The organism is Candidatus Atribacteria bacterium, assembly GCA_011056645.1.
Classification (GTDB): Bacteria; Atribacterota; Phoenicimicrobiia; order Phoenicimicrobiales; family Phoenicimicrobiaceae; genus Sediminicultor; species Sediminicultor quartus.
On the sequence record DSEL01000155.1, the window covers coordinates 1 to 41,960 of the forward strand.

Below are 41,960 nucleotides of genomic sequence, written 5' to 3' on the forward strand. Positions count from 1 at the left end.
AGACTGCATGATGCGGGCTGCTGGATGATGGTTATTGGTCTGGAAAGCTTCAATCAGCGCTTGTTGGATTTCATGAACAAGGACACAACAGTTGAAATAAATGTTGAAGCCGTTAAAACCTGCCAGAGTTTAGGTGTTAAGGTTTGGGCTAACGTCATGTATGGATTGCCCACAGAAACCAAAGAAGAAGCACTAGAAATTTTATACAAAGAGGGAGTAAATGCTTGTATAGTAGCTGGCAGTACCAATGTTCTGCCTGATATTAAAATGAAAAAGTTAAGTCCAAAAATTTTAATAGACCTTTCTACCCTTAAGGAATTAAGAGGCATAGAAAATAAACAAAACAAAATCTGCATAAAACCTTTGACCACTATTGCCGAATTAACTCATTCAGAGCTTATACTAAAAGAAAGTAAAGTATTAATTCAATCTGCCGAACAATTTGCTGACCCTCTGGTAAGAAATAATGCCACTATCGGAGGAAATTTAGTTACTGCTTCACCGGCAGCAGATATGGCAGTGCCTCTCCTTGCCCTTGATGCCCTTATTAAAATAGAAAGTATTGAACAGAAGAGGGAAGTCAAGCTAAAAGAATTTTTCCTTGGACCGGGCAAGACAGTTTTGCAGGATGATGAGATGATGGTAGGAATTGAATTTGAGCAGAGTGACATAAATAAAAATGGATATTTTGTTAAGCTGGGGCAAAGAAAGGCTATGGCTATTGCCATAGCTAGTTTAGCCTTGAACTTAGCAATGAAACAAAACAAAATTATTCAGATTCGTATTGCTATGGGCTCTGTAGCCCCCAGGCCAATTAGGCTGACTGTGGTGGAAAAATTTTTAGAAAATAAAGAAATAAGTAGTAAATTAGTGGAAGAAGCCGTAAGCAAAATAAGAGAAGAAGTCAATCCCATTAGCGATATACGAGCATCTGCTGAATATCGTCGATATATTTCCGGAATCCTTTTCAAGCGAGCACTTGAAAAATTGACTCATTAAATAATTAGATATTATTCATTTATTTATTATTTATTATTTTTTACTCATTACTTAATTTATTACTTATCAAAAAGGAGGCTTTAAATGGAAGAATATAGAATAGAACTAACCGTAAACGATGAAAAAATAATTGGAACCGCCAAGGCTGAAGAATCTCTGTTAAAATTTTTACGCAGACATGGTTTTAGTGAAGTAAAATGCGGCTGTGAAAAAGGAGAATGCGGTACTTGTACGGTTATTCTGGATAAAAAAGCTATTAAATCCTGTATTACCTTAGCTCTCCGGGCTGACCACAAAGAAGTATGGACCGTGAAAGGTATGGAAAAATTAGAATTAGGGAGAAAATTACAGGAAAGTTTTGTTAATCACGGGGCCATACAATGTGGTTTTTGTACCCCGGGAATGATTCTTACTGCTAAAGATTATTTGGATAAAAATCCACTTCCCAATAGAGAGGAAATTAAAAAAGCAATATCTGGAAATCTATGCAGATGTACCGGATATAAGAAGATTGTTGATGCCATTTACGATGTGGCGGGAGAGAATCATAAATTGGGAGGTGATATCGATGTCTGAATTTAAGATAGTTGGTAAACCCATACCCCGGCATGATGCCTGGTCAAAAGTAACCGGAGACCTTAAATACGCTGACGATTTTACTATGCCCGGAATGTTATTTGCCAAAGTTCTTCGCAGCAAATATCCGGCAGCTAAAATTATTTCTATAGATACTGGTAAAGCAGAGCAATTAGATGGCGTAAGAGCTGTTTTAACCGCTAAAGATGTTCCTCACAATGAAACAGTAACCAAGTTTGGTCAGAGCACGGAAGTTGGTAAAGGATTTGAAGGTTTATACCGGGTTTTAGCCGAGAAAAAAGTCAGATTTATGGGAGAAGCAGTTGCTCTGGTTGCTGCCGAGACAGAGGAAATTGCCGAGGAAGCCTTGGATCTAATTGAGGTAAAGTATGAACCCCTCACCGGGGTTTTTGATCCTTTAGAGGCCATAAAGCCGGGTGCTTATCTGGTGGGAGAAAGCAAGTCCAATATCATAGGCGAATTTGGCTGCCAGCAAGGTGACCTGGAAAAAGGTTTTGCCCAGGCAGATGTAATAATTGAAGATACCTATAAGGTGCCTTTTGTTGACCATGCTTATTTAGAACCAGAAGCGGGCATTTCCTGGATAGATGATTATGGAATACTTATAATCCGGGTAAGTACCCAAGTAATAGAGCACTTTAGAGATGTAGCTGATGTATTGGGTTTGCCCCATAATAAAGTCCGATATATAGGGACTATGATGGGCGGAGGTTTTGGCGGTAAAGAAGATATTACCGTGGAAACTTATTTGGCTCTGCTTACCTGGAAGACTAAGAAACCGGTAAGATTAGTTTATACCCGCGAAGAATCTATCTTGTGCCATAGCAAAAGACATCCTTTAGTGATGAAGTATAAAGTTGGCGCGAAAAAAGATGGTAAGCTTATCGCTTTAGATGCGGACTTAATATCTGATGCCGGCGCCTATCCTTACTTAAGTCCCTGGGTCACTTTATACGCAACGGTTAATGCAGCCGGTCCTTATTGTATTCCCAATGTGAAAGTCAGAGCTCATTGTGTATTAACTAACAATACTTTTACCAGTGCTAACAGAGGATTTGGAGCCCCCCAACCTAATTTTGCTTATGAAAGCATTATGGATGAATTATCTCATAAACTGAATATAGACCCTCTGGAAATCAGGCGTAGAAATTGCCTTACTACCGGAAAAGCTTTGGCGACAACCGGTCAGGTCTTCAAGACCTATGTTGCTCTTCCGGAAGTTGCCGAAAAAGCCTGGAAAGCTCTGGGAGAGTCTACTGAATGTAAAAAAGATGAAGGCAGAAAAATAGGACGAGGATTAGCAATTGGGTTGATGAGCTATGGCCGGATGACCTTTCTTCATGACTCTTCCCGCTGCTACGTAAGGTTGGAGTCAGACGGGAGTATATTGATTAGATCCGGGATACCTGATTTAGGAGGGGGGCAGATTTCTTTACTCTGTCAGATTGTTGCTGAAGAACTGGGAGTGCCTACGTCCCGGGTAAAGATTTACCATAGCGATACCGCATTGACCCCTCTTGCCGGAACCACCACTGCTACTCGACAGACCTATATGTCCGGGAATGCAACTCTTAAAGCTGCCCGAGAAATAAGAAACAGAATTTTGAATAAAGCTGCGGAAATATTAAATGTTAATCAAGATAAATTAGATCTTATTAATGAAAAAGTTATAGTTAACTATGATCCCTCGCAATATGTTCCTTTAGTAAAAGTGATACAGGTTTGCAATGCGGATGGAATAGAGTTGTTTTGTGAAGCCCAATTTAATGCCCCCTCTACCATGGTGCCTGACTTATCTAATATAAGAGGGATGACCTTTCCTGATTTTACTTTCGGAGCCCAGGCAGTAGAAATAGCTGTGGATACGGAAACCGGGCAGGTTGAAATCTTAAAACTTGTAACCTGTTATGATGTGGGAAAAGCTATTAATCCTTTAAGTGTAGAAGGCCAGATGGAGGGTGGTTCTATCTATGGAATGGGCTATGCCCTGACCGAAGAGGTTATTATGGAAAAGGGAATGACCATGACCCCCTCTTTTGCTGAGTATATTATTCCTACAGCGGCTGATGTGCCTGATGTAAAGGCGATTCTGGTAGAATCAGGCGGAGGATTAGGTCCTTACGGAGCTAAAGGAATCGGTGAGCCTTCCTGCAGTATAATTGCTCCGGCTATCTTGAATGCTATTTATGATGCAGTTGGTGTGAGAATTAAGAGTTTACCGGCAACTCCGGAGAAAATAATAAGGGCTTTAAAGAGTGATTATTTTAGGAAATAGGAAAAACAGAGAACCGTCACCTGTTTTAGCAAAGAGGTAGTCATGGATAAAGAAAAAGTAAAGCTTCGGAATGAAAAAGAGACTCTATTGATACCGCTTTATTGCAAGTATCTAGAAAGCCAAAAAGATTCGCCGATTATCAAAGATGAAAAAGCAATCGAAATGGTCAATAGTATTGAATATGATTATGAACAATTACAAATTCCCAAACAAACCTATGTTACAATCTGTCTGAGAGTAAAACAATTTGATAATTATGTTAATAATTTCTTAATGGCTGAACCTGATAGTATTGTTATTCATTTAGGATGTGGTCTTGATAACCGATTTAAGCGGGTTGATAATAATGCAGTTGAATGGTATGACTTGGATTTTCCGGAAGTAATCGAATTACGGAAGCATTTTTATCAGGAGACAGAAAGATATCATTTTATTTCATCACCGGTTATGGAATTGAATTGGTTAGACAGCATAAATGCTAAAAATAAATGGGTAATCATTCTGGCAGAAGGTTTATTCATGTACCTGAAAGAAGAGGAGGTAAAATTATTATTTCAAAGTTTCCAAAATAAATTTTCCATTAATACTATTATTTTTGATAGTTATAGTGCGCTTACAGCAAAAAGCATAAAAAACCATCCCTCAATTAAAAAAACGGGTGCAGTTATTCGTTGGGGAATTGATAACGCAAAGGATATCGAATCATGGGGCAATAAAATATATCTCAAAGAGGAATGGTATTTCACGCAATCTGATGAGATCAACAAATTGGATATCGGTTACAGAATTCTATTTAAATTAATGAGTTTATTTCCGATGGCACGAAAAGCACATCGCATATTAGTATTTCAAATCGGAGATATTAAATGAAAGTATCAGTTTATTGTTAGATCTTTCGAGCATAAAACAGAGAACCGTTGTACTAGCTCAATAAATAAATTTATCCGGTTACCAAGGTTTAAGCAGAACTATAAAAAATTATCTCTTCAATTTCAAAAAAGAATCAATCAAGCCTACTTACAAATGGAAAGAGATTTGAAACACCTTTCTTTGGATACAAAAAAACTTAAAAGGAACAAATTCTATTTGGGAGGCGAGGGCTTCTAAAAGCTTCGGTAATTACGACCCCCTGTTTTTAGTCAATTTTTAGCTCCCCAAAATCACAAAACCATTGTAAAGAGCCACTTTCAATTTTTGGAGGGGTGAAAATTTAGCTAAAAAAAGCCATTTTTGAGGGGTAAAACCATAGCTCGACTTAAAATAATGCGCCAAAAGCGATATCTCGCATTCTGACTCTAAAATCCTTATATTATAAGGCTTTTCTCTTGCTATAAATTAGTTAAAATCATAAACTTTAAGCTCCTGCCCTCTTCTTGATCTTCCCCAGGAGTCCTAAAGAAGAAAATCCTCAAGGAGCGTGGGGTATGATGAATAGATATATTAGCGTCTTTAAGAATGAACCTTAAGAGAGAGAAGTCGAGATTTTATTGTTGAAAGTGACTTTTTTCAAGTCTTATCTAAAATAGTCTTGACTTTTTTCGAATTAATTAGTATTATGGGTGCTATGAAAGAGAGAATACTTTATCAGAAAATATGGCAAAAGCTATCATCTTATAAAAATATGGTATTTTTGTCCGGTCCCAGGCAAAGCGGAAAAACGACCTTTGCAAAGATAATTGCCAGAGATTTTAAAAATCAAGTTTACTTTAATTGGGATGATATTCCTAGCAAGAGAACATTGATACGGGATCCTTACTTCTTTGAGAAAGTCGACCGGATGGATGAATCGATTCCTTTGGTTATTTTTGATGAAATTCATAAATACAGCAATTGGAAGAATTACCTCAAGGGAGTTTATGACAGATTTGCTGAAGAATATAAGATTCTTGTCACCGGTAGCGGTAGATTAGATTTGTATCAAGAAGGTGGAGATTCCCTGGCTGGCAGATATATGAAATTTCATCTATTGCCTTTTACCTATTCAGAATTGATAAATAAACAAAACTCGATAACGGATTTCATAAGCAATCCCTTTCATTTTCAAGAGGATAATCAAACGGACTATGGTCTGTGGGATGATCTTTTTGAACTTAGTGGATTCCCTGAACCGTTTTTGAAAGGGGAAAAGGATTTTTACCGATTATGGTCAAACAATTATCAGCACCAGTTAATTCGGGAAGATATTCGAGATTTAACTCAAATCAAAAAGTTTGATTCCCTGGAAATTTTGTATTCCCTCTTACCGCTAAAGGTAGGTAATCCTCTTTCTTTAAGTTCATTAAATTCAGATGTCCAAGTATCTGTGGACAGTGTCAAAACCTGGCTCGAAGTATTTGAGATCCATTATTTGATATTTCGAATATCACCATGGACACATAAAATTTCCCGGGCAATTAAAAAGGAAAAAAAGGTTTATCTTTTTGACTATGCACAAATAAATGATCGAAGTATACGTTTTGAGAATATGATTGGCTTAGAGTTATACAGGGCAATTTTTAATTGGAACGATTTGGGATTAGGATATTTTTCCCTGCATTATATTCGCAATAAAGAAAAAGAAGAAGTTGATTTTCTTATTTGTAAAGATCATTATCCTATATTGCTGATTGAATGTAAATTATCAGATGAAAATATCTCCAATAGCTTGATTAAATTTCAGAATACGCTCAATATACCTGCAATTCAGTTGGTAAATAAACCACATGTTGGAAGAATGGTAACCAATCAAAAAAATAAGAGTTTAATTATATCTGCTCCCAGGTGGTTATCCTTTTTGCCGTGATGTTTGGTTGTGCAGGTGAGAATCGGTTCGGAGAAAATAATCAGAGCTTTAAAAAAAGATTACTTTAAAAAATAAACTATGTATCCCTTAAAAACCTTTGTTTAAAAAGTTAAATTACTATCATAATTAAATAAGGATTGAATAAAATGTTAATCAGTGAGGCGTTAGATCTAAAAGAAAAGGCCTTTATATCTTTAGTAGGAGCCGGAGGGAAGAGCACCCTTTTTAATCGATTAGCCGAAGAGCTGCTTCTTAAAAATAAGCGGATGATCCTAACTGCTACTACTAAGATGTTTACCTGGCAGTTGGCTCCTTTTATAAAAAAGGGCAAATTAGTTGAAGGCCACGACGAAGAGTCCATTCGGAAATTGGTTAAACAATACTTTTCTATGAAAAGTAAAAACGGTAAATTGGTAGTTATTGGAGAGAAGATCGAGGATAATGGAGAGGAAAAAGTATCCGGTCCGCCCCCTGACTGGTTGGATAAAGGGTGGAAGGATAAGTTGGCCGATTATTTCTTGGTAGAAGCTGATGGGGCAGCGGGGAGACCGGTAAAAGCCCCGGCGTCTCACGAACCGGTCATTCCTTTATCGACTACAGATTTAATCGGAGTGATTGGTCTTGATGCCCTGGGTCTTTCTTTGAGGGAAGAAAGTGTTTTTCGTTCTGAAATTTTCTCTCAGCTGACCGGAGTAAAATTGGGAGAAAGGATTGGGATGGAAGCTTTATCTCTTTTAATCTGCCATCCCGAAGGTTTATTTAAAGGAACCCCTCCGGGTTGCCGCCGCCATCTTTTTATTAATAAAGTAGAAAACTCTAAAGATCTAAAAAAGGCAGAAGAATTGACTTTCCAGGTTTTAAAAATCTGTCATCGAAAAATAAGTAATATAATCATTGGAGCAGCGAATCAGAAGGAAGTGGTAGCTGAAGTGATCAGAGAGGAAAAAACGCCATGATCTACGGAATCATTTTAGCGGCAGGTGAAGGTAAAAGGATGGGCAAAGTAAAACTAACTCTTCCCTTAGGTGATAAGCAACTGATAGAATGGGTGTTGCAAGCAGCAAAATTAGCTCCTTTAGATAAATATTTTTTGGTGCTCCGCCCGGAAGATAAAGAGATGATCAAGATAGGTGAAAGCTGGGGAGCTGAAATTGTGCTTAATCCTGATTTTCGTAAAGGAATGAGTACTTCAATTAAGAAGGCTTTGCTAAAAATAGACATTCAGGAAGTAGAAGGATTTTTTCTAATTTTAGGAGATCAACCCTTAATTACTTCTAAAGTTATAAATCAATTAATAAAATCTTTTTCTCCGGGCAAAGCAGAAATAGTGGTACCTTATTTTAAGGATAAGCGAGGTAATCCGGTTCTTTTTGATATTTACTGGAAAGATGAATTAATGGCGGTAACTGGTGATGTAGGAGGGAGAGTGTTAATTAAAGCCCATCCCGAAAAGGTAAAAAGAGTAAATATTCCAGATGAAACAATTTTATTTGATATTGATCAAGAAGAAGATTATTTAAAAGCCCAGAGGTATTTAAAATTATTAGATAATAGAAGGGAAAATTGAATTTGGATAATATATTGATAGTTATTCGCGGCGGAGGAGATCTGGCCACCGGGGTGGCTGTAAGGCTTTTTCGAGCTGGATTTCCGGTAATGATTTTAGAAATAGAACGTCCTACCGTCATCCGTCTTCCCGTTTCTTTTGCTCGGGCAGTTTATGAGGGTAAGGCTATGGTAGAAGAGATAGAAGCTGTTTTAATTCCTTCCTGGGAAAAAGCGAAAGATGCTATTAAGCAGGGAAAGATCCCGGTTTTAATAGATCCGAAAGGAAGTTGTATTAAAAAACTTTTCCCTACTGTTTTAGTGGATGCTATTTTGGCCAAACGTAATTTAGGAACCAGGAAAGATCAAGCTCCTCTGGTCATCGGATTAGGTCCGGGATTTACCGCAGAGGAGGATGTTGATGTAGTCATAGAAACCAAGCGAGGGCATTACCTGGGGAGAGTTTACTATCAAGGGCAGGCTATACCGGATACCGGTGTGCCCGGAGAAGTAGGGGGAGAATCTAACAGAAGATTACTGCGAGCTCCGGTTGAAGGTAAAATTGTACCATTGCATCAAATAGGAGATTTAATTAAGTCAGGTGAGATCATTGCAGAAGTGGAGGGAGTTCCTTTAAAAGCAGAAATATCTGGTGTTCTGAGGGGATTAATTCATTCTCAAAGTAAGGTTACCAAGGGGATGAAGGTTGGCGACATTGACCCGAGAGGAATTAGAGATTACTGCTTTACCGTTTCCGATAAAGCTCGTTCGTTGGGAGGAGCAGTTTTAGAGGCAATCTGCGCTTATTTAAATAAAAAATAGCTAAGGAAAAATTTTTTTACATTCCGTTATATTTATATTAGAATAACGATTAGGTGATAGAGGTAATTTTGTAAAAGGAGGGGAGAGTAGATGTCAGAGATCTTAAAAGAAGCGATTAGAAGAATTGATAAAGGTGAAACAGTTGCTTTAGTTACTGTGGTGGAAACTGATGGTTCTACTCCAAGAGAATTGGGAGCGAAGATGATAGTGAGCAAGGATGGCTTGATAGCCGGAAGTATCGGAGGCGGAATAACCGAAAGTAAAGTAATCGAGGAAGTAAAACAGGCACTAAAGGAAGGCAAGGGAAAGCTTTTAACTTACCATTTAACCAAAGAACAGTCTGCCTTGGATGAAGGAGCTATTTGTGGTGGTGAGATGAAAGTTTTTATAGATATCCTGCAACCCAAAGAAGAAGTATTGATTTTCGGGGCAGGCCATATTGCTGTCTGTGTCTCTAAATTGGCCAAAATGGCGGGATTTAAAGTAATTATTGTTGATGATCGAAAAGAATTTGCCAATCAAGATAGATTTCCGGAAGCCGATGAAGTAATAGCTGAAGAAATAGAAGAAGCTCTAACCCATCTTAATATTACCCCTTCTACCTATATTATTATATTAACCCGAGGGCATTTGAAAGATGAAGAAGTCTTGACATCAGTGATTGGGTCAGGTGCTGCCTATATAGGGATGATCGGAAGTCGGAAAAAGAATGCCACTATCTTTCAACATTTAATAAAAAAGGGAATATCCCAAGAAGCGCTGAACCAAGTTCATGCCCCCATCGGGATTGATATTGGAGCCCAGACTCCCGATGAGATTGCAGTCAGTATCATTGCCCAAATTATTCAATACAAAAGAAGTAAGAAGGGAAATATATAAAGTTATGTTAAAAAAATTTTTTTGTTCTCGAAAGAATATCATTTTTACCGGAATCTTTATTGGTATTTCCGCAGCCTTTTTACAAAAATTAGGGAATCCGGCTAATATGGGGATTTGTGTAGCCTGTATGTTGCGGGATATTGCCGGCGCTTTAGGTTTTCATCGGGCAGCAGCAGTGCAATATATTCGCCCTGAAATCATCGGTTTTGTTTTAGGTTCTTTAATAGCAGCCCTCATATTTAAGGAGTTTAAACCCCGGGCTGGTTCGTCCCCCCTTATCCGTTTTGTCTTAGGTTTTTTGGCGATGATCGGCGCCTTAGTCTTTTTGGGTTGTCCCTGGCGCACTTTGTTACGATTGGCCGGTGGCGATGGCAATGCCCTTTTTGGATTGGCGGGATTAGTAGTAGGGATTTGGATAGGAATATTTTTTATTAAATCAGGTTATAATTTAGGCCGAAACCAAGAAGTTTATCCTTTAGTCGGTTGGATTATGCCGCTTATCATGGTAGGGCTTTTTCTACTTCTTATTTTTCGGCCTCAATTGCCTTCAGGGGCGGTTTTCTTTAGTAGGGGGGGAGCTGGAGCTCAGCATGCTCCTATATTGATAGCATTGGTCATCGCAATGTTAATTGGATTTTTTGCCCAAAGAACCAGGTTTTGTACCGTGGCAGCCGTTCGAGATGTGATCCTTATTAAAGATACTTACCTTTTTACAGGAGTGGTGAGTCTGTTATTGGCTGCTTTGATAAGTAATCTGATATTAAAACAATTCCATCCCGGTTTCCAGGATCAACCCATTGCCCATACTAACCAATTATGGAATTTTGGAGGCATGGTTTTAGCTGGATTGTCTTTTACCTTAGCCGGAGGTTGTCCCGGCCGCCAACTCTTCCTTTCCGGGGAGGGCGATGCCGATGCCGCTGTATTTGTTCTGGGGATGATTGCGGGAGCAGGCTTTGCTCATAATTTTGCTATAGCTAGCTCCTCGGAAGGACCGGGTCTTTGGGGACCTGCTTCAGTTATTACCGGATTAATTATCTGTCTTATCATTGGAATTAGTATGAGTGATTTAGTAAAAAAGAAAAAAGAGGCATAAGCTTATGAGTGAGAAAATCGATGTCCGGGGATTTTCCTGTCCGCTTCCGGTAGTAACGGTTAGAAACAAACTGTTGGAGATAAAAAAAGGAATTTTAGAGGTTTTAATAGATACCGGAACGGCTAAAGATAATATTACTCGGATGGCTGAAAATGCAGACTGGAAAGTAGAAGCAAAGGAAGAGGGTGGAGAATATTTACTTACCATTTCCAAATAGAAAAAATGAGTTTGAAAGGGAAAATTATGATTTATTTCGATAATGCAGCTACCTCTTATCCCAAACCTAAAGAGGTAAGCGAGGCGATGCTTCATTTTTTGGAAAAAGTCGGTGCCAGCCCCGGGCGTTCCGGTCATCGGCTTTCTATAGAGGCTGGGCGTATTATTTATCGGGTCAGAGAGAGTTTAGCGGAATTATTTAATGTCGATGATCCTTTGCGAATTATATTTACTTTGAATGTCACCGAGGCTTTAAATCTTGCTTTGAAGGGGCTGCTAAGGCCTGGAGACCAGGTAATTACCAGCAGCTTGGAACATAATTCAGTTATGCGGCCTCTTCGAGAATTGGAGAAAGAAGGGATAGAGGTTGAATTAGTTTCTTTTTCGCCTAAAGGTTTTCTTGAACCCCAAGATATAGAAAAATCGATTAAAAAAAATACCAGATTAATCGTCTTAAATCACGGCTCTAATGTAATAGGTAGTCTACTACCTATTACTGTTGTGGGAGAGATCGCCAAAAGACACGATATTCTTTTTTTAGTAGATACAGCTCAAACTGCAGGCTGTTATCCTTTAGATTTTAAAAAAGATAATATTGACCTTTTGGCTTTTACCGGCCACAAAGCTCTTTTTGGACCACAAGGTACAGGAGGGTTGGTAATCGGAGAAAGAGTGAATGTTAAAAAATTAAGTCCCTTAAAGACCGGGGGGACAGGCAGCCGTTCAGAGTCAGAAGAGCAGCCAAATTTCCTACCGGATATCTATGAAAGTGGAACTCCCAATACAGTAGGCTTGGCCGGATTAAATGAGGGTGTTCGATTTGTCCTGAAAGAAGGGATTGATAAAATTCGTCAACATGAACTTCGTTTACATCAGAAATTAGTTACCGGATTAAAAGAAATACCGGGAGTAATAATTTATGGAGAAGGACAGGGAAAAGATCGGATAGCGGTTATTTCTTTTAATGTTAAGGACCAATTGCCTTCAGAAGTGGGATTAAAGCTTAACGAAGAATATAATATTATGTGCCGGGTTGGCTTGCATTGTTCCCCGGTTACTCATAAAACTATTGGTACTTTTCCTACGGGAACGGTTCGTTTTAGCATGAGTTGGTTTAATACTTTTAAAGAAGTAGACCAGGTCATTATGGCGGTAAAAAATATTGCTAAAGAGAAATAACTCGGAAAGGATTACTGTTCATGAAAGAAAATTTTAGCGTAGTCATATTTTTTTCTACCAGTGCAGCAATAAGAGCGGAAAGTTTAACTGAAAAAGAAAATTTAAAAATAAATCTTATTCCTATCCCCCGGCACTTAAGCTCAGACTGTGGTGTTTGTTTACGTTTTAATGATGAAGATAAAGCGAAAATAGAAAAAATTTTACAAGATGAGAAAGTTGAATATGAAAATATTTATAAAATATAATACTTTTCGAATCAAATAAATAAATTTACCAAAACAAGATATAGTGAGACGAGAGTAAATGTTTACAGGAAGTGATGAAATTGAAATTAAGATATAAACTGTGGCTAGAAAATAATGGAGAAAAAGCCTTTGGCAATGGTCCCTTGGATATCCTTCATCGGATAGAAACAACCGGTTCCCTAAGACAGGCGGCAGAGGGAATAAACATGTCTTATTCCCAAGCCTGGAATCTAATGAGAGATTTAGAAAGAAGATTAGGATTTAATCTTTTAAAAAGAAAAGTCGGAGGGGAAAGAGGAGGAGGGTCAGAGATTACCGAGGAAGCAAGAGAATTGATAATGAAGTTTAAGCTATTTCGGGAGAAAGCGGACCAGAATTTGAATTCACTTTATAAGAAAATATTTCAAGAAAAAGAATAGTCTTTTTTTGTTTTACGTTATACAAATAAAAGTATAACAATTAGATGGGGGTGTTATTTCAAATATAATGAAAAAGATTCCGGTAGAAAAAGCAGTAGGAATGATATTATGTCACGATATTACCCGAATTATCCCTGGGGGATTTAAAGGAAGGGCTTTTAAAAAAGGTCATATTATCCAGAAAGAAGATGTAGAAAAACTATTGAAGTTAGGGAAAGAACAGATATATATATGGGAACCGAAAGCTGGTGAAATTCACGAAGATGAAGCGGCGCTTCGTATAGCCCGGGCAGTAGCAGGAGAAAATGTAGATTATGATGAACCGAAAGAAGGAAAGTCTGTTTTAAAATCAAAAGAGAAAGGTGTATTTAAAATTAATTTTGAACTTTTATACCGGATAAACTCTATTAAAGATATTTCTATTGCATCTCTTCCTCAGAATTTTATAGTGGATAGGGGTCAAAAATTAGCCGGTGTTCGAATTATCCCTCTGACTACCAGGGAGGAGAATTTAATTGAAATCGAAGATTTATGCCGGGGAGAAAGTAAAGTCTTTGAAATTAAAAAATATAAAAAATTAAAAACTGCTCTGATAACTACGGGCAATGAAATATATAAAAAAAGAATTCAGGATAAATTTGGACCGGTAATAAGAAAAAAACTAGAATTTTTTCCAGCCCAATATCTTAGTCAAACTTTTTGTCCGGATGTTATAGAAGAAATAAAAAAAGAAATTTTACATTTTAAGCAGCAAGAAGCTGATTTGATCATACTAACGGGAGGTATGTCCGTAGATCCTGATGATCTTACCCCTGGGGCGATAAGAGAGAGTGGAGCAAAAATAGTAACTTATGGTGCGCCGGTTCAACCGGGAAATATGTTTATGATGGCTTATCTGGGTGAGACTGTCTTATTAGGAGTTCCCGGTTGTGCCATGTATTATAGAACTACCATTTTAGACGTAGTACTACCAAGAATATTTGTGGGAGAGATTTTCACCAAAGAGGATTTTATAAAGATGGGAGAAGGAGGATTTTGTTTAAATTGTGCAGTTTGTCGCTATCCCCAATGTTTTTTCTGCTGGTGAAATAAAAAGGAGAGAGAAAAAGATGGATTTTTATAAGGATATAAAAGAGAAATTTTTTAATCTAATCATAGAAGATGACTTATTATCCCAAAAAGTAGAAGTAGTGAGTGCCCGATCTTTAACCCCCCAAGAAGTGATCGGAAAACCAGAGCGCAATGATTTTCCTCTATTAAAAGGGAAAGAAGTAATGCTTCAAGCAGGGTTTAAAGGGAGTTTAGGGCAGGCTTTTACGGATATGCCGGGAAATTATAGCGGTAGTTTACAGGAAATTTTAAATCTGCCTCTGGATAATAATTTTAATAGGGCGGTTTTTATTTCTACTGTAAATGCGGTGTTGCGATACCTAAATTATATTTGTAAAACAGTTCACTGCAAAGATAAAGAACCGGGAGAGTGCGCTGCTCACCTGGCAGATTATATCAAAGAGCGATTTGGCAATCCTCGTATCGCTTTTATCGGAATGCAGCCAGCTATGGTGGAGGCTTTAGCAGCTCAATTTGAAATCAGAGTAGTAGATTTAGATCCAGATAACCTGGGGCAAAGAAGATGCGGAGTATTAATAGAGGATCCTGCTCATACCCAAGAAATATTATCCTGGGCAGAGGTGATTCTGGCTACCGGAACTACCGTAGTTAATCACACCCTCACTTCATTGTTAATAGGAAAGCCGATACTATTTTATGGAGTGACTATTGCCGGAGTTACTTACCTTAAAGGGTATGAACAATACTGTTACTGCGGACATTAAAGAAAACCAGGAAAGAGGAAAATTTATGAAGAAAGTACTTAAATTATTAGTATTAGGATTATTAGTTTTTGCATCTTTTGGTGAATGCGCGCCCTTGCCTTCAAAAGCGCTTTCTATCGGTATGGCGGTAGAATTTATGGACCATGCTGCCTGTGCCTACATAAGTCAGGATAAGGGCTGGTTTGAGGAAGAAGGCCTAAATCTGAATTCCTATGAAAGTTATGTAACCGGCATGGCTTTGGCCTCTGCCCTGGCTCGGGGCGACATTCAGGTGGCCTATATGTGTTTAATACCGGCGATAAATGTCTATGCTAATGCTGAAGTTCCTATTAAAATAGTAGCCGGGACCCATAAGTACGGTTATGGTTTGGCGGTTAATCCCGAGAAGATAAAAAATGTTAAGGATTTAGAAGAATCAGGAATTCGTATCGGATGTGTCAGGGAAGGCGGGGCAGTAGATGTGCTTCTCCACAAAACGATAGATAAATATAATTTAGATGAGAAAAAAATATTAAATAATATCCGGCGAATGAACCCTCCAAAACAGGTCTTAGCTATTAAAACAGGGCAATTAGATGCTGCCTTTCTCCCTGAACAATGGGCTACTATGGCTGAAGCTTTTGGTTTTAAAATGCTGCTAACAAGTCAGAAAATCTGGCCGGAGATGCAGGGGAGCGTTCTGGTAGTCAAAGAAGAATTGATAAGAGACACTCCTGAAGTCGTGGAAAAATTAGTAAGAATAACCCAAAAAGCGACTGATTGGATTAATCAAAATCCTCGGGAAGCGGCGGAGATTGTAGCTCGGCAATTGCAGGAAGCCGGGGGAAACCTTTTCCCTGTGGAAATAGCCGGTATAGCTACTCAGACAGAGATGACTCCCGAGGTTTTATTAAAGTCTATGGATAGGTTGGAATATGTCACCGGCATTGATCCCGAAGTAGTTCAAGAAACCATAGATTATGTTGTTCAATTAGGTTACATTAAAAGCAGTTTTAAAGCCGAGGAAATAATAGATTTGAGTTTGATAAAACCATGAAAAAAGTAAAAATATTTAAATTAAAATGGGAGATAATTCCCATTATTATCTTTCTGGGAATATGGGAGATCATTGCCCGTTTTGATCTGTTCCCCGGACAATTTTTCTTTCCTTCTTTTTTTACGGTAGCAAAAGAGTTTTGGTATTTAAGCACAAACGGGGTATTAGGACCTAATTTCTTCAGCAGTTTAATCCGGGTTCTTATAGGTTTTTTTATGGGTTCTTTTACCGGATTATTGATGGGAATTATGATGGGATGGAACTATTTAGCCCATAAGGCATTAAATCCTATCATCAGTTTACTTTATCCTATTCCTCCCCTGGGGTGGCTTCCTTTATTGATGTTGTGGTTCGGTATCGGTGAGATCTTACCGATTGCCATTATATTTATCTGCTCCTTTTTTCCTATCCTTTATAATACCATCACCGGGATTAAACAAGTTAATAAGAATTATATCTTTGCAGCCAGAACGTTAGGTGCTTCTGACTTAAAGATTTTAAGTACCGTAGTCATTCCCTTGGCTCTACCTAATATTTTTACCGGACTGAAATTAGAATCAGGGATGGCCTGGCGGGTAATCATAGCGGCAGAGATGGTAGCCATTCCCACCGGGATTGGTGCCTTAATGATGAAGGCGGAAAGTCTTATTCGTATAGATATTATTATAGTATGTCTAATGGTTTTAGGGTTAATGTGTCTTTCTTTTGAGAAATTTTTTGCCTACTGGGAAAAAAAGCTAACCAATCGATGGAGATAATATGTCATCTATCAAACTTAAAAACATTTCTAAATATATCTGTAAAAATATTGATTTAGAGATATTTGATAAAGAACTGTTGGTCTTACTGGGACCGAATGGGGCAGGAAAAAGCACTTTATTAAATGTTATAGCCGGGTTAATTGATTATGAAGGATCTGTGTTATTTGATGGTAATCCGATAGACGGATTGCCTGCTAACATGAGGAAAATAGGTTACTTATTCCAAGAACTAAATTTATTTCCTCATTTAAATGTGGCTGCTAACATCGCTTATGGTTTGAGAGTGCAGAAAAAACTGTCTAATAAAATAAAGCTAAAAGTTGAAGAATTTCTTCAAATAATGAAAATAAAACACTTATCGTCTCGTTTTCCCAAAGAATTAAGCGGGGGAGAAAAGCAGAGAGTAGCCTTAGCGAGGGCTTTAGCTAATTCTCCGCGCATTCTACTTCTTGATGAGCCGATGAACAGTTTGGATTACCGTACTTCTAAATATCTTCGAACCGAATTTAAAACTTTGCAGAAAAAATTGGGAATCACTACCCTTTACGTTACCCACAATTTTTATGAGGCGGAGGAAATGGCAGACAGAATTGCCGTTCTTGATAAAGGAAGAGTAGAGCAAATTGGTCCTCCCCAAGAGATATTTTTTCACCCAACGGAGGCAGTTAATGATTTTATCGGGGCACCCAATATTTTAACTTGTGATGACTGTAACAGGTTAAGTTTTGGGTTAATAGAGGTAAAATGTGGAGACATTTCTTTGTTAGTTTCCAGTGAAAGAGAGAAGATAAAGAAGATAGCAATTTTACCGGAAGATATCTATCTTTCCGATGCTATTCCTCCCGGTCCTGGTATAAACAGGGTCAAAGGCAGATTAATAGAAATTTGGGAATCACCTTCTACGGTATACTGTACCGTAGGAATCGGAAGAAATTCTCTGAAGATAAAATTACCTCAGGAGATATTTGTTAGTATGAATTTGAAGACCGGTGATGAAGTATGGTTGATCCTGACGCTTCGAAAATTAAAGACCATCACTGATAGTGAATAACTTTTTGAATAGAAAAATAAATTAATTTTCAATACTTCAGATATCAATAATTTAAATATCTTGGTCAAGAAATGGGAATAACTAAAAAAAGGATCAATTTTTTTAAAAAAAGAAGATTTTTTAGTTTTTATGTGATATACTACCTTTAATGATAGTATGGAACAGTTTTCTATATAATGGAACATAATGATGAAAGGAAAACCATCAGATGAGTTCAATTGAAAAATCTATAAAGATTTTAAATTATCTTAGCGAAATAGAAAGAAGCGTAGGAATAACTGAATTAAGCGCTCAATTATCCTTCCCCAAGAGTACCATCCACCGAATACTAAATACCTTATCAAAATATTCACTGGTTACCCAGGAAGAAGAAACATCCAAATATAAATTAGGTCTGCAAGTAGTTAAATATTCAAATTCATTTTATAACTCTTTTGATTTTAGGCAAATCGCCAAACCTATTCTAAAAGAAATTTGTTGGGAAACGAAGCTTACTACTTTTTTAACTATTTGGTACAATAGCAAAGGCATTTGTATAGACTCAATAACTCCTTCTTTTGATACAAATACCCATCTTTTTGTTGAGATTGGAAAGAAAATGCCATTTCATTGTGCTGCTTCAGCCAAGGTTCTTTTGGCATATCGACAGCCAAAAGAAATTAATAGTATTATCAATAAAAAAAATCTGCATAAATATACCTCCAAAACCATAACAGATCCCCAAGAATTAGAAAACCATTTAAAGCAAATAAAAGATAAGGGATTTGCTTTTTGCGATGAAGAACTCGAAGAAGGTGCGAAAGCTATTTCAGCCCCCATTAAAAATATTAATAGAGAAGTTGTTGCCAGTATCACTATTACCGGGTTGTCCAGGAGGATATCTAAGAACAATATAGGAAAACTTACCGCCATTTTGCTTGATGCATCGCAAAAATTATCCGAAATGCTGGGACATAAGAAGGAAAAATATTTATATTGAGAGAAATAGAGGAATTAGAAAATTTGGAAAGATTTCATTAAGCTCTAAAATTTCTATTTTAGGATAAATAATATATTAAAAGGAGAGAAAATATCAATGGCGAAAGTAATTTTAATAGCCTTAGGCGGAAATGCAATAAAACAATCAAACGAAAAGGGATCTTCAGAGGAACAATTCAATAATTGCAGGAAGACCACCAAACATATTTCGGAAATTATCAAAAATCTCGACCAGGAAGATCGGTTAATCATCACCCATGGAAACGGACCGCAAGTCGGCAATTTAATGGTACAGCAAAAGCTATCTCAAGAGGTTGTTCCGGCTCATCCTATGGATGTAGTAGGGGCTATGACCCAAGGTCAAATTGGTTATATGCTGCAGCAGACCTTGATAAATCATCTGAAAAAAATGGCACTTGATGTACCGGTTTGTGCCATAATCAATCAGGTCCTGGTAGACAAAAATGACCCGGAATTTTTTGGAGATAAAGCTTCCAAACCAGTGGGTAATTTTTTGACCGCCGAAGAAGCTAAAGAGATGAAACAGAATAACCCTCAATATATAATTAAGCAAGTTAAACCCAACGGAGAGCGTTGTTGGAGAAGAACTGTCCCTTCACCGGATCCTATATCTAACCTGGAAGCTGAAGTGATTAAAAAGTTAGTCAATGCAGGGGTAGTTGTCATTGCTTCAGGTGGTGGAGGTATCCCGGTGTTAGAAGACGAAAAGGGAAATTACCAGGGGATTGAGGCAGTGATAGATAAAGACCTTGCCGGAGAGAGATTAGCGGAAATAGTCGGTGCCGATATTTTTTTAATTCTTACTGATGTAGAGGAAGCGAAAATTAATTATGGCAAAGATAATGAGAAAGGTTTGGGTAAAATAACTTTCAAAGAAGCTAAACAATATTTTGATGAAGGGCATTTTCTGGCGGGAAGTATGGGACCAAAGGTGAAAGCTTGTCTAAGATTTTTGGAAAATGGGGGGAAGAAAGCCATTATTACCTCTTTGGATAATGCTTTAGAAGCCTTAAAAGAACAAAGCGGGACGATAATAGAAAAGTAAGATGATGGACTAAATATTACCCGGAGTACAAGGCACTATGATGGTTGGTATCGTGGGGTTGCCGGTAAGACAAAAGATATAAAATGTAAAGGAGTAAAAAATGTTAAAAGGAAAAGATGTTTTGAACGCTGCCCAATTTTCACTTAAAGAATTAGATTTGATCATGAATACTGCTGCGAGATTTGAAAAAAGAGTGAAAAGCGGAGAGGTGATTAACAGTTTGGAAGGCCAGGTAGTAGCCAGCCTATTCTTTGAACCGAGTACTCGCACCCTACTTTCTTTTGAAACAGCCATTAACAGATTGGGTGCTCGAGTAGTCAGTATGGCAAATGCTGCCACTTCTTCTGTAGCCAAAGGAGAAACACTGGCTGATACCATAAGAACAGTAGATGGTTATGTAGATATTATTGTGATACGTCATCCTATGAAAGGTTCTGCCCAGATTGCTGCCGATAATGCTATTCACCCGGTAATTAATGGTGGTGACGGGGCAGGACAGCATCCCACCCAAGCCCTTTTAGATCTTTATACTATTCGCAAGGAAAAAGGAATTTTGAGTGGACAGACCATTACTTTTTTAGGTGATTTAAAAAACGGAAGAACCGTTCATTCCCTTGGTTACTTTATGACTTTATTCCAAAATAAAATGATCTTTGTATCTCCCGAATCTTTAAAAATGCCTGCAGAAATAACTCAAGATCTCAGGAGCAGAGGAGCGGAAATTGAAGAAACCGAAGATGTGGGAAAAGCATTATCTGACAGCGACCTGGTTTATGTGACGAGAGTACAAAGGGAAAGATTTGAAAATCCTGAAGAATACGAAAAAGTTAAAGGTGTGTATGTAATAAATAGAAAAATGATTAAAAAAGCGAAAAAAGGTATCACTATCCTTCATCCCTTGCCGAGAGTTGATGAAATTGCTATCGATGTTGATGATTATGAAGGGGCAGCATATTTTCGGCAGGCACATAATGGACTTTATGTGAGAATGGCTCTTCTGGCTTTAATAAGCGGAAAAGAATAAACTTCAATATGGACGGTAATAATTTAGATAAGAAAATTTTTCGATTAGAGAACACTATTTTTTTTCATTGTATTTTGATAAAATCATTGTTTTTTTTATTTGATTTGTATATGATAGATTACAAATTTTGTGAAGGAGAAGTATTTACATGAACTTACAAATGTTAATAAATGCTGTTCTGTTGGGGGGATTATATGCCTTAATGGGCATCGGTTTTTCCTTGCAGTGGGGTATTAGCGGAATCATTAATTTGTCCTATGGAGCAATGGTTATATTAGGTTCTTATATTTCCCTGGAATTTTTTAATTTATTTCACCTCGATCCTTTTATCAGTATGATAATTTCTGGCGGTATCCTTTTTGTCATAGGAGCAGGAATATATCGCACCCTCTTACAACCATTACTTAAAGGTGGAATTGTTTTTACCCTTATTTTAACTTTTGCTTTTCGATTGGTGATAGAAAATATTATCCTGAAGGTGTGGTCTGCTGATTATCGTACTATACGTGTCACTTACGCTGGTAGTAATTTTCAATTTGGCGATGCCTATATTCCCTTAATAAAGTTTTTAGTTTTCTTTGTGGCTGCCATATTAATTTATTTGACCTATCTTTTTATGATGAACACGAAAACCGGGAAAGGAATTCAGGCAGTTGCCTTGGATAAAGAAGGAGCACAGGCGGTAGGGATAGATGTAGAAAAAATGTACCTAATTAATTTTGCTTTGGGAACTGCTTTGGCAGGATTAACCGGTTCTCTTTGGGCAAGTATCTATAGTTTTTCTCCCCATCTTTTAGGTCCCATCGTGGGGAAGGTATTTATTATTGCCATACTTGGTGGATTGGGAAATATCTGGGGTGCAGCTGCCGGAGGATTGCTCCTGGGGATTGCAGAAACTGCGGGGGCAGTATTCCTTGGTTCGGAGTGGCAAGAAGCTATCGGTATGGTCATTATGGTAAGTGTGTTACTCTGGAGACCATACGGACTTATGGGGAAAAAGTTTTTTGGATAATTTAGGAATTATTTGAAACGAGAGGAGCGTAGGCAGGTGTTCAATAATAAAAAAGTAAATGTTTTTTTAATAATACTCGGAATAATTATATTTTTCTTTTTACCGCGCTTTATATCAGGTTATTGGGTTAGGGTGATTACTACTATCTTTATGTATGCGGTAATTGCTCAAGGAATGAATCTTATGTCCGGTTATATGGGCTATCTTCCTTTTGGTAATGCCATGTTTTTTGGGATAGGAGCCTATATTACTGCTATTGGTATGAGTAAAGGGATGTCTTTTTTGGCTGTTTTACCCTTATCCGCTCTAACTGCAATCTTGGTTAGTATTTTATTTGGACTCCCGGTGCTGAGACTTCGAGGTCATTACTTTGCTATTGCTACTATTGGTATGAGTGGAGCAATTTTATCGGTAGTGCAAAATGCTACCGAGATAACCGGAGGGGCAATGGGAACCACTTTACCTATTATTAATAAATCTCCGGAAGTAACCTATAATTACTTCTATTTAGCCATGTTAGCCTTAATGGTCATCACCAGTTTAACCATATATTTGGTAGTCAAGTCAAAATTTGGTTTTGGGATACGAAGTATCAAGGCAAATGAAGAAGCAGCAAATTCTATGGGGATCAATACCACTTATCATAAAGTAGTTGCCTGGGCAATAAGTGCTTTATTTACCAGCATAGCCGGTGCTCTTTACGCCTACTGGATGTCTTTTATTGGTCCTGAAGAAGTTTTCGATGTCATGATCGCAGTTAATACTATTGTTATTATGCTTATTGGAGGAGCAGGCAGTGTTTTAGGTCCCATCATTGGTGCATTTGTCATTTCTCTATTATCCGAGGTAGTTTGGGGCACTTTTCTTGAGTATCATCTCGCTGTATTGGGAATTATTATTATTATCATTGTATTCTTTGTGCCCAAAGGAATTACCGGGACTATAGCTGATCTTATAAAAAAAAGAGAATTAAGACTAAGAAAGAAGGTGAGTGTATAAGGTGGGAGAAAATAATGTAATTTTAGAAATACAGGCTGTAAGTAAGCATTTTGGAGCTTTAAAAGCAGTAGATGAGGTCAGCTTTGAAGTAAAAAAGGGAGAAATAGTTGGCTTAATTGGCCCTAACGGTGCAGGGAAGACCACCCTTACCAATCTTGCCACCGGTGCTTTTCCTAAAACCGCCGGTAAAGTAATTTTTAAAAATTTAGATATAACTAATTTAAAACCTTACCAGATAGCCCGGTGTGGATTGACCCGTACCTTTCAAGTAGTGAAACCTTTAATCGGAATGACGGTTGAGGAAAATGTGTTGGTCGGCTCCCTTTACGGAAGGGATAAGAGAAATACTGATATGAAAAATGCATCCAAAAGAACTAGAGAAATAATAAATTTGGTAGGTCTGGCGAGTAAAAAGGATGCTTCGGTAAGTGATATTACTTTACCTGATTTGAAAAAAATGGAATTTGCCCGAGTTTTGGCTATGGAACCTGAAGTATTATTTTTAGATGAAGTTATGGCGGGTTTAAATCCCACAGAAGCTGAAGAGGCAAGTACTTTAGTTAAAAAAGTCAGGCAGGAAAAAAATTTAACTATCGTATATATTGAACATATTATGAAAGCAGTAATGGGCATTTCCGATAGAATTGTAGTTTTACATCACGGCAGAAAGATAGTTGAAGGTATCCCTCAAGAAGTAGTGAATAATTCAGCAGTTATTGAAGCCTATTTGGGGAAGAGGTATGCCAAGGAGGTAAATAATGAAGGATAATATATTATTGAAAGTTTCCGATCTTGATGCAGGTTATGAAAGTATTCAAGTTCTGTGGGGTATAAATTTGGAAATAAAACAAAAAGAGGTAGTGTGTGTAATTGGAGCAAATGGAGCAGGAAAAAGTACTCTATTAAAGAGTATCGTAGGCATGGTGTCCTCATCCAAAGGGGAAATATTATATTCGGGAACCAATATTAGTAAAATGATATCTTCTGAAAGAATAAAAATGGGAATCGGTTTTGCTCCCGAGGGAAGACATTTGTTTTTTGGCTTAACCGTAGAAGACAATCTTTTAATGGGTGCTTTTCAAAGGAAGTATGATCAAAGTGTAAAAGAAGACTTAGATTTTGTCTATACACTTTTTGAGCCGCTAAAAGGATATAGGAAAAAACTTGCCGGTAATTTATCCGGTGGCGAACAACAGATGTGTGCCATAGGAAGAGCCTTAATGTCTCATCCTACCCTGCTTATCATTGATGAACTTTCTTTGGGATTAGCCCCGGTAGTGGTAGATGATCTGATTGATATAATAGCCAAATTAAGAAAGGAAAGAGGAATTGGCATATTATTGGTGGAACAAGACGTAAAAGTTGCTCTTGATATTGCAGATAGAGGATATGTATTGGAAGCAGGCGCGATATCTATTCATGATAAAGCCGATAAGTTAGCCAAGAACGAACATATAAAGGCCGCTTATTTGGGGGTAGCTTAATAATTAAGTACAGCATGAAGACCTGGTAAAGTGATTCTTGAAAGTAAAATGAAAAAGGAAGGTGATAAATGAGATAAAACAAGAAATAATAGAGATACTGAGAGCTGTTTACAGAATTTTCCAATTAAATAGAACGGAGGATAAAAAAAGTGAAAAAAGTAATAATTATTATCATGTTAATCAGTATGTTATTGCTTGGTTTAACCGGGATAGTATCTGCTCAGGAAAATATAATAAAAATTGGAGTCGCAGTTTCTTTGACCGGTAAAATTGCTTATGAAGGAAGATTGGTTAAGGATGGATACGAAGTATGGGAAGATTGGGTCAATAGTCATGGAGGAATTACTGCCGGAGGGAAAAATTATAAAGTAAAGATGGTTTATTATGATGATGAAAGTACTCCGGTAAGAGGTGCAAAACTAACCGAAATGCTGATCACTCAAAATAAAGTAGATTTTCTATTTGGTCCCTTCTCTAGTGCTATTACCTTTGCCACTACAGCCATTGGGGAAAAATATAAAAAAATTACCATTGCCCCTGAGGCAAATGCTGTTAATATTTATGAACGAGGTTACAAATATGTATTTTCAGTTCTTCCCCCGGCTCCTATGTTAATGGTACCTATAGCCTATATGGCAGAGAATTTAGACCCTAAACCGAAAACAGTAGCTATTATAGCCGCAAATGATCTGTTCCCATTAAGTTGTGCTGAAGGATTTAGAGATAAATGTAAAGAATTAGGATTCGATGTGGTGCTTTTTGAAAAGTACCCTGCGGGTGCCACCGATATATCTACCTTACTTACTCAAGTGAAAAACTTAAATCCTGATATTTTAGGTGTTGCCGGCTACACTGCAGATAGCTTAATGGCTATTAGACAATGTAAAGAACTGAATATTAATCCTAAAATTTATGCTTTTTCAGTAGGAGTGATGATTCCCAGCTTTATATCGGAATTGGGAGCAGACGCCGAATATGCTTTTGAAGGTGAATGGTGGCTGCCAGGTATGAAGAATAGTGATAAAGTATTCGGAACTACTGCAGATTACGTACAAGCCTGCAAAGATAAATTCGGGCCTGACTATATGCCCGAATATCATGTATCAAGTGCCAGTGCTGCTGGAACTTTACTTCAATTAGCTATAGAAAAGGCTGACTCAATTGAAACCGAAAAAGTTAGAGAAGCTTTATCTACTCTTGACTTAGAACTTGCTACTTGGCCGGCAGTAGCTTTTAACGAAAAAGGACAGAATATTAAATGGCCGCATCCCGTAGTACAAGTTCAAAATGGCAAATATGTCATTGTATACCCTGAATCTTCCAAAGAAAATACTCCTACATACCCAGCACCAGAATGGAAGGATAGATAATATAAAATCATCTAAAGTAGGGGTTGTAATAAATTTGCAACCCCTATGCAATTTTAAAAAATTTGTTATTAACGATTATTTTAAAAATTTTTACTCGATATAAAACTAATATATGGAATTATCATTTATTATTAGCAATATTAGTATGGTAGTATATCAATCCTTTATCTGGTTTTTTAAAGGAAAAATTATGAAGATCATTAGAAATAGTAATTTATGCTATGCTTGTAAAACTTGCCAATTAATCTGTTCCTTTCACCACACTAAAACCTTCTGGCCAGATCGTAGCAGTATATATGTAACTCGCAATCCTCAAGATGGCACCATAAAATGGCGCAAGGATATATCCTGTGATCAATGTATCAACGAGAAAGAGCCTTTATGTGTCAAATACTGTATTTATGGAGCACTTCAAGCGATAAAAGAGGCAAGAGAATATGATTAAAAAAGGAAGCATTAAAGGCTGCCTTGCCGGTAAAATTTTACGGGTAGATTTATCGAATAAGAAAATATGGACTGAAGATACTAAAAGTTATGCTGAAAAAACATTAGGCGGCAGAGGGATTAATTCCCTTATTATGATTAATGAGATAGAGCCTAAAATAAAATGGTATGATCCGGAGAATCTTCTCTGTTTTGGAGTAGGGTCTTTAGTGGGAACAATGGCTCCTGGTGCTTGCAGGGTAGATGTTTCCACCATCAATGTATTTAGCGGAGGAAAAGGTTCAGCCAATGTCGGAGGTTTCTGGGGGGCAGAATTAAAATATGTTGGATATGATAATATAATTATTATCGGTAAATCAGAAAAACCAGTTTATTTATTTATAAATGATAACCAAATTGAGATTAGAGACGCTAATTTAATATGGGGTAAAACTGTTTTTGAAACAGAAAAAATATTACGGGAAAGACTGGGTGATAATGACCTAAAAATTGCTGCCATCGGACCAGCCGGAGAAAATCGGGTTAGAGGCTCTGCAATTATTATCGATACCGCAAAAGCTGCAGGTGGCTCGGGAGTGGGCTGCGTTATGGGAGATAAAAAACTTAAAGCGATTGTCGTTCGAGGGCATGGAAAAATTGAAGTTGATGAACCGGAAAGATTTATGAGAACAGTAGCGAAATGCTACCAGCAGTGTAAGAATGAACCTAATACGAAAATGATGCAGAAAGCCCCATTGAATCTATATTCCGATCCTGAATGGAAAGGATGGGATACTAATATTGTGGTTAAAAATGGACAAGATGATCAATGGGAGAAGGAAAATAGAGTCAGGTTAATGAATTTTAAAACAGGTGTCCCTAATATGCAAAAAGGAGTACGTGCTTGTTATTCCTGTCCTACTGGATGCATGCCTTATATGGAAATAAATAAAGGAAAATATAAAGGTAATAAAGGGGAGGGTTTTTGGATTAATACCATTATGGGACATGCTTGCCGCTTTGATATTTCAGATCCTGAATCGGTGGTAGAGTCCTGGTTGCTTACCAATGAATTAGGATTAGACGGTGATTATGTGGCAGCTGGGTTATCCTGGGTTTTTGAATTATATGAAAAAGGCATTATAAATAAGGAAGATACAGAGGGTTTAGAATTGACCTGGGGGAATGGAGATGCCTTAAATAAATTGATTAAAAAGCTGGCTTATCGAGAAGGAATTGGAGATTTATTAGCTGATGGCATGTTAGAAGCGGCAAAAAAGATCGGTCATCATTCAGAATATTATCTTATTCAAGTAAAAGGCCAGCCTTCAATTGAACCTTTTCGTGTTACCAAGGGCTGGGCGTTGGCTGTATCTACCTCGCCTGTGGCGGGGAGACATTTAAGAGGAGCAACTATGGGAGGCAATAGATATGGTCCTAAACCGAGACCTAGTAATTTTAATGTAATTAATTACGAAAATCAAGCAAGTGGAGTAGTATGGCAGGGAAAAACGAAAGAATTAGAAGATAACCTGGGTATCTGTAATTACGTAGGAACCTGGTCTGGTGCTAATTTTCTTACCATAGCAGATTTTGCAGAGCTTATTAATGCTGGAATGGGTCTTGATTTGACTGAAGATGAGCTGATGAACCATTATGCAGTCATAGGCAGAAATATTGAAAAAGCATTTAACACATTACACACTGATATGTCTCGCAAAGATGATCTTCCACCCCAGAGGTTTCGGGAGGAGGAAGTAAAATCCGGACCTTATAAAGGTTTTAAAATAGAGGAAAATAAATACAATGGGATGCTTGATGAATTTTATAAACTTTGGGGATGGGATAAAACAACGGGGATGCAGACCAGGACAGGTTTGGAGAAACTCGGATTAGAAGATGTTGCTGAAAAGATAGCAAAACAGGGTAAGTTAATTGACAAATAAGTAATACTATATTTTTTCACAGGAGGTTTATTTTGAAAATATTGTGTATCAATCCTAATAGCTCATCTGAAGTAACCGAGGGTATTGAAAAAATTTGCCAAGAGTATGCTTTACCAGATACAGAAGTAAAGGTTATATCGATTAAAGAAGCCCCCACCGGTATAGAAAGTTATCATGATGCTGCTATTTCTGAAAAATATTTATTGGAAAGATTTCAAAAATGGAAAGAAAAATATGATGGATTTATTATTGCCTGTCATAGTGATATAGGTGTGGACTTACTGAGGGAATTGACGGATAAACCAGTTATAGGTATCGGAGAAGCTTCCATGCTCTTGGCTTTGCCTTTAGGGCATAAATTTAGTATACTTTCTTTAAAAAGAAAAAAAATTCCTCAAAAAGAGGATTTAGTAAAAAAATATGGTCTGGAGAATAGGTGTGCATCTATTAGAACTACCGGATTGGGAGTAGTTGCCAATGATAAAGAGAAAAGAGAAAAGCTTATTCAAGAAGGAGAAAAGGCAGTAAAAGAGGATAGAGCAGAAGTCCTTATCCTGGGATGTGCAGGGATGGCTGGAATGGATAAAGAGATTGAAAAAATAATTGAAGTTCCGGTTATTGATGGAGTAGTTAGCGCATTGATGTTAATAGAATCACTTATCAGATACGGAGCATCAACAAGCAAAGTGGGCAAATATTTATAAATAAATATATTGCGAAAAAACTATGGTAGGGGTCATAACCATTTAATTTTTTCTTATTTTTCCTGCTATAATAGTTTAAAATGAAATTAGAAATGTGTTGGTTGATAAAGATATTGAAGAAGTAATATCCGGAGGATAAACTATGAAAAAGCTTGATCTCGTAATCAAGTCAGACAAGGTATTTATTGAGGGTAGGATGATAGATTGTTATGTTGGAATAAAGGACGGAATAATTACTACCATCAGTAAAGAAAAATTAGAGGCAGAAAAAGTTATTGATGCAAGAGGCAAAATGGTTCTGCCGGGAACCATAGACCCCCATGTTCATATCAGGGCTCCCGGGCATGATGAAAGAGAGACCTTTGAAAGCGGCACAAAAGATGCTGCTTTGGGTGGGGTTACTACCGTAATTGAAATGCCTATCTCTCTTCCACCTCCACATTCCCCAGAAATAGTGAAAAGAAGAATGAACATCGCAGACCAGGAGGCTGTCGTCGATATAGCTTTTTTTGGAGCGGCAGGAACGGATTGTATAGATGATGTAATCTCTTGTGCTAAATCTGGTATAGTTGCTTTTAAAACCTTTTTACATGAAGCGCCTCCCGGAAGAAAAGAGGAGTTTGTAGGGCTTACTGCACCAAATACCGGCGACCAGTATGAGCTGATGGAAAAAGTTGCTCAGACTGGAGTAATGATTGGTTTTCATACAGAAAATAATGATATGGTTAATAAAAATATTGCACGCTTAAGAAGTGAAGGAAAAATATCCCCCATATATCACGGGAGGTCTCGTCCGCCAGTTGTCGAGATTGAGACAGCAGCAAAGATTTTACTCTTTGCTGAAAAAATTGGCGCAAAAGTAGAAATTTGTCATATTACTACACCGGGGGTTGTAGAATTAGTAAATAGAGCAAAATCTAAAGGAGTATATGTTGTAGCAGAAACCTGTCCTCACTATTTGTTTCTTAATGAGAATGCCCTTAATAAAGTAGGGGTATTTGCCAAATGCAACCCTCCCCTAAGAGGTGAAGAAGAAAGACTGAAAATGTGGGAATTTGTAAGAGATGGAAGTATAGATATTATCGGAAGTGACCACGCACCTTATACTAAAGAGGAAAAAGAAAAGGGAAGTGAAGATATCTTTACTCCTCCTGCGGGATTCCCAGGGTTGTCAACCAGATTGCCCTTGCTTTTTACTGCGGTAAAGGAAGGGAAAATTAAATTAGATAAAATGGTTGAACTTATCTGTGAAAATCCGGCAAGAATATTTGGTTTATATCCCAGAAAAGGAACGATTACTGTGGGCTCTGATGCGGATTTTGTGATATTTGACCCTGATAAGAAAGATATTATTTGTAAAGATAAGATGTTTACTAAATGTAGAGATAGTGCCTTAGTATATGACGGATGGGAAGTTTACGGAAAACCGGAAAAGACTGTAGTCAGAGGAACAGTGGTCTTTGATAAAGGGAAAATAACCATTTCTCCGGGATATGGGGAAATTATAAAAGTAAGCAGAAATTAGTGATTTGGATTATGATAAGGGTGTGTTCTCAATTACACCTGAATTTCTTTAATTATATTGAGAGTTAAGTGGGGGGAAATCTATGGATAAAATTAATTTAAGGAAATTAGCAGAACTGAATAACGAAAAGGCTATAAAAGCAGTAGAAGAAGCCATTCAACTCTGTAAACCGGCGAAAGTAACCGTTATAACCGATTCGAAAGAAGATATTGACTATGTAAGAGAATTAGCTCTAAGGAATGGAGAAGAAAAGACATTAAAGATGGAAGGTCATACTATTCATTTTGATGGCTATTATGATCAAGGCAGAGACAAAGTCAATACCAGATATTTATTATCCCGAGAGGTAGATTGGGGTACCAATATTAATTCGATAGAAAAAGGTAAAGGCCTTAAAGAAATAGTTTCTTACTTGGATGGTAGTATGGCCGGAAAGGAGATGTTGGTAAGATTTTTTTCTCTCGGTCCCACTGCTTCGGTATTTTCCTTAAAAGCCCTGCAGATAACTGATTCTGCTTATGTTGCCCATAGTGAAGACCTTCTCTATCGGCAAGGGTATGAAGAATTTAAAAAACTTAATGGTTCCCCCGATTTCTTTTTCTTCCTTCACTCTGCCGGAAGATTAGAAAATAATGTAAGCACAGATATAGATAAACGGAGGATTTATATTGACCTCGAAGAAAATAGAGTATACTCGGTTAATAATCAGTATGCTGGTAACTCTTTAGGATTAAAGAAATTGGCTTTCAGATTAGCAATTAAAAAGGCCAACGAAGAAGGGTGGTTGGCGGAACACATGTTTATCATGGGTGTTCATGGACCAAAAGACCGGATAAGCTATTTTACCGGGGCTTACCCCAGTGCTTGCGGGAAGACCAGTACCGCCATGATCCCCGGTCAGACCATAGTGGGTGATGATATTGCTTATCTTAAAAAAATTGACCGGGTAATCAAGGCGGTCAATATGGAATCAGGGATATTTGGCATCATCCATAGTGTAAATGCGGAAGATGATCCGGTGATCTATCAGGCTTTAATTACACCGGGTGAAATTATTTTTTCTAATGTCTTGATCAATAACCAAAGCCCTTACTGGGAAGGGATGAAAAAAGACATACCGGATAAGGGAATTAATTTTTCAGGCGAGTGGTTCAAAGGTAAAAAAGATAGCCAGGGCAAGGAAATTCCTTGTTCCCATAAGAATGCAAGATATACCCTTAGATTAAAGGAGCTAAAAAATATTGATCCCAAGGCCAATGACCCTGAAGGGGTACCAATAAAAGCTATTTTTTATGGGGGAAGGGATTCTGATACGACTATTCCCATTGTGGAATCACTTACCTGGGCGCATGGTGTTTTTTTGGGAGCTACCGTTGAATCCGAAACCACTGCCGCAACCCTTGGTGCTCGAGGAGTGAGGAAATATAATCCGATGGCTAACCTCGACTTTATTTCGGTACCCTTGGGAATATATATAGAAAATCATCTAAAATTTGCCGAGGGGCTTAAGAAAGTTCCTAAAATTTATACCACTAATTATTTCTTAAAAGACGAATCCGGCTATTATTTAAATAGCAAGCTCGATAAGAAAGTATGGCTTCTCTGGGCTGAAGGAAGAGTGCACGATGAATTAGAAGCCGTCGAAACTCCAATCGGACGAATACCCAAATATGAGGATTTAAAAATATTGTTTGTTCGCGAACTGGGAAAAGATTATACCAAGGCCGAATATCTTCAACAGTTTTCCCTAAGGGTAGTAAAATATCTGGAAAAAATGGAAAGGATGACTAAGATTTTTGAAAATATCGAAATGCCCGCTGCCTTTACTGAAGAGTTAAGGGCACAGACCGAGAGATTAAAATCAGCGAAGAAAAAATACGGAGAAGAAATAATTTCTCCTTTTCAATTTTTAGATAAATAAAATTAATGAGTAATAAAATTTGTTATTCTAAAAACAATTGCAGAAGAATAGACTAAACAAGGGGGTGAATTCATCTATTACCTCCTTATTTATTGTAATGCAATTAATTATTTATCTTGACTTTTTTTCTCTTTCTCCCACAAACCTGCCTTTTTTAAAATTTTCTGTACTCCGCTTGGGCTAATTATTTTTTTGTCGTTATTTTCCCGACAGATAATCAAAGCTATAGTTCGTCTACCCCATAAAGGATGTTTCTTTTTTAAGTATATTATTCTATCCTTATACTTTTTATTGATGCTTCCTAAATCTTTTTGAGTAGACTTTTTTGTTTTTCTAATTCCCTCTAATCCGTTTTCTAAGTAACGTGGGTACCATCTTCGAAAGGTATTAATAGCGACCCCAGCTTTGCGGCTGGATTGAGTAATATTGCCAGTTTTAAGATAGGTCTCTATCAATAGTTTTCTCTGCGAAAAAGTGGTTATTTTATTACATCTTCTTTTTTCTTCTCCCATAATCGTGCCTTTACGTAGAATATTTACTTGGTATTTTAAAACTCTTCAGGCTACTAGTCAACCGTAAAGTAACCACTAATTTGAAATATTTTTTAAAAAAAAGAAGGATATCAGAAAACCATGTCGTAAGTATAAAAATAGTGACCGAATTTCTGCATTATGAATAATATATTCACAATAAGGAAAAATTAAAAAACAGGGAAGAATCAAAATTATACTATTTAATTTAAATTTTAAATTAAAGGAGATTTTATTAAATGAATAAGTTCATTTCCCTTAAAACCAACTTACCAGGACCCAAGTCTCAGGAAATTGCTAAAAGGAGAGAAAAATATGTCGCAAAACCTATGGGGAGTTCCCTTTCTCCCTGCTATATTGCTCACGGTGAGGGGGCCTTGGTGACTGACGTAGACGGTAATCAATTTATTGACCTTACTGGTGGATGGGGATGTCTGGCCGTAGGACATACCCATATAAGAGTAGTAGAAGCTATTAAGGATCAGGCAGAAAAATATCTACATACCGATTTCACTGCCATACCCTATGAATCACTGGTAGAACTGGCTGAGAAATTAGTAGAGTTAGCTCCTGGAAATACTCCCAAAGCAGCGGCTTTTTTCAACTCCGGTGCAGAGGCGGTAGAAAATGCGGTAAAGATTGCCCGGGCTCATACCAAAAGACCGGCTATTATCGTTTTCGAAAACGCCTTTCACGGCCGTACACTCCTGACCATGACCATGACTCATAAGGCGATGCCCTATAAATATCACTTCGGACCCTTTGCCCCAGAGATATACCGGCTCCCTTTCCCCAGTTCTTCTTATCCCATGACTAATATGAAAGATTTTGAAAAAAATCTGCTAAATACGGTAACCCCTGAATCTGTTGCTGCTATTGTTATCGAGCCTATCCAGGGAGAAGGAGGATTTAATGTCCCTCAGGAAGGATTTTTGGAATATTTGAGAGAACTGACCGATAAATACGGCATGTTATTTATAACCGATGAGATTCAGACTGGGATAGGTCGAACCGGAAAATTTTTTGCAATAGAAAATTGGGATATAGAACCGGATATAATCTGTTTAGCTAAATCTTTGGCTGCCGGCCTGCCCCTTTCGGCAGTGATTGCGAAAAAAGAAATTACCGATACTCTCCCCGGAGGATGTATTGGCGGAACTTATGTAGGTAATCCGATAGCCTGCCGGGCAGCTCTGGAAGTGCTAAAGATTGTTGAAGAAGAGCACCTTTTAAATCGAGCCCAAAAGATTGGAAGAAGATTAAAAGAACGATTTTTTCAAATGAAAGAGAAATATCCTCTGATAGGAGAGGTTCGGGGGATGGGAGCGATGATAGCTATAGAATTGGTAAAAGACCATAAGACTAAGGAACCGGCTGTTCAGGAAACGGCCTTGATCGTTCAGGAATGTATCAAGAACGGTGTATTTATTGCTACTGCCGGAATCAATAAAAATCTTATTAGAATGTTAGTTTCACTCGAGATTAGCGATGAACAGTTAGATGAGGCTTTGGGCGTGTTGGAGGAGGCAATGGGTAAGGTTTAAAGTAAAAGACCTTTATGTCGCTGCCCTTGAGAATGATTGTACCCGGCTTATCTATTTAGAAATCCTAAAGGACAAGAAGACATCTATCCTAATTCATTTGACTCAATCAAAGATTTTATCTATAATTTAGGAAACTTCTTATTTGAATATAACCACTTAAGAGGGCACGGGAGGATTTATTATCAGACCCCCCTAAGAAAAGTTAGAAAAAGTTACCGAATTATTGAGATAGTACAACAGATGCCTTAATTAGAGACGGGATCACCAGCAAATGTGATATGGCTATCGTGACCGAACCGTCTGCCGCCTTTGCTCCCAAAAATATACACAATCCCTGTTTACTTATTGGGGCAAGGGGGCGTTATTTATATGAAATTCAGGTTAAGAGAAAAGCTGCGCACGGGTCAATGCCCTATTTAGGTGTAAATGCAGTCGTCGATGCCTCTAAGATCGTTTTAGAGTTACAGAAGATGAAATTAGGATTTCATCCTTTCTTGGGAGAAGGATCTCTCTGTGTCCTCGTGATAGAAGGTGGGGGAGAGACACTTTCCGTTCCTGATAAATGTAGAATATTAGCTGATAGGCAGGTGGTTATAGGCGAAACCGAAGAGAGAGTAAAGAAAGATGTCGAAGAGGCTATTAAAAATTTAGATATAAAATCAGAAGTCGAAATTGGATTTCGAAATGCCCCTTATCCGGAAGCAAAAGAATATGGATCTTATATTACCTCACAGGAACATAAATTGGTGAAGGAATTTGAAAATTCCTTTGAAGAATTATCTGGCCAAAAACCGGTCTTAAGTAGTTTTGTCAGCGTAGGGGATTTTAATTATCTAGGAGATAAAAATAGAGCGAATCTCCCCACTATAATCATTGGTGCGGACGGAGACAATGTCCACTCCCCGGAGGAATATGTAGATTTGGAAAGTGCAACAGAGATCACCAAAGTACTTATCGGAGGATTAATTAACTTATTATGCGCAGAAAAAAAATAGCAATTCTTGGTTTTTGCCGGTACCCTATCATGCTCGCGAAGGTATTCGAGAAAATAATAGATGCCAAAGAATTATTTGAATGAATTGATGGAAAAGGTTCATACCATGAAAGACAAAAAAGGTTATTACATAAAATCGGTTATTAAAAGCTTAAAAATTTTGGATTTATTTTCGGAATCAAGGCAAGAATTAAGTATAACCGAGATAAATAAGGTATTGAATTTAGGTGTTAGTACGACTTATCGATTACTCAGTACTTTAAAATATGAAAATTACATTGAACAAAATCCGTTAAATTTAAAGTATAAATTAGGTTACGCTTTTCTCAATAAGGCTTTTTTGGTTTCCCACAATGAAGCAGATATTATAAAAAAATCAATGCCCTTCTTAGAGAATTTACGTGATTTTACCAAAGAAAGTGTAAGTTTAGCAGTTTTAGACGGAGCTAATATAGTTTATATTGCTAAAGCAGATAGCTATGAACTTTTAAGATCGAATATCGAAATAGGCAAAAAGTTTCCCGCACATCTAACTGCTTTGGGAAAAGTATTATTAGCACATCTTCCTTCAAAAAAAATTGACCAGCTATATAATATGGATAAATGTTCTATTGATTTAAATATTTCTGAACTAAGTCAGACCTTAGATAAGGTGAAGATTGAAGGATTTGCTATTGATGATGAAGAATGTACTCCGGGAATAAGATGTGTAGCGGCTCCGATAGTGGATGCTATTAATGAAGTTTCGACAGCCATCAGTATTAGTGGTCCTACTATACGTTTTACTTTAGATAAAATAGATTTATGGAAGAGAGAGCTCCTGAAAGTCGCTAAAGAAATATCTTTTAAGAGTGTATAGAAAAAAACAAGATGATCAACTATTTTTTGTTACTCCCCCAAATTATCTACTTGAGTTTTTAATTTTACCTGAAATAACCCCCTTACTACTTTAAAAATATTAGAAAATTTCATAAAAAAGAGGGATTTTTTTAACAACTTGTGGTATATTTAAAATAGTAAATTGGGTCACCCAATTACCCAATCATTTAGCAAAAGAGGTCAGTATGGAATTTAAAGCAATTGCTCCTATTCGTTTATATGAAAGCGTATTAGATCAGATTGTAGCGTTAATTAAAAATAATGAATTGAAACCGGGAGATAAGCTTCCTCCCGAGAGAGAGCTAGCTGAAAAATTATCTATAAGCAGAGGCTCTCTAAGGGAAGCTTTCCGAGTTTTAGAGTCGAGAGGATTAATAAAAAGTAAACCAGGTGGAGGAAGATTTATTCGAGATATAAGAAAAAGTGATCCTAACGATACAGAAAATATTCTGTTAAGTTTGGAAAAATCTTCTATTTTAGAGTTATTAGAAGCAAGAGAAATATTTGAAGTAAAAATTGTCACACTGGCTGCCCAAAGGGCTACCGTCGAAGATATCGAATCAATTGAGAAAGCTTTGAACAAAATGAACGGAGAGGGTAGTTTAGAAGATGATTTAAAAACAGAATCGGATACAGATTTCCATTTAGCTGTCGCGAGTGCTTCTCATAATTTTGTTTTTGTTAATATAATAAAATTACACTTGGATTTATTAAAAGATACACGAGAAAAGACTCAGCAAATTCCCGGAAGGCGGGAAGAACGATGGCGGGAACACCAAAAAATACTGCAGGCTGTCAAAGAACATGAACCTGAAAAAGCAGGAGAAGCTATGCTGGAACATCTGAGAAAGGTGAGAGAAGTATTAGCAAATATATAAAGTTAGGCAGAAAATTATTTTAATAATGGGAAATGGTGAATAAAGATCAAGATTTTTAAGAATATTATCCAGTAAAAATGAGGAGATTAGACTATGAAAGAGATAAGAGTTCTATCACCCGTAGGAATGTTGGGATATGGTTTCCCAGCAGAATCTTTTCAGAAGGGTTTAGAAAAAAAACCCCATGTCATTGCTGCTGATGCCGGCTCAACAGACGGTGGTCCCCACAAATTAGGTGCAGGCGTGGGCATTGTAAGCAAGGAAGCGACTAAAAAAGATCTAACTTTTATGTTAACAGCGGGTTGTAAAAATAAAATACCGGTTATTATCGGTTCTGCCGGGGGTTCAGGTGCTGAGGTTCATCTTAATTGGACTGTTGAAATAATAAAGGAAATTGCCAAAGAGAAAAATCTACACTTTAAGATGGCCTTGATTCACGCAGAAGTTGAAAAAGATTATCTTCAAAAAAAGCTGGCTCAAGGGAAGATAAAACCTTTGGGTCCTGTGCCGGAAATAACTTATAAAGATATAGAGGAGGCAATCCGAATTGTGGCAGTAATGGGGGTACATTCTCATATAAAGGCTTTAGAGATGGGGGCAGAGGTGATTATTGCTGGTCGCTCCAATGACCCGGCTATGTTTGCCGCCCTCCCCATTAAGGAAGGATATGATCCCGGACTGGCTTTACACCTGGGAAAGATTTTAGAATGTGGAGCCATGGCATCTACACCCGGAACTACTTCTGATTGTATGATGGGATATCTAAGAGAGGATTGTTTTATAGTAGAACCTACTAATGCTCTACGAAAATGTATCCCCAGCACGGTAGCAGCCCATACTCTATATGAAAAGTCAAGTCCACTTCATATTATTGGCCCGGAAGGAATGGTTGATGTTACGAGATGTAAATTCGAGCAATATAATGAAAGAGCAGTACGGGTATCAGGTTCCAAACTAAAGAGGAGCGAAACTATTCAGATAAAATTAGAGGGGGTAAGTAAGGTAGCTTATCGAACTATATCTATTGCCGGGGTAAGAGATCCAATTATGATTAAACAAATCAATGAGTGCGAAGAGCATGTTCGTAAAACAGTTGCCTCTTATTTTAATAGCATTCCTTACCAAAATTATCGATTAATCTTCCATGTTTATGGAAAGAACGGTGTCATGGGAGAATTAGAGCCTCAAAAAGAGATTACCTCTCATGAGCTTTGCCTTATTTTGGAAGTCGTAGCCAAAGACCAGGGGCTGGCCAACACTATTTGCGCCTTTGCTCGTTCTACTTTAATGCATTATTCTTATAAAGGCCGTATTGCAACCGCGGGTAATTTAGCTTTTCCCTATGCTCCATCGGATATACCTACCGGAGCGGTGTATAGATTTAATATTCATCACTTGGTAGAAGTTGATGATCCCGACGAGCTTTTTCCCATAGAAATGGTAGAAATTTGAAATAATAATAAGTTTAAAAAGGAGAATACATAAATGGCTAAAGAAGTTCCTATTATAGATTTAGTAAAAGTGATAAGAAGTAAAAATGCCGGTCCTTTTGAGTTGACCTTTGATATAATTTTTAAAGATAAAGAAACTTACCAAAAAGTTAAGGAAACCAAGGTAATTACTAAAGAGCTTATTGCGCAACTTTATCATATTCCCCTTGAGAAGGTGCTTCATTTTGTAGAGTTTGATCCAGCTAATGCCATAAAAGCTACTATTGTAAGGCAAGTAGATTCAGGAAGCATCGGGGAGACCGATGTATACGGTGCTCAACAACATGCTCCGCTTTTAGAGATTAAAATACCTTATGAGGAATAAGGAGGAAAAAAATGAGAGAAGATTTATTAAAATATATTCCAGAATTTGATTTAATTAAAGATTTAGATTTAAAAGAGAAGGTTTTGAAAGTCTGGGAGATAGCTCTTACGAACGGAGGCTGGGAAATGAAAGACCTTCAAAGAATGCCTTTTACTTTGTTGATTGACCCTTGTCCTTGTAATATGATTGAGCATATTAGGGGAGTAGTCAGTGTTTCCGCGAGTGCAGCGGAAGCCCTTCAAAGTATTTATAAAGATAAAGTAAAAATAAATAAGAATTATCTTGTTGCCGGAGCACTGCTTCACGATATTGGGAAATTGGTAGAATACAGGGAGAAAAATGGAAAATTTATACCCAGTAATTTAGGGAAGTTAGTTCGCCACCCCATATCCGGAGTAGGTCTTTGTTACGGTCTGGACATTCCTCCGGAGGTAATACACATTATTGCTTCTCATTCCTGGGAGGGAGATCGTTCCCAGCGAACTCCGGAAGCCATTATTGTTCACCATGCCGATTTTACTAACTTCGAACAGTTTAAATAAGCTTTAATACCAAAACCTGTTGGTAAATAAAAATATACTTTTATTCAGTAAAGAATATTTATAGAAAAAGGTTCTTTATATTAAGGAGGAAGATATGGGTAAGACTTTTGCAGAGAAAGTATTAGCCCTTAAATCGGGTAAAAAAAATGTAGTTAGCGGAGAAATTGTAACTGTTTCTCCGGATATAGTCATGTCTCATGATAATTCGGCCGCTATAGCTAAAAAATTCAAACAAATTGGGATTGATAAAGTAAAACATCCGGAGAAGATAATCATTCCTCTGGATCATTGTATCCCGGCCGCAACAGAAAAATATGCTTCTAATCATAAAGAGATAAGAGAATTTGTTCGGGAACAGAAGATCGAACAATTTTATGATATTAATACCGGAGTCTGTCATCAGGTTCTTCCCGAAAAAGGACACGTCGTTCCCGGAACTCTCATATTGGGAGCGGATTCCCATACTACCACCTACGGAGCATTTGGTGCTTTTTCCACCGGGATTGGAAGAAGCGAAGTGGCTTCCATCTGGGCAACAGATGAAATCTGGCTTAGAGTACCGGAGACTATCAAGATAAATATTGAAGGAAAAATACCTTCCGGAATATATCCTAAAGATATTATCCTCTACATTATTGGGAATTTAAGTGCGGACGGTACATTGTATAAAGCAGTAGAGTTTTGCGGAAAAGTAATTGAGGAAATGGATATGGGGGGCAGAATGACTCTATGCAATATGGCAGTGGAGATGGGAGCAAAGATCGGCTATGTAGAACCAGACGAAAAAACGATACAATGGCTTGCTTCAAGGACCAATAAAAAATACCAAATAATAAAATCAGATGCTGATGCCGACTATGAGAAAATTATGAATTACGATATAAGTGATTTGGAACCTCAAATTGCCTGCCCTCATACCGTAGATAATGTAAAATCGGTAGCGAAGGTGGCGGGAACTAAAATTGACCAGGCATTAATCGGAACCTGTACCAATGGAAGATTGGAAGATCTAAAAGTTGCCAGTAAAATTCTTAATGGTAAAAAAATTGCTAAGGGAGTCAGACTTTTAATCTTTCCTGCTTCAATGGAGATCTTTGCCCAGGCGATGGAATTAGGAATTCTTCAGGGATTAATCAAAAGCGGAGCGGTAATCATGAATCCAGGATGTGGCCCTTGTTTGGGAGCCCATGAGGGGGCTTTAGCTCCCGGAGAAGTTTGTTTGAGTACTGCCAATAGAAATTTTAAGGGAAGAATGGGATGTAAAGAGGCAGAGATTTATTTAGCCAGTCCGGCTATTGTGGCCATTTCTTCCCTTTGTGGTGAGATTACCGATATAGGAGGGGATTTAAAGTGAATATTAAAGGGAGAGTATGGAAATATGGTGATGATGTAAATACCGATATTATCTTTCCGGGTAAATATACTTATACTATTTCCGATCCTAAAGAGATGGCACTCCATGCCCTGGAAGACCTTGATTCGAAGTTTGTCAAAGAAGTTGAAAAGGACGATATTATTGTAGCGGGAAAGAATTTTGGTTGTGGCAGTTCCCGGGAACAAGCCGCTACCTGTCTAAAATATGCGGGAGTGGGAGCTGTTGTAGCCCAATCATTCTCCAGAATATTTTTTCGGAATGCTATTAATCAGGGACTTCCCGTGATTCAAAGCAAAGAAGCAGTGGAGAATATATCTTCAGGTGAATTAATTGAAATTGATTTTGAAAGAGGAAAATTGTTGTGCAAAGAGGGAGTTCTTAATTTTCCTCCTTTGCCGGAATTGGTATTAGGGATTCTTACAGATGGGGGACTTATTCCTCACACTAAAAAATTATTGAAAATGGAGAAGGGAGAATAAAATGGCGAAATATAAGATAGCCTGGTTACCGGGTGATGGAATCGGAAATGATGTAATGGAAGCAGCAAAAATTGTATTAGATGAACTTAAACTTGATGCAGAATATTTGCCTGGCGATGTGGGTTGGGAATTTTGGAAAAAAGAAGGAAATCCTTTACCTGACAGGACTATAAAAATTCTCCAAGATACAGATTGTTGTCTCTTTGGAGCGATAACTTCCAAACCTAAAGAAGAAGCAAAAAAGGAACTTGCCCCCGAACTCAAAGAAAAAGGGTATGTTTATTCGAGCCCAATTGTAAGATTACGTCAGGAATTTAAGTTACATACGAACTTACGTCCCTGTAAAGCTTATAAAGGAAACCCTCTCAATTATCGTGATGATATAGATTTGGTGGTTTTTAGGGAAAATACCGAAGGATTGTACAGTGGAGTAGAGTTTCATCCTCTACCCCAAAAGGTAATGGATTCTCTGGTAGAAAGTCATCCCAAGATGAAAAGATTTAAAGACATCCCTTTAGAAGATATTGCTTTATCTTGCAGGATCTTTACTCGGAAAGCCTGTCAATCTATTATCCGTCAGGGTTTTGAATATGCCAAGAAGTATAATAGAAGTTCAGTTACGGTAATTGAGAAACCAAATGTAATCAGAGAAACCAGTGGATTAATGATAAGAGAGGCTCGTAAAATTGCGCAAGAATATCCTGGAATCGAACTTTGGGAGACCAATGTAGATGC

43 protein-coding genes are annotated in these 41,960 nt (G+C 37.5%); 42 read left to right on the forward strand and 1 reads right to left on the reverse strand.

The features are described from left to right. The 32 genes from ENO17_06505 to ENO17_06660 all read left to right on the forward strand — a co-directional run. The coding region (locus ENO17_06505; protein HER24681.1) for a hypothetical protein at positions 1-999 on the forward strand (999 nt) is incomplete at its 5' end. 84 nt (positions 1,000-1,083) lie between these two features. After that, positions 1,084-1,575, forward strand: coding sequence for a (2Fe-2S)-binding protein (locus tag ENO17_06510; GenBank protein HER24682.1), 492 nt, complete (start codon positions 1,084-1,086; stop codon positions 1,573-1,575). Then, positions 1,517-3,871 (forward strand): xanthine dehydrogenase family protein molybdopterin-binding subunit, encoded by a 2,355-nt coding sequence (locus ENO17_06515; protein ID HER24683.1) that lies wholly within the window; start codon positions 1,517-1,519, stop codon positions 3,869-3,871. Before ENO17_06510 ends, ENO17_06515 begins: the two co-directional genes overlap by 59 nt. Before the next feature lie 42 nt (positions 3,872-3,913). Next, a complete protein-coding gene (locus ENO17_06520) occupies positions 3,914-4,741 on the forward strand; it encodes a class I SAM-dependent methyltransferase (GenBank protein ID HER24684.1) in 828 nt (275 codons plus the stop codon). Between the two features lie 685 nt (positions 4,742-5,426). Further along, positions 5,427-6,653, forward strand: a complete 1,227-nt coding sequence (locus tag ENO17_06525) for an ATP-binding protein (protein HER24685.1) — start codon at positions 5,427-5,429, stop codon at positions 6,651-6,653. A gap of 146 nt (positions 6,654-6,799) precedes the next feature. Beyond that, entirely contained in the window at positions 6,800-7,609 is an 810-nt protein-coding gene (yqeC, locus tag ENO17_06530) for a putative selenium-dependent hydroxylase accessory protein YqeC (GenBank protein ID HER24686.1), read from the forward strand. Continuing rightward, entirely contained in the window at positions 7,606-8,220 is a 615-nt protein-coding gene (locus tag ENO17_06535) for a nucleotidyltransferase family protein (protein HER24687.1), read from the forward strand. The genes yqeC and ENO17_06535 overlap by 4 nt, the downstream gene beginning before the upstream one ends. Beyond that, on the forward strand, positions 8,217-9,020 hold the full coding sequence (locus tag ENO17_06540; GenBank protein ID HER24688.1) for an EF2563 family selenium-dependent molybdenum hydroxylase system protein: 804 nt from the start codon (positions 8,217-8,219) through the stop codon (positions 9,018-9,020). The genes ENO17_06535 and ENO17_06540 overlap by 4 nt, the downstream gene beginning before the upstream one ends. Before the next feature lie 90 nt (positions 9,021-9,110). Then, on the forward strand, positions 9,111-9,899 hold the full coding sequence (locus tag ENO17_06545; GenBank protein ID HER24689.1) for a xanthine dehydrogenase: 789 nt from the start codon (positions 9,111-9,113) through the stop codon (positions 9,897-9,899). A gap of 4 nt (positions 9,900-9,903) precedes the next feature. Next, positions 9,904-10,995 carry a YedE-related selenium metabolism membrane protein gene (locus tag ENO17_06550; GenBank protein ID HER24690.1) on the forward strand — a complete coding sequence of 364 codons (1,092 nt, stop codon included), beginning with the start codon at positions 9,904-9,906 and terminating at the stop codon, positions 10,993-10,995. 4 nt (positions 10,996-10,999) lie between these two features. Beyond that, positions 11,000-11,212 carry a hypothetical protein gene (locus ENO17_06555; GenBank protein HER24691.1) on the forward strand — a complete coding sequence of 71 codons (213 nt, stop codon included), beginning with the start codon at positions 11,000-11,002 and terminating at the stop codon, positions 11,210-11,212. Positions 11,213-11,238: 26 nt separating this feature from the next. Beyond that, positions 11,239-12,390, forward strand: a complete 1,152-nt coding sequence (locus tag ENO17_06560; protein ID HER24692.1) for an aminotransferase class V-fold PLP-dependent enzyme — start codon at positions 11,239-11,241, stop codon at positions 12,388-12,390. Between the two features lie 20 nt (positions 12,391-12,410). Next, complete coding sequence (locus ENO17_06565; GenBank protein HER24693.1) at positions 12,411-12,635, forward strand: DUF3343 domain-containing protein; 225 nt, start codon at positions 12,411-12,413, stop codon at positions 12,633-12,635. Between the two features lie 80 nt (positions 12,636-12,715). Next, complete coding sequence (locus ENO17_06570; protein ID HER24694.1) at positions 12,716-13,054, forward strand: LysR family transcriptional regulator; 339 nt, start codon at positions 12,716-12,718, stop codon at positions 13,052-13,054. Positions 13,055-13,121: 67 nt separating this feature from the next. After that, on the forward strand, positions 13,122-14,141 hold the full coding sequence (locus tag ENO17_06575) for a molybdopterin-binding protein (GenBank protein ID HER24695.1): 1,020 nt from the start codon (positions 13,122-13,124) through the stop codon (positions 14,139-14,141). Between the two features lie 22 nt (positions 14,142-14,163). Next, on the forward strand, positions 14,164-14,889 hold the full coding sequence (locus ENO17_06580) for a hypothetical protein (GenBank protein ID HER24696.1): 726 nt from the start codon (positions 14,164-14,166) through the stop codon (positions 14,887-14,889). 25 nt (positions 14,890-14,914) lie between these two features. After that, positions 14,915-15,925, forward strand: a complete 1,011-nt coding sequence (locus ENO17_06585; protein ID HER24697.1) for a nitrate ABC transporter substrate-binding protein — start codon at positions 14,915-14,917, stop codon at positions 15,923-15,925. Beyond that, positions 15,922-16,683 carry an ABC transporter permease gene (locus ENO17_06590; protein HER24698.1) on the forward strand — a complete coding sequence of 254 codons (762 nt, stop codon included), beginning with the start codon at positions 15,922-15,924 and terminating at the stop codon, positions 16,681-16,683. Before ENO17_06585 ends, ENO17_06590 begins: the two co-directional genes overlap by 4 nt. Before the next feature lies 1 nt (position 16,684). Next, the gene (locus ENO17_06595) at positions 16,685-17,737 is read left to right on the forward strand and encodes an ABC transporter ATP-binding protein (GenBank protein ID HER24699.1); all 1,053 of its coding nucleotides are present in this window, start codon (positions 16,685-16,687) and stop codon (positions 17,735-17,737) included. A gap of 208 nt (positions 17,738-17,945) precedes the next feature. Further along, on the forward strand, positions 17,946-18,716 hold the full coding sequence (locus ENO17_06600; protein ID HER24700.1) for an IclR family transcriptional regulator: 771 nt from the start codon (positions 17,946-17,948) through the stop codon (positions 18,714-18,716). Between the two features lie 96 nt (positions 18,717-18,812). Beyond that, positions 18,813-19,781, forward strand: a complete 969-nt coding sequence (arcC, locus tag ENO17_06605) for a carbamate kinase (GenBank protein ID HER24701.1) — start codon at positions 18,813-18,815, stop codon at positions 19,779-19,781. Positions 19,782-19,881: 100 nt separating this feature from the next. After that, entirely contained in the window at positions 19,882-20,805 is a 924-nt protein-coding gene (gene pyrB / locus ENO17_06610; GenBank protein HER24702.1) for an aspartate carbamoyltransferase, read from the forward strand. 148 nt (positions 20,806-20,953) lie between these two features. Beyond that, positions 20,954-21,817 (forward strand): branched-chain amino acid ABC transporter permease, encoded by an 864-nt coding sequence (locus ENO17_06615; protein HER24703.1) that lies wholly within the window; start codon positions 20,954-20,956, stop codon positions 21,815-21,817. Positions 21,818-21,853: 36 nt separating this feature from the next. Next, positions 21,854-22,816, forward strand: a complete 963-nt coding sequence (locus ENO17_06620) for a branched-chain amino acid ABC transporter permease (protein ID HER24704.1) — start codon at positions 21,854-21,856, stop codon at positions 22,814-22,816. Positions 22,817-22,835: 19 nt separating this feature from the next. After that, entirely contained in the window at positions 22,836-23,585 is a 750-nt protein-coding gene (locus tag ENO17_06625; GenBank protein HER24705.1) for an ABC transporter ATP-binding protein, read from the forward strand. Further along, complete coding sequence (locus ENO17_06630) at positions 23,575-24,300, forward strand: ABC transporter ATP-binding protein (GenBank protein HER24706.1); 726 nt, start codon at positions 23,575-23,577, stop codon at positions 24,298-24,300. The genes ENO17_06625 and ENO17_06630 overlap by 11 nt, the downstream gene beginning before the upstream one ends. Positions 24,301-24,449: 149 nt before the next feature. Continuing rightward, complete coding sequence (locus tag ENO17_06635; GenBank protein HER24707.1) at positions 24,450-25,670, forward strand: branched-chain amino acid ABC transporter substrate-binding protein; 1,221 nt, start codon at positions 24,450-24,452, stop codon at positions 25,668-25,670. Between the two features lie 190 nt (positions 25,671-25,860). Next, complete coding sequence (locus ENO17_06640) at positions 25,861-26,115, forward strand: hypothetical protein (protein HER24708.1); 255 nt, start codon at positions 25,861-25,863, stop codon at positions 26,113-26,115. Further along, on the forward strand, positions 26,108-28,039 hold the full coding sequence (locus tag ENO17_06645; protein HER24709.1) for a hypothetical protein: 1,932 nt from the start codon (positions 26,108-26,110) through the stop codon (positions 28,037-28,039). Before ENO17_06640 ends, ENO17_06645 begins: the two co-directional genes overlap by 8 nt. 32 nt (positions 28,040-28,071) lie before the next feature. Further along, on the forward strand, positions 28,072-28,743 hold the full coding sequence (locus ENO17_06650; protein HER24710.1) for an Asp/Glu/hydantoin racemase: 672 nt from the start codon (positions 28,072-28,074) through the stop codon (positions 28,741-28,743). Between the two features lie 142 nt (positions 28,744-28,885). Next, complete coding sequence (locus ENO17_06655; GenBank protein ID HER24711.1) at positions 28,886-30,268, forward strand: allantoinase AllB; 1,383 nt, start codon at positions 28,886-28,888, stop codon at positions 30,266-30,268. An 82-nt stretch (positions 30,269-30,350) separates the two neighbouring features. Next, positions 30,351-32,189, forward strand: coding sequence for a phosphoenolpyruvate carboxykinase (GTP) (locus ENO17_06660; protein HER24712.1), 1,839 nt, complete (start codon positions 30,351-30,353; stop codon positions 32,187-32,189). A gap of 107 nt (positions 32,190-32,296) precedes the next feature. Here ENO17_06660 and ENO17_06665 read toward each other — a convergent pair whose 3' ends face one another. Next, a complete protein-coding gene (locus ENO17_06665) occupies positions 32,297-32,701 on the reverse strand; it encodes a helix-turn-helix domain-containing protein (GenBank protein HER24713.1) in 405 nt (134 codons plus the stop codon). Positions 32,702-32,958: 257 nt separating this feature from the next. On the opposite strand from ENO17_06665, the gene gabT reads away from it, so the two are divergent. The 10 genes from gabT to ENO17_06715 all read left to right on the forward strand — a co-directional run. Further along, positions 32,959-34,263 carry a 4-aminobutyrate--2-oxoglutarate transaminase gene (gene gabT, locus ENO17_06670; protein ID HER24714.1) on the forward strand — a complete coding sequence of 435 codons (1,305 nt, stop codon included), beginning with the start codon at positions 32,959-32,961 and terminating at the stop codon, positions 34,261-34,263. Positions 34,264-34,541: 278 nt separating this feature from the next. After that, on the forward strand, positions 34,542-35,258 hold the full coding sequence (locus ENO17_06675) for a M20 family peptidase (GenBank protein HER24715.1): 717 nt from the start codon (positions 34,542-34,544) through the stop codon (positions 35,256-35,258). A gap of 60 nt (positions 35,259-35,318) precedes the next feature. Beyond that, complete coding sequence (locus tag ENO17_06680) at positions 35,319-36,116, forward strand: IclR family transcriptional regulator (GenBank protein HER24716.1); 798 nt, start codon at positions 35,319-35,321, stop codon at positions 36,114-36,116. A 205-nt stretch (positions 36,117-36,321) separates the two neighbouring features. After that, positions 36,322-37,014, forward strand: coding sequence for a FadR family transcriptional regulator (locus tag ENO17_06685; protein HER24717.1), 693 nt, complete (start codon positions 36,322-36,324; stop codon positions 37,012-37,014). 93 nt (positions 37,015-37,107) lie between these two features. After that, positions 37,108-38,466 carry an acyclic terpene utilization AtuA family protein gene (locus ENO17_06690; protein HER24718.1) on the forward strand — a complete coding sequence of 453 codons (1,359 nt, stop codon included), beginning with the start codon at positions 37,108-37,110 and terminating at the stop codon, positions 38,464-38,466. A 33-nt stretch (positions 38,467-38,499) separates the two neighbouring features. Further along, positions 38,500-38,829: a DUF4387 domain-containing protein gene (locus ENO17_06695; protein HER24719.1), complete on the forward strand. Its 330-nt coding sequence runs from the start codon at positions 38,500-38,502 to the stop codon at positions 38,827-38,829. An 11-nt stretch (positions 38,830-38,840) separates the two neighbouring features. Then, the gene (locus tag ENO17_06700; GenBank protein HER24720.1) at positions 38,841-39,371 is read left to right on the forward strand and encodes an HD domain-containing protein; all 531 of its coding nucleotides are present in this window, start codon (positions 38,841-38,843) and stop codon (positions 39,369-39,371) included. A 94-nt stretch (positions 39,372-39,465) separates the two neighbouring features. Continuing rightward, on the forward strand, positions 39,466-40,725 hold the full coding sequence (locus ENO17_06705) for a 3-isopropylmalate dehydratase large subunit (protein HER24721.1): 1,260 nt from the start codon (positions 39,466-39,468) through the stop codon (positions 40,723-40,725). Further along, positions 40,722-41,225, forward strand: coding sequence for a 3-isopropylmalate dehydratase small subunit (locus ENO17_06710; protein HER24722.1), 504 nt, complete (start codon positions 40,722-40,724; stop codon positions 41,223-41,225). Before ENO17_06705 ends, ENO17_06710 begins: the two co-directional genes overlap by 4 nt. 1 nt (position 41,226) lies before the next feature. After that, the coding region (locus tag ENO17_06715; GenBank protein HER24723.1) for an isocitrate/isopropylmalate dehydrogenase family protein at positions 41,227-41,960 on the forward strand (734 nt) is incomplete at its 3' end.

Bases quoted from the DNA above. Each gene is read 5' to 3' on its own strand.
- ENO17_06680 (HER24716.1), top strand. From the start codon at position 35,319: ATGCCAAAGAATTATTTGAATGAATTGATGGAAAAGGTTCATACCATG.
- ENO17_06590 (HER24698.1), top strand. From the start codon at position 15,922: ATGAAAAAAGTAAAAATATTTAAATTAAAATGGGAGATAATTCCCATT.
- ENO17_06600 (HER24700.1), top strand. From the start codon at position 17,946: ATGAGTTCAATTGAAAAATCTATAAAGATTTTAAATTATCTTAGCGAA.
- ENO17_06535 (HER24687.1), top strand. From the start codon at position 7,606: ATGATCTACGGAATCATTTTAGCGGCAGGTGAAGGTAAAAGGATGGGC.
- ENO17_06690 (HER24718.1), top strand. From the start codon at position 37,108: ATGAAAGAGATAAGAGTTCTATCACCCGTAGGAATGTTGGGATATGGT.
- gabT (HER24714.1), top strand. From the start codon at position 32,959: ATGAATAAGTTCATTTCCCTTAAAACCAACTTACCAGGACCCAAGTCT.
- ENO17_06550 (HER24690.1), top strand. From the start codon at position 9,904: ATGTTAAAAAAATTTTTTTGTTCTCGAAAGAATATCATTTTTACCGGA.
- ENO17_06560 (HER24692.1), top strand. From the start codon at position 11,239: ATGATTTATTTCGATAATGCAGCTACCTCTTATCCCAAACCTAAAGAG.
- ENO17_06515 (HER24683.1), top strand. From the start codon at position 1,517: ATGCCATTTACGATGTGGCGGGAGAGAATCATAAATTGGGAGGTGATA.
- ENO17_06615 (HER24703.1), top strand. From the start codon at position 20,954: ATGAACTTACAAATGTTAATAAATGCTGTTCTGTTGGGGGGATTATAT.
- ENO17_06545 (HER24689.1), top strand. From the start codon at position 9,111: ATGTCAGAGATCTTAAAAGAAGCGATTAGAAGAATTGATAAAGGTGAA.
- yqeC (HER24686.1), top strand. From the start codon at position 6,800: ATGTTAATCAGTGAGGCGTTAGATCTAAAAGAAAAGGCCTTTATATCT.
- ENO17_06645 (HER24709.1), top strand. From the start codon at position 26,108: ATGATTAAAAAAGGAAGCATTAAAGGCTGCCTTGCCGGTAAAATTTTA.
- ENO17_06575 (HER24695.1), top strand. From the start codon at position 13,122: ATGAAAAAGATTCCGGTAGAAAAAGCAGTAGGAATGATATTATGTCAC.
- ENO17_06685 (HER24717.1), top strand. From the start codon at position 36,322: ATGGAATTTAAAGCAATTGCTCCTATTCGTTTATATGAAAGCGTATTA.
- ENO17_06520 (HER24684.1), top strand. From the start codon at position 3,914: ATGGATAAAGAAAAAGTAAAGCTTCGGAATGAAAAAGAGACTCTATTG.
- ENO17_06555 (HER24691.1), top strand. From the start codon at position 11,000: ATGAGTGAGAAAATCGATGTCCGGGGATTTTCCTGTCCGCTTCCGGTA.
- ENO17_06630 (HER24706.1), top strand. From the start codon at position 23,575: ATGAAGGATAATATATTATTGAAAGTTTCCGATCTTGATGCAGGTTAT.
- ENO17_06675 (HER24715.1), top strand. From the start codon at position 34,542: ATGGCTATCGTGACCGAACCGTCTGCCGCCTTTGCTCCCAAAAATATA.
- ENO17_06580 (HER24696.1), top strand. From the start codon at position 14,164: ATGGATTTTTATAAGGATATAAAAGAGAAATTTTTTAATCTAATCATA.
- ENO17_06565 (HER24693.1), top strand. From the start codon at position 12,411: ATGAAAGAAAATTTTAGCGTAGTCATATTTTTTTCTACCAGTGCAGCA.
- ENO17_06660 (HER24712.1), top strand. From the start codon at position 30,351: ATGGATAAAATTAATTTAAGGAAATTAGCAGAACTGAATAACGAAAAG.
- ENO17_06510 (HER24682.1), top strand. From the start codon at position 1,084: ATGGAAGAATATAGAATAGAACTAACCGTAAACGATGAAAAAATAATT.
- ENO17_06665 (HER24713.1), bottom strand. From the start codon at position 32,701: ATGGGAGAAGAAAAAAGAAGATGTAATAAAATAACCACTTTTTCGCAG.
- ENO17_06700 (HER24720.1), top strand. From the start codon at position 38,841: ATGAGAGAAGATTTATTAAAATATATTCCAGAATTTGATTTAATTAAA.
- ENO17_06695 (HER24719.1), top strand. From the start codon at position 38,500: ATGGCTAAAGAAGTTCCTATTATAGATTTAGTAAAAGTGATAAGAAGT.
- ENO17_06640 (HER24708.1), top strand. From the start codon at position 25,861: ATGAAGATCATTAGAAATAGTAATTTATGCTATGCTTGTAAAACTTGC.
- ENO17_06525 (HER24685.1), top strand. From the start codon at position 5,427: ATGGGTGCTATGAAAGAGAGAATACTTTATCAGAAAATATGGCAAAAG.
- ENO17_06595 (HER24699.1), top strand. From the start codon at position 16,685: ATGTCATCTATCAAACTTAAAAACATTTCTAAATATATCTGTAAAAAT.
- ENO17_06585 (HER24697.1), top strand. From the start codon at position 14,915: ATGAAGAAAGTACTTAAATTATTAGTATTAGGATTATTAGTTTTTGCA.
- arcC (HER24701.1), top strand. From the start codon at position 18,813: ATGGCGAAAGTAATTTTAATAGCCTTAGGCGGAAATGCAATAAAACAA.
- pyrB (HER24702.1), top strand. From the start codon at position 19,882: ATGTTAAAAGGAAAAGATGTTTTGAACGCTGCCCAATTTTCACTTAAA.
- ENO17_06655 (HER24711.1), top strand. From the start codon at position 28,886: ATGAAAAAGCTTGATCTCGTAATCAAGTCAGACAAGGTATTTATTGAG.
- ENO17_06705 (HER24721.1), top strand. From the start codon at position 39,466: ATGGGTAAGACTTTTGCAGAGAAAGTATTAGCCCTTAAATCGGGTAAA.